Origin of the sequence: Kitasatospora sp. NPDC058162, assembly GCF_042884005.1 — a bacterium.
In the GTDB taxonomy this organism is placed as follows: Bacteria; Actinomycetota; Actinomycetes; order Streptomycetales; family Streptomycetaceae; genus Kitasatospora.
In genome coordinates this window covers 21,204-76,752 of sequence record NZ_JBHVUS010000020.1, presented here as the reverse complement: position 1 = coordinate 76,752, position 55,549 = coordinate 21,204, and the positions used below count along the sequence as shown (strand labels likewise).

Here is a 55,549-nt window from a genome sequence, read left to right as displayed (position 1 = left end):
TACCAGCCCCAGCCGCCGCCCTGGCCGTCGTCGTCGCCGTTGGAGTCCCAGCCCTCGCCGACCTTGCGCAGGATCGTGTAGTTGTCGATCTGCGTGCCGTTCTCGGCCAGCGCGGTGACCTTCATGACCGACTTCTGGCCCAGGTGGGCCGGGGTGACGTCGACCTTGATGAAGGAGTAGCCGGTGTAGCGGACCCGCGACCACTGGATGGTCTCGGGGGTCTTCACCCGGCCCTTGCTCCAGTAGTAGGTCTTGACCTCGTCCTGGTGGTTCTCGTGCCCCTCGTAGGTGTCCGGCACGTCGAACTTGTACAGGCTGCGGCCCGCCGCGCCCGCCGTCACGTAGACCACGCCGTCCTTGGCCGGCTCGATGGTGGCGCCGCTCGGCACCTGCTTCGAGACCTTGTTGCCGAGGATGGCGTCGGTGCGCTCGTAGATGTGGTTGTGGCCGTTGATGACCAGGTCCACCCGGTACTTCTCGAACAGCGGCACCCAGGCCTCGCGGACGCCGCCCTCGGAGGCGTGGGCGACGGTGGTGGAGAAGGCGCAGTGGTGGAAGAAGACCACGACGAAGTCGACGGTCTCGTCGCCGCGCAGGTCCTTGAGGGTGCGCTCCAGCCACTTGGTCTGCTTGTTCGCCGAGACGCCCAGGTTGGCCGGGATCTCGTAGGAGACGTCGTTGGCGTCCAGCGAGATGACGCCGACGTTCTTGTAGCGGAAGGTGTAGACGCCGGGGACCTTGCGCGGATCCGGGCCGTTGTCCGGCAGGAAGAAGCGGGCGTTCTCGCCGCCGTAGCCGTTCGGCGAGTACCAGGCCTCGATGTCGTGGTTGCCGTACGCGACCATCCACGGGATGTCGGCGGCGACCGTCTCGGTCTGGACCAGGAAGTCGTCCCAGGTCTTCGCGTTGAAGACGGACTTGTCCGGGTCGGTGCCGGAACCGGCCGGGTCGGCGTAGCAGATGTCGCCGGCGTGCAGGTGGAAGGCCGGCTTCTGGGCCTTGATGATGTTGTCGTTGCCGGCCGCGTGGGCGCTGACGCCCTGGTCGCCGAAGGCGGTGAAGGTGAACGGCTCGTACACCTTGCCCCAGCGGTGGTCCCGGGAGGGCGCGGTGCGGAAGGTGTGCAGGGTGGAGATCTGCTGCTGCGAGGCCGGGTCGAAGCCCTCGTGGCCGACGCCGTAGTAGTAGGTGGTGTCGGGCTGGAGGTCCTCCAGCGCCACGTGCAGGTAGTACTGGTCCACCGGCTGGCTGTTCGGGGTCAGCGCCGGGGTGTGCAGGGCGCGGACCTCGGCCTGGATCTTGTGGCTCAGCTCCCACGGGTGCTTGCCGAAGCGCAGGAACGGCTTCTTGACCGGCGCCGGGACCTGCCAGGAGATGCGGAACTGGGTGTCCGGCTCGGCGCCGAACTGGAGGTGACGGCCGATCGGCGCGACCAGCGCGCCGTCGATACCGGCCGTCGTGGCACCCGTCAGCAGCTGGGGGCCGGCCGGAGCGGCGAAGGCCGGTGCACTGCCCAGTGCACCGCCGACGGCGACGGCGCCCACGGTCACCGCGCCGGCGCGCAGCATCCGGCGGCGGGAGAAGCGGGCCCGCAGGTACTCGTGCTGCTCGGCCATGCTCATGCGGTCGGCGAGCTTGGCCGGCACGCCCATGTTGGGGATATCCATGCGCGGACTCTCCCAGTGGATCATGGACCGCATGCGGACTCCCGGTGAACGAGTGTCAGCGTGTCATCGAACAGGAACGCCAATGTTCGACCATGTCCAGGTAAAGATCATGCCCATGCCCACGCTGGAACGATGTCAGGAGGACGGCTCGTCCCACAGGTTGGCGGACCGGTTGCCGGTGCCGTCGCAGGTGCGGCAGATCTCGTCCCGGTACGGCTGCTTGGCGCCGGTCGCGTCCACCCGGTAGCGCACGTACACCCCGGTGCCGTCGCAGAGGAAGCAGTTGCCGCCCCCGCCGCCCACCTCGGTGGTGCCGGTGCCCTGGCAGGTGCGGCAGTTGAGGCCGGCGGTCCGGCCGGTGCCCGCGCAGATGCGGCAGACCGTCGTCATCGTCTTCCTCCCCTGGCGCGGAACCGCTCGATGCCACCGGTCATGGTAGTGGGCCGGCCCCGAAGCCGTGCCGGGACGTCGATCTGACGATCCGTCAGCATTCCGCGGTGCTCTCGGTCACTCCGGCAGGCCCTCGCGGACCCGGCGGGAGACCGAGATCAGCTGGAGGTCGAGCAGCCCGGGCGGATCGGCGAGGCCGGGGCCGCCCGCCCGCACCCAGGCGGCTATGTCGTCGATCATCTCGTCCATCAGCACGAAGCCGAGCCAGACCGGACGCCCGCCCGCCGCCCGCCCCTCGCTGGACGGGCCGACCACCACCACGTTGGACTGGCTGCACACGTCCACGCACTTGACCGCCCGGACCCGGCCCGCCGGGCCGACCGCCGCACGCAGCCGCTCGTACTGCCCCGCGTGGTCCACCCCCGGGTGCTTCGCCTCGGTGCCGCAGCAGCAGCCCCGGCAGACGGTCACGGTCACCGGGGACCCGGCGCCCCGCTTGCCGTCGCGGTCGCGGTCACGGTCTCGGCGGCTCATCCGCGCTGGTCCCCCTCCTGATCGGCGGCCCTGGTCGGCGGCACGCTCTGCACCGGAACTGTACCTGTCAGCCCCACACCCCCAGCAGGGCGCCCGGGGGCGGCCCACGGCGGACGGGGGCGCGGCCGACCGCACCCCGGAATGAACCGAATTCCACTCCCGCACGTATCGGAGTTCATTTCGAAACGCGGTGGAGCGGAATTCGAAATGTCACCCAGTGCCATCTGACGGAATTTCGGAAATTCCGCCGTAACCTATGGACGCCCACGAAACCTGGAAGTAACTTACCTGCGAGTAGCTGTGGCCCGGCTCGGCACGACCCCCACCCGTCGTTTCTCTCCCCCCAGGAGGAACCGTGCTCCGCCCTGCCCGGAATTCCCGGCGACTCCGCAATTCCAGCGTCCTCGCGACCGTCGCCGTCGGCGCCGCCCTCGCGCTCACCTCCACCACCGCCCAGGCGGCCACCCCGGCCCCGAAGCACTACGTGGCCCTCGGCGACTCCTACGCCGCCGGCGCCGGCGTGCCCGGCCAGTCGGCCGGCCTGTGCCTGCGCTCGGACCACAACTACGGCCACCTGGTCGCCGCCTCGCTCAAGGCGGGCGCGTACACCGACGTCACCTGCGCGGCCGCCAAGGTCAAGGCCATGACGCAGCCCCAGTACGACGCCTTCATCCGGGTCAACGACCCCCAGCTGGACTCGGTGACCGCCGACACCGACCTGGTCACCCTCGGGATCGGCGGCAACGACCTCGCGACCAGCGACCTCGGCCTCGGCGAACTCGTCGCCACCTGCGTCGCCGGCGCGGTCGTCAACCCGCTCGGCACGCCCTGCAAGGACGTCTACCACCACGGCTACTGGGACTGGAACACCTGGTCCTGGCAGTACGGCAACGACGACCTCGCCCAGCGGATCACCACCACCATCGCCCCGCAGATCGCCACCACCCTGCGGCAGATCCACACCAAGGCCCCCAAGGCCCGGGTGCTGCTGGTCGGTTACCCGTCCGTGCTGCCCGCCGACGGCTCGACCTGCGTGCTGCGCCAGCCGGTGACCCCGGGCGACGTCGAGTACATGTACAGCGTGCTCAACAAGCTGAACGCCGCCCTCAAGTCCACCGCGGCCGCCAACGGCGCGACCTACGTGGACACCGCGACGCCGACCCGCGGGCACGACGTCTGCTCGGACGACCGCTGGATCGAGGGCGCCCTGCCCGGCTCGCCCGCCGTGCCGTTCCACCCGAACGCGACCGGCGAGCAGGTGATGGCGGACGCGGTGCTCGCCGCGCTGAAGTAGCCGCCCCGCGCTGCGGGTTCCCGCCCGGGAAAGCCCCGAGGGGCCGGTGACCAGACCCCGGTCACCGGCCCCTCGGTTCGTCCTCGGACGCCTTACTCCGACTCGGCGGAGGCGGAGGCGGAGACGGTGGCGGTGGCCGCCGCCAGCCCCGCCGACCACTTCTCCTCGACCTTGCCGAACTTCCAGAACGCGATCGCCCCGGCCCAGGTCAGCACGAACAGGCCGACGATCGCGTAGCCGACGAAGTTGAGGTCCAGGCCGCCGATCCAGGCGATCGGCCCGCTGGTGATGTCCAGCTTCTCGCCGAGCAGGCCGATCAGCTCGACCAGGCCGATGACCAGCGCGACCAGCACCGACAGGCCGGTGACGGTCAGGTTGTAGTAGATCTTGCGGACCGGCTTGGAGAACGCCCACTCGTAGGCGAAGTTCATGAACGAGCCGTCGATGGTGTCCAGCAGGCTCATCCCGGCGGCGAACAGGATCGGCAGCGTCAGCAGCGCGTACCAGGGCAGCGAGAAGGCCGCCGCGCCGCCGGCCAGCACCAGCAGCGACACCTCGGTGGCGGTGTCGAAGCCCAACCCGAACAGCAGGCCCACCGGGTACATGTGCCAGGGCTTGGTGACCGCCCGGGTGACCTTGCCGAGGATCCGGTTCATCAGCCCGCGCCGCTCCAACTGGCGCTCCAGCTCCGCCTCGTCGTACTCGCCGACGCGCATCCGGCGGAACACCTTGAGGATGCCGTTGAAGGCGCCCAGGTTGATCAGGCCGAGCAGCAGCAGGAACGTGCCGGAGACCGTGGTGCCGATCAGGCCGGTCATCTTGTGCAGGGTCGAGTCGTCCGCCTGGACCTGGTCGGCGAGCGTGCGGATGCCGAAGGCCAGCAGCGCGCAGAGGCCGAAGACGATCGAGGAGTGCCCCAGCGAGAACCAGAAGCCGACCGACAGCGGCCGCTTGCCCTGACCCATCAGCTTGCGGGTGGTGTTGTCGATCGCCGCGATGTGGTCCGCGTCGAAGGCGTGCCGCATCCCGAGGGTGTAGGCGGTCAGGCCCATGCCCGCGCCGAAGACCTGGCCGCCGACGTCGTAGTGCTCGGGCGCGACCAGCGCGAGCAGGGTGAACCAGCCGATGACGTGCAGCGCGAGGATGAAGCCGCCCATCCCGGCCAGCCGGATCCACTCCTCGCGGGTGAGCCGGTCGCGCCATCTGACAGGCGGGGCACCTGCCGGGGCACCTGTCTGGGCACCTGCGGCATCGCTGGACATCCTGTGGTCCTCTCGGGTGGTACGGGCTCCGGTCGTACGGGCGGAAGCTGGGCCATCTTTCCCCCCTCGGGCGAGCAGTTGCAAGTCATGTGCAAATGCCGGACGGCAGCGAACCGATCCACGGCGGCGCAGGTGGGGGGCGTGCGGCACAAGGCCGCACTCCCCTGGCCCGTCACCCACAGCGGGCCCGGCCCGTCACCACAGCGGGGCTTTCATCAGGAAATCGGCTGGTTCCTCCCCTAGGGTCGGAATGCCGACGCCCGCGGCGCGATCCCCGAACGCGCCGCGGGCCGCTCGGCGCTCACCGGCCCGGTACCCGATGGGAGCGGCCATGCCGTCGTACCCCTTCCACACCACCCGCGAGGACCTCCGCATCCCGCTGCCCGACGGCACGGAACTCGCCGCGCGGCTCTGGCGCCCGGTCAGCGACGAGCCCGTCCCCGTCCTGCTGGAGTACTCGGCCGACCGCCTCGGCGACCGCACCGCCGCCGAGGACGCCCGCCGCCACCCCTGGTACGCGGGCCACGGCTACGCCGCCGTCCGGGTCGACACCCGCGGCCACGGCAACTCCGGCGGCCTGCCCGGCGAACCCGGCGGCGAACAGGAGCTCACCGACGGCGTCGCCGCCGTCGACTGGCTCGCCCGCCGCCCCTGGTCCAACGGCCGGGTCGGCCTGCTCGGCGTCGGCGCGGCCGGCACCACCGCGCTGCGCCTCGCCGCCCGGGTGCCCGAAACCGTCGGCGCGGCCGTCACCGCCTGCCCCGAAGGCGGCCACCGGCTCGGCGGCGCCCTCCTCGCCGCCGACCTCCACACCCGGCTCACCACCCTGGTCGCCGACGCCGCCCTCCCCCCGGACCCGCGCCACCTCGGCGACGCCTGGCGGCCCGGCTGGCTCGCCCGGCTCGAATCGCTGGAACCCCCCGTCGACGCCTGGCTCGCCGCCGGGGACACCACCGTGCCGGTCTCCGTCCCGGTCCTCGCCGTGGCCGGCTGGGGCGACCCGTCCTGCTCCTTCGTGCTGCGCCTGCTCGCCGAATCCCCCACCGCGCGCGCCCTGCTCGGCCCCTGGCCGCACGGCCTGCCCGAGGCCGCCCTGCCCGAGACCCTGCGCTGGTGGGACCACTGGCTGCGCGGCGTCGACACCGGCGCCGCCAAGGAACCCGTCCTGCGCAGCTGGATCAGCACCCGCTGGACCGGCGAGGACGCCTGGCCCTCCCCCGACGTCCGGGAGATCCACTACGACCTCGACGGCCAGCTGCGCACCGCCGGCACCGCCTCCGAGGACCGCTACGTCCACGTCCGCTCCCCGCAGCACACCGGCCTCAACGCCGGCGCGTACGTCCCGCACGGCCGTCCCGCCGACCAGCCGCCGGACCAGCGCGAGGAGGACGGCCGCTCGGTCTGCTTCGACTCCCAGCCGCTGCCCGAACCCGTCGAACTGCTCGGCGCGCCGACCGCCCGGCTGCGGCTGCGCTCCGACGGCGGGCCCGCCCAGGTGGTGGCCCGGCTGTGCGCGGTCGGCCCCGACGGCACCTCCGTCCTGCTCACCCGCGGCGTGCTGACCGCCGCCGGGCCGGACGCCGAGGTCGAGCTCGCCGCCTGCGCGGCCACCGTCCCGGCCGGGCACCGGCTGCGGCTCGCGCTCTCCTCCGTCTACTGGCCGTGGGTGTGGCCGAGCGCCGACGACACCGGGTACGCCCTCGACCCGTCCCGCTCCACCCTCGGCCTGCCCGTCCGCCACCTCGCCGCGGACGCGGGCGCCGCACCCGTCACCTTCGAGGCGCCCTCGCTGCCCGACCCGCTCGACATCCACCTCACCGAACCGCTCACCGCCCGGCCCGAGCACGTCACCGTGCACGACATCGGCCGCCACGAATGGCGCACCGAACTCTCCCCCGCCACCGACGGCACCCGCACCCACCCCGACGGCCTGGTCCGCGACGAGCACACCGTCACCGCCTATCGCGTCCTCAGCGGCGCCCCGCTCAGCGCCCAGGCCCGCACCGACCGCACCGTACGGCTGGAGCGGCCGGACATCGGCTGGGACGTCACCGTGCAGACCCGCGCCCAACTGCGCTGCGACGCCGGGTACTTCCTGAGCGTCGTGCAGCTGCGGGCACTGGAGGCGGGGTCGGTGGTGTTTGCGCGGGAGTGGCAGCACCGGGTTTCGCGGGAGAGTAATTCAAAGTAATCCTTATACAATTGCCATCCTTGCTCCTTTCGGCTTATAACTAGCCCATGAAGACCCTCGGCCTTATCGGCGGCATGAGCTGGGAATCCACCGCCGAGTACTACCGCACCCTCAACGAACTCACCCGCGACCGCCTCGGCGGTCTCCACTCCGCCCGACTCGTCCTCTACTCCGTCGACTTCGCCGACATCGAGCACCTCCAGGCAGCCGGACGGTGGGAGGAGGCCGGCGCGATCCTCGCCGACGCCGCCCTCGCCCTGGAGGCGGCGGGCGCCGAACTCCTGCTGATCTGCACCAACACCATGCACAAGGTCGCCGACCAGGTCGCGGCCGCGGTGTCCGTCCCCCTGCTCCACCTCGCCGACGCCACCGCCGCCGCCGTCCGCGCGGCCGGCCTGCGCAGGGTCGGGCTGCTGGGGACGGCGTTCACCATGGAACAGGACTTCTACCGCGGCCGGTTGGCCGCCACCGGCGGCCTGGACGTCCTCACCCCCGGGGCCGACTCCCGCGCCCTGGTCCACCGGGTGATCTACGAGGAGCTCTGCCTCGGCATCATCCGCGAGGAATCCCGCGCCGCCTACTGCCGGATCATCGCCGACCTGGTCGCGGCCGGCGCCGAGGGCATCATCCTCGGCTGCACCGAGATCGAACTCCTCGTCCACCCCGAAGACAGTCCCGTCCCGGTGTTCCCCACCGCTCGTCTGCATGCGGAGGCCGCCGTGACCGCGGCACTTGACGACGAGTGACGAGAAAAACTGCTTGCGCGGGAGGGCGTTCAGACTGCAAGATCTGCTTCGACCGCAACACCGAACGAGGAGGTGAGACCCGTGAACGCTGTACCGATATGGGTGCTCCCCCTCGCCGTCACGGTCGGGCGATAGACATAGCTGTCCACCGGGAGCCCCTGAACACGCTTGGGCATCCCCGAAAGGCAACACGCTATGTACTCTCTCCAGTTCACCTCTGAGTCGTCCTCGAACGGCATCCGCGAGCGCGACTTCACCCTGGGCGACGTCCCCGGTGTCCTCTGGTCCCCGGCCGCCGGCGCCGACCGCGCACCCCTGGTCCTGATGGCCCACGGCGGCGGCAACCACAAGAAGCACCCGGCCATGTCCGGCCGCGCCCGACTCCTCACGACCGGCTGCGGCTTCCACGTCGCCGTCCTCGACGCACCCGGGCACGGCGACCGGCCGCGCACGGCACACGACGAGGCGGAGATCGCCGAGCTGTTCCGGGCCCGGGCCGCCGGCGAAGCGGAAGGCCCGATCGTCGTCCGCTACAACGACCACCTCGCCGAACTCGCCGTACCCGAGTACCGCGCGACCCTGGACGCCCTCCAGGAACTTCCGGAGATCGGCACCGACGGACCGGTCGGCTTCTGGGGCATCAACATGGGCACCGCGATCGGACTGCCGTTCGTGGCGACCGAACCCCGGATCACCGCCGCGGTCTTCGGCCAGCACTGGCCCGACACCCTGGCCGAGAAGGCGAAGCGGATCACCATACCGATCGAGTACGACATGCAGTGGGACGACGAACACATCTCCCGCGAGGCCGGCCTCGCACTGTTCGATGCCTTCTCCTCGAAGGAGAAGTCGCTGCACGTGAACTCCGGCAAGCACAAGGAGCTGCCCCGCTTCGAGGCCGACAGCGCCGTCCGCTTCTTCGCCCGCCACCTGACCCGGGCGATCTGACCCGGACGATCCGACCCGGGCACTGACGGGTAACGTCAGGTGATCCGCAACCGGCAGTACCGCTAGAACCTGGTGGGGGTCATGCACGACGAAGTCCCGTACTGGAACACCAATGTGGCCCGCCACCCCGGGATCCTGCGGGCGGTGCCACCGGGGTGCGGGGCGGCACTGGACGTGGGGTGTGGGGACGGGCTGTTGGCGGCGAAACTCGCGCGGCGGTGCGGGCGGGTGGTCGGGGTGGACAGCGACGGGGGGATGGTCGCGCGGGCGCGGGCTGCCCACGGTGAAGTCACCTTCCTGGAAGGGGACTTCCTCACCCTCGACCTGCCCGCCGGGGGCTTCGACTTCGTCTGCTCGGTGACGGCCGTGCACCACATGGACTTCACCGCCGCCCTCACCAGGATGCGTGAACTGCTGCACCCCGGCGGCGTGTTGGTGGTGGTCGGCCTGGCCCGCGAGGCGACGGCGGCGGACTGGGCCCGCCGGATCGCGGCCGCACCGCTGGTGCGGACCGTGAAGGCGCTGCGCCGGGCCGGCGGGCCGGAGGGCATGCCGACGGCCGCACCGGGGATGAGCTACCGGGAAATCCGGGAGGCCGCCGGGCGGGTGCTGCCCGGGGTGCGCTACCGGTGGCACGTGCTGCGCCGCTACTCGCTGACCTGGCAGAAACCCTGAGGCCTCCGGCCCGCCCGGAACCGTCAGCGCTGGGCGATCGCTGCGGCCAGCAGCATCACGATGGGGAGGGGCGCGATGGTGACGAGGAGGAAGCCGAGCATCCAGGCTCCGGAGGCATACCACCGGGTCGGCTTGAGGCCCAGGAGTGCCTTGGCCCACGGTGAGATGTAGCCCGCGCCGTGGCGGCGCACCGCGTCGGTGATGAGGTGGGTGTGCTCGTCGGCGACGGTCAGGATCACCCACCCGCCGGAGCGGTCGGACAGGGAGACCAGTGTCGCCGAGCCGGTCCTCGACATCAGCTCCCAGGCGCGTACCGTCCTGAGTTCGGTCAGGTCGACTTCCCGCGCGCCCGACCAGGTGCGGGCCCGGACGATGCCGCCGGCCACCCGCCAGCCCTTCCGCCGGGCCGTGCCCGCGTCCATCAGGAGCGCGGGGCCGATCACGGCCACCAGGCCGGGCACGATCAGCGCCCCCGAACGGGCGAAGGCCGGCCCGACCACGAGCGGCGGAACGACGATCGCCAGCAGGAGCACGGACCAGCCGACGGCGAAGAACACGCGCCGTCTTCGGACGGCGTCGATCGAAGTACTCACCGCGCCAACGTAGACCCACCAACACCTCCGGCACCATGGGCCGTTGCCACCACACGCCCGCCGCTTCCGGAGGAAAACGCGTTGGGCCGCCGCCGACCCACCCGGTAGCGTGCGACGACGATCAGGGAGGTGCGGGATGGTGCGGCCGATGCTGCTGCTGGACGTGGACGGGCCGCTGAACCCCGATGCCGCGAAGCCGTACCGGCGGCCGGAGGGCTACCAGACCCACCGGCTGATGACCCCGCGCTGGAGGGCTGCCGAACGGCGGCGGCTCGCGTGGTGGGGCACGCCGCACAAGGCGCCGAAGCCGCTGCGGGTGTGGCTCAACCCGGAGCACGGGCCGGCGCTGGCCGCGCTGCCCTTCGACCTGGTGTGGGCGACGACCTGGGAGGAGGAGGCCAACTCCTACATCGGGCCCGTCCTGGGGCTGCCCGAACTGCCGTACATCGCCTGGTCCGACCCCCGGCCGGAGCCGGAGGGCGGGGTGTTCTGGAAGACGCCGGAGATCGTCGCCTGGGCGCAGGGCCGCCCCTTCGCCTGGGTCGACGACAACATCACGGACGCGGACCGCGCCTGGGTCCGGTCCCACCACGCCGGCCCGGCGCTGCTCCACCACGTGAACCCGAAGGTCGGCCTGACGGCGGACGACTTCGCACAGCTGGCGGCCTGGGCGGGCTCGCCGGCCTGACGGCGCTGGAAGAGCGCGCAGGAAGTCGGCCGGACCGACTTCCTGCGCCTGTCCTGATCCTGCCCCTACCGTCTGCCCTTACCGTCGACGCGGCACGAGTCCGGTTTCGAACGCGATGATCGCCAGGTGGACGCGGTCCCGGGCTTCGAGCTTGGCGAACAGACGCGCGACATGGGTCTTCGCGGTCGCCGCGCTGATCACCAGCCGCTCGGCTATCTCGGTGTTCGACAGTCCCTGTCCGACCAGTGCCAGCACCTCTTGCTCCCGGCTGGTGATCCCCGCGATGGGACTCGCGTCCGCGGCGGGCTCGGCGTCCGGTTCGGGGGCCGCGGGGGTGGCGGAGGTTCCGGCGAAGTCCGCGATCAGCCGTCGGGTCACGCTCGGCGCGATCAGCGCGTCGCCCGCGGCCACCACGCGGATCGCTTCCAGGATCGCGTCCAGGGCCATGCTCTTGAGCAGGAATCCGCTGGCCCCGGCGCGCAGTGCGCCGTAGACGTACTCGTCGTGGTCGAAGGTCGTCAGCACCAGGACCTTGGGCGGGTCCGGCTCGGCGGTCGCCTGTCGGGTCGCCTCGATCCCGTCCATGCCCGGCATCCGGATGTCCATCACCACGACGTCCGGCCGCAGTTCACGCACCAGGCGCACCGCCTCGTGGCCGTCGCCGGCCTGGCCGACCACCTCCAGGTCGTCGGTGTCGCCGATCAGGATCCCGAGCCCGACCAGCATCAGCGGCTGGTCGTCGACCAACAGTACTCGCACGCTCATGCCGGGAGCCTCGCCGTCACCCGGAATCCGCCCTCCGGACGCTGGCCGGCGCTGAACTGGCCGGACAGCAACGTCACCCGCTCGCGCATGCCGAGCAGGCCGAAGCCGCTCCCGCCGGCCGCGGAGAGCCTCGGCCGGCCGGTCCCGCCGCGGCCGTCGTCCCCGTCGTCCACCACCTCGATCGTCACTCCTTCCGGCTCGTAGCCGACCGCGACCTGGCACGTCCGTGCCCTGGAATGCCGCACCACGTTCGTCACCGACTCCTGGATGATCCGGAATGCCGACAGTTCGATCTCCGGCGGCAGTGGACGCCGCTCGCCCCGCCAGGTCACCTGAACCCGCACCCCGGCGCCGGCCGTGCGTTCGGCGAGCTGCGGGACGTCGGCCAGGCTGCCGGCCGGCGCCAGCGGAGCGGCCTGCGGCATGGCGTCGTCGGGTTCGGCGCGGCGGAGCGCCCCGAGCATGCGCTGCAGCTCCAGCAGCGTCTCCCGGCTGGTGGTCTCGATGCCGGTCAGTGCCTGCCGCGTCTGCTCGGGCTTGGTCTCCACGACCCGCGCCGCCGCTCCCGACAGCACCGTGATGATCCCGATGCTGTGCGCAACACTGTCGTGCAGCTCGCGGGCGATCCGCAGCCGCTCGGCCATGACGACGCGGGCCGCGGTCTGCTCCTCCAGGGCGTCGAGGTATTCACCGCGTTTGCGGTACACCCCCCCGAAGACCCACGCGACCGCGAACCACAACGCGAACCCCCCGGCCCACTGGGAGGCGTCGGCGACGGACTGCGCGCGGTCGTGGAGATCGTTGAAGAACGCAGCCACGACGCTCGCGACGGAGCCGACGGCGGCAGCCTTCGGCCGCCGGACGGCGAGGTACCCGCCCAAGGCGACCAGCAGGACGAACACGATCGAGGGCCGCGCGCCGAAGGCGTCGCCGAGGACTGCTTCGCCCAGGACCACCGCGAAGACCACCGCCGGCAGACGGCGCACCAGCAGAACCGGCAGGGCGAGCACGACCCAGAGAGGGATCTTCTGGAAGCCCTCGAGGTCGGGGAACCGGAACAGGCCGAACTCAGGGGCCGGCATCGTCAAGGGGAGCGTCAGCGCGTACAAGCAGGCGGTGGCCAGCACCGCGGCCTGTGACATCAGCCAGGTCACGCGCTTCGATGTCGAGAGACGCTGGAGCAACTGTTCCATGCGGAGATCGTATTCAGTGGCGTCGGCTCCGCGCGTCGCCCCTGGGATGTACGCCGGATACGCCCCCGGGCCGACGGCCTGGCGCGTCTTCGAGGTCGGTATCCGGGCCATGGCCAATCCAGTCCGTCGTCACGGCCTCGGCAACACAGAGGCGTGAGAGGCGCCCAGCACAGCGGGCAGCGTTTTCGACCACGCGCAGGAAGTCGGCCGGGCCGACTTCCTGCGCAATTCCGGGAGCCGGACGCGGGGTTCAGCTCCCGACGGCCGAGACGTGCACCCCGAACGCTGTGGCCGCGCGCTCGGCGAAACGTTCCTCCTGCATGGCCGTCACCTTGCGCACCACCAGGACGGCGAGGACAGCGGCAACCACTTCGAGCACGTCGGAGGCGATCAGCCAGACGAGGCCCTGCTGGTAGTCGTCCGGGTAGTGCGCCCCATCGGTCGACTGGGTACCGATCCGGTTCGTGACCTTGGCCAGCCAGAAGCTGACCCACCAGAAGTTGAGCAGCGTCTCCGAAAGCGGCGGCCGCACCCCGGACGCGTCCGGCCGGGCACCGGCCTGCCAGATGTCGACGGCGATCTGCCGGGGGAACCAGAACTGGACCACCGGGGTGAACCAACCGCCGATCGCCCAGCCGCGCGCACGCCGGTGCCCGTGCGGGTACAGCACCTCGGCGTTGACCCGCGCCCGGTAGAACCAGGTGAGGAAGGCGGCCGCAGAGCCCGCCAGGGTCAGGAGGTACATCAGGCTCGCAGCCAGGTAGAGCCCGTACGAGGAGCTGAACGCGCTCTCATCGCCGAACTCGACGTCGACCGGCAGGTCACCGGCCGCCCCGTACAAGAGGAAGTCGGTGACGAGGCGGAACACGATGGCCGCGCCGCACACGACGAGCAGGACGGTGGCGGCGGTGGCGGTCGCTCTCGGCGACCGGCACACGGCGGGCGATGGCATGGGTGAAAGGGCTCCAGGTCCGGACCAAAGGTGACGGGGCGCCACTGTAGGGCCCGGCCTCTTCGTGCACTAGCTGTTTTCGCGGCCAGTATGGCGACGGGCTCTGACAGACCGACTGCCCACCACCTGTCGGCGGGGCCGGTTGCCTCGTGTATGCGGGGTGGCAGGTGTTCCTCGGCGACGGAAGGGTCCGCTCCGAGGCCGGTGGTGGTCCGCAGGACGAGGTGCGGCCACCGGTAGACGCTCGCCAACAACGCGTCGGCTTCCAGACGTTGGTCGACGCTGCGGTTGATCAGCCTGTGCGCCAACCCCGGTACCGGTATCGCGGTGCGGCCGTCCGCGAGTACGTCCACCCGACTGGTCGCGTAACCGTCCAGGATCCCGGGGAAGGCCCAGCCGTAGGACGTCCAGTGGGCGGACGGAACCCCACCCAGACCGTACTCGTGGGAGTTGCCGCCTCGCGGCGAGTAGAAGAGGCCGCCGTATCGCTCCTCGAAGCGGACCATCGCGTCCACGATCTCGGGTTCCGCGTCGACAGCCGTCGCGTACCGCCTGATCCGATCGGCAGGTGTTGGTGCATGTCGCCGCGCACGCGACTCAAGGAGGCTGCGGAGCCGGGGCGACACAGTGGGGTCATCAAGAATGTGTATGCCGCACAGGGTACGTCGGGACAGGAAGTCGGACCGGCCGACTTCCTGTGCAGGCGAACTCGGCTGACGGTCAGAGCGGCCGGTGGGCGATGGCGGCGAACATCGTCACCGAGAGGTGGAAGGCGTACTGCTCGGCGGCGGTGGTGAGTTCGGCGTACAGGTCGTCGCGCTGCTCCTCCGTGATCAGCTCGCGGGCGACGGCTGAGGTGGTGAGGCCGCGGACGAGCGGCCAGGGGACGCTGCCGGGTTCGTGCAGCAGGACGTCGGCGCCGACGTGGTCGACGGTCAGGCCCGCTGCCGAGAGCCAGCCCGTCAGGCGGCGTCCGGCGTCCGGGGTGGCGGCGGGGGCCTGGGCGATGGCGGCCAGCGCGGAGCGGATCTCCGGGGAGGCGGGGTGGAGGAGGAAGGTGGCCCAGTCGGTGTCGAGCAGGGCGACCCGCCCGCCCGGCCGCACGACCCGGGCCATTTCGGCGATGGCCTTCGCGGGATCGGTCAGGTGCTGGAGGACCCGCTCGCACCGGACCACGTCCACCTCGCCGTCCGGCAGCGGCAGGGCAAAGGCGTCGCCGTCGACGAAGCGGGCCGGGCTGCCGGCCTCGGCAGCGCGCCGTTCGGCGACGGCGCGCAGGCCGTGGTTCGGTTCGAGGCCGGTCGCGATGCCGTCCGGGCCGACCGCCGCCGCGAGGACTTGGGTCTCCGAACCGGTGCCGGAGCCGATGTCCAACGCCCGCTCGCCGGGGCGCGCGGCCAGGTGCGCATGCGCCCACTCCCGCAGCCGCCGCACACCGGGGTTCGCCGCCTGGACGTCCAGCACGGTGACCAGCCACTCGGTGGTCGCCGGATCGGCATTGGGCGCATGGAAGGCCGAGCTGGGGTGCGGGTCGGTCATGGCCGTCAGTGTAGGAGCGGCCGAGCTCGGTACAGGGGAAGCCGCCCGGCGGGTCCGACCGGGCGGCGCGGGTTTCCGTGGGGTCAGGCCACCGGTTGGCGGTCGCGGGTGGGAGGCGGGGTGGGAGTGGCGTCGTCCGGGCGGTGGGGCATCCGCAGGACGGCGACCGCGCCGAGGCCGACGACGGCGATGGCGAGGATCAGGAGGGAGAGGAGGGCGAGGCCGATCAGGAGTCGCACGGGGTGTCGTCCTCGGTCGTGTCGTGGGAGCGGAGGAGGGCGAGGAGGTTGAGCACGGTGCTCGCCGGCGCGTTGCCGAAGCGGACGAGGACGCGGCCGTCCACGACGCTGTCGGTGGCCACGGAGGGCCAGATGAGGCCGAACTTGCGGCCACGCTCGGCGAGTTCGGCGAGCAGATAGGTGACTTCGAGCTCGGTGTACGTGCGCATCAGCGGGTCGGCCGGCTCGATCGGGGCGCTCACGCGGCGGCGTCCAGCTCGAACCAGACGGACTTGCCGGTCTTGCGGGACTCCGTGCCGAAGCGGTGGGTGAGCGAGCGCACGAGGTGCAGGCCCCTGCCGGAGAGGGCGAGCGGGTCGGAGTCGTTGCGCGGGGCGGGGAGGACAGGGCTCCCGTCACTGACGGAGACGCGGAGGATGTCGTTCAGGAGGACGACCACCACGATGGGCGCCTCGCTGCCGCCGTGGCGCCAGGCGTTGACGAAGAGTTCGAGAAGCGCGAGCTCGGCGTCGGCGACCAGGTCGGGCTTCCACCCGGCGCGCGAGGCGGCCTCGCGCAACTCCTCGCGCGGGGCCGACCAGTCAGGGGGGAGTTCGAGGGAGAACACGAAGATACCTCCGTGGGGGCGAAATGGATCATTTATCGCCGCATACCGGCAGGCACGCCTCAGGCAACGGCGAGACCACAGACCGCCGAACACTCAATGCATGCGGCCCGCTACTCTCAGCATGGAGCCTGTGCGACACCCAGCGCAACTCACTCGCCAGACATCGCAATTTTGCAAATCGAACCTGAATTCGGCGGCTGAGACTGCCAGTTGTCGGTGGCGCCACAGCCTTTTGCGCGGGCAGACTGGTCAACCGACAGCTCAGGAGGGGACAAGATGGCAGTCTCGACCGTTCGTCGACGGCGGCTCGGCGGCGTGCTGCGGAAGCTTCGTGAGGAGCGGAAGCTCACCGCAGAAACAGTCGCGGACGCCACCGGGATGAGTCAGGCCAAGCTCACTCGGATCGAAACCGCCCACACCGCAGCCAAGGTCGAAGACGTGGAGAAGCTCCTCGACTTCTACGGTTGCGACGACGAGGACTACCGGGCCGGGCTGATCGCCATCACCAAGGACGGGAGCAAGCGTGGTTGGTGGCTGAGCTATCGCGATGTCATCAACACCACCACGACCGACCTGATCCTCCTGGAAGCCGACGCCGTCACGTATCGAACGTACGAGCCTGCGTTCATTCCAGGCCTCTTCCAAACCCCCGACTACGCGCGCATCGTGATCAATCGGCTGCGAATCAGCTCTGGTGGATCGGTGGAGGATCTCGTTCAGGTCCGAATGGCGCGCCAGTCCATCCTGACGCGTCCGAATCCCGTGCAGGTGTGGGCCGTCATCCATGAGGCTGCCCTCTGCTCGAACGCCAACCGCCCGGAGATCATGGTCCCGCAGTTGGACCGCCTCCTGACGCTCGGCAGCTTGCCCAACATCAACATTCAAGTCATGCCGATCGGTGCGGCGATCCACGCGGGAATGACTGGAGCCCTCGCACTGATGGGGTTCCCGCAGCGGCAGGACCTCGATGTTGTCCTGGTCGAAGGGCTGTTGAGCAGCATGTGGGTCGAGGATCCAGCCGATGTGGAGATCTACCGGGCGAAGTTCCAGGAGATCACAGCAGAAGCGATGTCCGTCGACTCTTCGCTCGCGTTCATCACCGCACAGAGAGACAAGATCAAGTGACCCACCCGACCTTCAAGAAGTCCACGTACAGCGCCGGAGATGTCAACTGCGTCGAGGTCGCCATTCCGGGCGGTCCCAACTCCTACATCCGTGACTCAAAGGACCTCTTCGGCCCGATACTTGTTTTCGATCGCGCAGCACATGAAGCCTTCATGGAGGCCATCTCGGCCGGGGAGTTCGACTTCGGTCTCCTCTGAGCGCCCACGAGAGCGGTGCCTCGCCCTTTCCCGGGCGAGGCACCGCCCCTCACTCCCCCTCCCCGACCTCCACGATCAGCAGGGTGCCCCGACTGCCCGCGCGCACCGCGTGCCGGGTGCCCGCCGGGATCAGGCACAGCTCGCCGACCTCGACCCTCAACTCCTCCCCGCCCAACTCCAGCTCCAGGACACCGTCGGCGACCACCAACACCTCCGCCGTCGCGTGCACCTCCTCTTCCAGCTCCCGGCCGTCCATCCGCAGCACCTTCACCGCCGCCGTTCCGACCTCGCCCAGCACCACCGACCGCCAGGCGTCCGGCAGTTGGGCCGCCTGCTCCTTCACGTCCACCAAGCTCATGACCAGGGACGTTACCCGCGCCGGCCCGCTATTTGGTTGACCGTTCGGCAAAACCTGCCAGGATCACCGGGGTGAACGCTCGCGCGCTGTACGAGGCGCTCCTCTCCACCGACGGCCCCTACGAGGACGTCATCGACCCCTGGCTCGACCAGGCCGCCACCGCCGACTACCGCGCCCGCCTCCACCTCACCGCCACCCCTGACACGCGCTGGTGGACCGACGAGCAACTCCTCCTCGAGGAGCTCTACGCCCTCAGCCGGGTCAGTGACTACCTCCTCCTAGGCCCACAACTCCCGCCCTACCTCCACCTCTTCACCGCCCTCGGCATGACGCCCGTCGCCGAACAGCCCGCCTTCGACCCGTTCCTCCACGAGATCACCGAAGTCGAGCAGGCCGAGGATCCGTCCTCCCCCATCGAGATCCTCGCCGTCCGCCACCCCGGCCTGATGCTCGGCGAGCTGCTGTTCAGCCGCGCCGGAGTCCGGGTGCGGGCCGGCGCCGCGCACGCGGAGCGCGGGGTGGCCGACCGTTGGCCGCTGTTCTGGACGCACCGCCGCGCCCACCGGCCTACCCGGGACCTCTCCCAGGGCTGGGGCAACAACTCCCAGTGGAGCACCGACTTCCGCCTCGACTACCGCACCGCCGACGGCGACCTGCTCAACGTCGCCGAGGACGCCCCGATCGACGGTAACCCCGACCTCGACCCGAACGCCTACGGCAACCTCGGGCCGGACGAGCGCCTGCTCACCCCCGCCGAGCGCCGCGAACTCCTTCACCACCGCACCTTCCTACGCACCCCAGCGCCCGCCGTAGCCGACCCCGCCTGGGCGGCTGAGCTGTGGCCCTTCGAGTGGCGACTGCCGGACGGAATCAATGAGTCCGGGTGAGTGCTGGATCACTGCACATGATCAAGACGGTTGATAGGTAAAGACGCATGGAAGAACTCATACGCCTCGCCGACGTCGAGGAAGCCGCAGCCGGCGACGGGCACCTGCTGTGGGCGGCCCAGGGGCAGCACGACGGCCGGCTGGGCCCGGGCGTACGGGCCTGGCACCACGGCACGGCCCTTGCGGTGGCGAGCCCCGACCTCTCCGCCCGGGACCGGCTGGCGGTCAAGGGCAGTGTCGATGACGCCGCGCACCTGGTGCGGCACGTGCTGACCGAGGTCGGACCGACCTACCGTCCCGTCGGCCAGGCGTCGTTGATCGAAGCGCTGGCCGACGCGATCCCCGGCCTGTCGCTGTTCCCCGAGTTCTACTGGATGGAGACTTCCGCCATCCCCGCCCCGCCCGCCGTCGGGGTGGAGTGGCTGGACGAGGTGCGGGTGAAGGAGGCGACCTCGCTGTTCGACCGCTTCTTCCCCGACTCCTTCGCCCAGCCGGACGACGGCGGCACCCACCGCTGGGCCGGCGTCGTCGACTCCCTCACCACCGACACCCCGCCGGAGCCCCTGGCCGTCGCGGCCGACGTCTGGTCGGCGGCCGGCTGCGGCTTCCTGGCCGGGGTGTGCACCCACCCCGACGCGCGCGGGCGCGGGCTGGCCCGGGCCGTCTGCGCCTTCGTCCTCGGGGACTTGGTGCGCCGGCACGGGCGGGCCGCCCTCATGGTGCACGGCGGGAATCAGTCGGCCATCGCCGTCTACGAGCACCTGGGCATGAGCAAGCGCCCCCTGGCGGGAGCCCAGGTCGTCTCCCCGTAGGGGTCCCGGCCCGAGCTCCATCAGCGCGACGGGCAGCGCCCGCCCTGGAATCCCCGACAAAATGATCACCATGGTGGTTGGATCCCTACAGGAGCGGTGACCGGGGCGTCCGAGGTGGCACGGCCCCAGGACGACGGGGGAGACACAGTGGAACGCATCGGGATCATCGGCGTGGGCGAGATTGGCCGGGCCATCGTGGTCGGCCTGTGCGACGGCGTCGAGGAGCCGCCCGAGGTCTTCCTCTCGCCGCGAGGGGCCCGTACGGCCGCCGAACTGTCGCAGCGCTACCCGACCGTGCAGGTGTGTGCCGACAACCAGGACGTGCTCGACCGCTCCACCGTGGTGATCATCGCCGTCCGCCCCCAGGACCGCACCGAGGCTCTTGCCGGACTCCGGGTCCGCAGCGACTGCGTCGTGGTCAGTCTCCTGGCCGGCACCGGCATCGGCGAACTGCGGCAGGCACTCGGTACCGACGCCCCGCTGGTGCGCGCCATCCCGCTGCCCGCCGTGCGGGAGCGCCGCTCCGTCACGGTGACGTACCCCTCCCACCCGGTCGTGGACGCCCTCTTCGACCGTCTCGGCGGGGCGCTCCCGGTAGCGGATGAAGCGGCCCTCAACGTCTTCTCCGCGCTGACGGGCACGGTGACCGCCCACCTCCAGTACCTGGTCACGCTCACCGAGTGGGCCGCCCGGCACGGCGTCCCCGCCGAGGCCGCGGACCGCTACGTCCGCGGCCTCTTCCAGGGCGTCGAGCGGGCACTGGGCGACGGCACCCGTTCCCTGCGGCAGCTCGCCGGCGACCACGAGACGCCCGGCGGGCTCAACGAGCGCATCCGCACCACGTGGTTCGACGCGGCCAACTCCGAGGCCCTGACCACGGCACTCGACGCGCTGCTCGCCGACCTCAGGTGAGGCCCAGTGAGTGCTGGATCACCGCGCATGATCAAGACGGTTGATAGGTAAAGGCACATGGAAGAACTCATACGCCTTGGCGACGTCGTGGAAGCCGCAGCGGACGAGGGGCACCTGCTGTGGGCGACCCAGGGGCAGCACGACGGCCGGCTGGGGCCGGGCGTGCGGGCCTGGCGCCACGGAACGGCCCTTGCGGTGGCGAGCCCCGACCTCTCCCGGCGGGACCGGCTGGCGGTCAGGGGTGGACCCGACGACGCCGCGCACCTGGTGCGGGGCGTACTGGACGAAGTCGGACCGGCCTACCGCCCCATCGGCCAGGCGTCATTGATCGACGCGCTGATCGACCGGATCCCCGGCCTGACGCCGATCCGCGAGTTCTTCTGGATGGAGACATCGGCCCTGCCCGACTCACCCGCCGTCGGGGCGGAGTGGCTGGACGAGGTACGCGCGAAGGAGGCGACCTCGCTGTTCGACCGCTTCTTCCCCGACTCGTACGCCCAGCCGGACGACGGCGGCACCCACCGCTGGGCCGGGATCGTCGACTCCCCCACCGGCGACACCCCGCCGGAACCCCTCGCCGTGGCCGCCGACGCCGGGTCGGCGGCCGACTGCGGGTTCCTGGCCGGCGTGTGCACCCACCCCGGCGCCCGCGGGCGCGGGCTGGCACGGGCCGTCTGCGGCTTCGTCCTCGGCGAGCTGGTCCACCGCCACGGGCGGGCCGCCCTCATGGGTGCACGGGGACAACCGGTCGGCCATCGCCGTGTACGAGCGCCTGGGCATGGCCAAGCGGCCCTTCGCAGCGGCGCAAGTCGTCTCCTCGTAGGAGCCGCGGGTTCCGCCGGTGGTCGGCGACTCAGTCGGCGGGTGGGCCGCCGAGCGGCGGGAGGATGCCGAGCTGCTGGAGCAGGCCGAGCTCGTCCTTGTCGGACCACTTCTCGGCCAGCCTCCCGTTCTCGATCCGGTGGATCACCACCGCCGTCATCTCCATCGGGTTCCCGGTGGCGGGAGCTCCCGGCAGATCGCCGCGGTGGACCCCGGTGGCGGTCAGCCGGGTCACCACCTTGTCGCCCTCGGCGATCTGGTCCTCGATCCGGTGCGTCCCGGGCGTGGCCTCCCAGAAGAGCCGGAACGCCTCCTTGAGCCCCTCACGCCCCGGCGACACCGGGAACGGCGGCGGGTGGTGATCGATGTAGTCCTCGGCCACCAGCTCGTCCATGGCCGCAAGGTTTCCGGCGTCGATCTCCGTGTAGAAGCGCCGGACCAGTCGCTTGTTGTGATCGGTGGACATGGCCGAGAAGCCTGTCTGCCCCGCCCCGCACCACCGCCCAGCCACGCCGTACGCCCCGGGCAGCGTCACCCGAAAGCCTCCGTCGACTCCGCCCTGGTCCCTCCCTCGCGGAGACACCCGCGGGCCTGGTCGGCGAGCAGTTCGCCGACCACGTGGCGGGCGGTGCGCACCATCCGGAGGTTGCTGTCGCGGTAGTAGTCCAGCTCCATCAGCGCCACGGACAGCGCCCAGCCCCTCCCCCGCTCCCAGGCCGCGTCATCGGCGCCGACGGCCGTCCGGAAGGAGTCGCGGGCCGAGGCCGGGAGCACGTACCAGGCGGGGAGCAGGTCCACGGCCGGGTCGCCGAGGCCCGCGCAGCCGAAGTCGATGACGGCGCTGAGCCGTCCCGCGCCGTCGACCAGCAGGTTGCCGGGCTGGAGGTCGGCGTGGATCCAGACCGGCGGACCGGGGTGCTCGGTCGCCGCAAGTCCCTTCTCCCACAGGGCGGTTACCGCCTGAGCGTCCACCACGTCCACCAACGCCGCGATCGCCCGCCGGACCGCCCCGTCCCGCGCCGCCAGCGTCTCGCTGCGGTAGGAGGCCGGGCCACCCGCCGGGTCGACCCGGTGCATCGCGGTCACGAACGCGGCCAAGTCGGCGGCCAACAACCCGGGTTGGCGGACATCCCCGGCCACCGGATTGGCCCCGTCCAGCCAGCGCAGCACCGACCACTCCCACGGGCAGCCGTCGAACGGCACGCCCAGGGCCACCGGAACCGGTACGGCGACGGGGAGTTCGGGGGCCAGGCGGCGCAGCCAGGTGTGCTCCTTGCCGATGTCCTCGGCCGCCCCCGGGATGCGCGGGATCCGCACCACCAGCTCGGCGCCGAGCCGGTACATCGCATTGCTCGTCCCGGCCGAGTCCACCAACTCCACCGGCAGGGCGGCCCATTGCGGAAACTGCGCGGCCACCATCCGGCGGACCAGCGCCTTGTCGAGGTCCACTTCGTCTGCGTGCATCTTCTCGGGCATGGCGCCCGACCCTGCCAGCGGGCGACGGGCCCGGCAAGCGAATTACCAGGGCACGACCTGCCCCAGCCGCTGACCGCCGACGGCGACGGCGACCGCGACCGCGACCGCGACCGCGCAGCCGCTCCCTTCGGCGGGAGTTTTCAGCCGACCAGCCGCCTGCGCCAGTCCACTCGCGTCACCTCGATCGCGCGTCCCGGACTGCCGTTCCACTCGACCGGCAGCCCGACCTGCTCCAACGCGGCGACGACCCGCTGTCCCACGTTTGCCGTGGTCCGCTCCGAGTCGTCGAAGCCGCCGTAGTAGAGCGTCAGTCCTTCCCCGGCCGCCGCCCTGTCCGTGCTCTGGCGGTGGAAGTAGACGAACCCGAGGCTGTCGGGGGAGGCTTCGGCGCTGATCTCGGCCCCGCCACACGAGGTACAGCACGTGAAGTCCTCGCGCGCCACGATCCCTTCCGCCTCCAGAGCGGAGAACGCCGTGGTGAGCCGCTCCGGGTCGGTCTCCCCCTGCCACGTCTCCTGCTCCCGGAGGCGCTCGCGCCACATCCGGTCGACCAGCGCCTCCGCCTGCTGGAGCGCGGCCGGCCTGCGGTACTCGAACGCCAGCTGGTCCCGGGCGAACTCGACCAGCCGGGCGCGCGTCGCGTAACCGCGCACGATCGCCGACCGGACCTGCGCCAACAGGTCTTCGCACTCCGGCCCGGAGAGCCTGGACAGTTCGGGCTCGACCGGCGGGTCCAGCGGACCGTCGTGATCGGGGAGAGCGCCGATCGCATCGACTCCCAGATAGACGCGGCGGCCCGTCGGGAAGGGGATGTCGAGGCCCGCCTCCCTGAAGACGTCGAAGAGATTCTGCTCGCCGTAGCGCCTCACCAGCTCCTCGGGGTCCTCGATGCCGACCAGTGCGTGCAGCCGGGGATCGGCATCAACCGGCAGACTCCGCAGCGCCTGCCGGATCGCATGCCCGCGCGCGATGGTGAAGCGCCGATGCGTACAGAGCGCATCCATCGCGAGGCCAGGCAGGTCCCCGGTCTCGACGATCCGGACAGGCTCGAACAGGGGGCGCACCACGCGTTCCGCGTCCTCCCGCTCCAGGGAGCACAAGCCGGCGAGGCGGACGGCCGCGGCCTCCACCGCCCGGCTGAAGCCCATCGACACCAGGATGCCGGCGAGGTCGGGCGGTCCGTCCGTGAAAGGACTGCCCGCCTCCACCCGGGTGCCGGGCGGAACGCTCAACTCCCGTCCGTGCTGTCGGTCGAAGAGCCACCCCTCGTGCTCCCCGCGCTCACAGAAGGCAGCACCACCGGGCACCAGCCGCCAACTCCTGTCCTCCGGGCGGAAGTTCGCCGGGCCCGGCTCCGGAGTGAGCTCGATGCCGAATTCGGTCCGATGGACGTATCCCGACTCGGGGGCGATCAAGCCCGGTCGTCCGGACGGCCTGGCGAGCAGGAGGTCGGCCACTGCCTCGGTGTTCTCCGCGTCGGCCAGGGCTTGCACGAGCCGCTGGGCGTCCGGCGCTGACACGCCGGCGTCGGTCAGGACGCGCTCCAGGTCGGGCAGGGGGTCGTAGTCGTGGGCAGCCATGGCCGGCATCGTACGGAGGCGCTCCGACATTCCGGCACCCGCGGCTGCTCAGTCGTGCTGAACTCGCCACACGCCGGTGCGGATCCACCGCCGGCTGACGCCACCGGCCACGAAGGGGCCGACCAGCATGGACAGCATCCACAGCCCCACGCTGGCGGGCGAATAGATGTAGTACTGCCACCCGTCCGGAAGCAGCACCGGCAACAGGAACAGCGTGGTGAGCGCTCCCCAGGTCGCCATCCATGTGATCACCGCGCGCGCCACGACGTCCATGTGTCCCCTCCGGCGATATTTGAACGTGTTCAATATAGCCGAGGACCGCGGCCGCTCAACCCCGCACCGCCAGGTCCTGACTGCCCACCACCTTGAGCAGCCGCAGCGCCGAGTGCGAGGGCGTCCCGGGTGCGGCGGTGAAGAAGATCGTCCACTGGTCCCGGTGCGGGTCGTGCAGCGCCTCGCAGTCGAGGTCGAGCGGGCCGACCACCGGGTGCAGGATGCGCTTGTGGGTCGAGCGGCGGATCTCGACGTCCTGCTGCGCCCACAGCTCGCGGAACTCGGCGCTGGCCGTGAGCAGCCGCTCGACCAGGCGGCGCAGGGCGCTGTCGGCGGGGTAGCGGCCGGCGGCGGCCCGCAGGTCGGCGACCACCCGGCGGGCGAACCGGGCCGCGCCGTCCGGGTCGTGACGGGCCCGGGACTCCGGGTCGGTGAAGAAGCGCCAGACGAGGTTGCGCTCGCCGGGCGGCATGGCGGAGAAGTCGCCGAGCAGCGCGGCCGCCATGGCGTTCCAGGCGAGGACGTCGCGCGCGGCGCTGCAGACCATGGCCGGGGTGTCGTCCAGCCGGTCGAGCAGGTGCAGGACGCCGGGCCGCACGTCGCGGGACATGCCGCTGGGCGGCAGCGGCGGTTCGCCGACCAGGTGGTGCAGGTGGGCCGTCTCGTCCTCGGACAGCCGCAGCGCCCGGCCGATCGCCCCGATCATCTGCCGGGACGGGCGCGGCCCCCGGCCCTGTTCGAGCCGGATGTAGTACTCCACCGACATGCCCGCGAGCTGCGCGACCTCCTGGCGGCGCAGGCCCGGGGTACGGCGCCGCCCGCCGGCCGGCAGGCCGACGTCGGCGGGCTGGATGCGGGCGCGCCAGCGCCGCAGGAAGGCGGCCAGCTCCGCCCGGTCCACGTGTTCCACGCCTCCCAGTCTGGCCCGCCCGCCGCACCCCGACCATGGCACTCCCGATACCACCCTCGACAGTGCTCTCCCGGCCCGGCCGCCACCCGGCCAGAGTCGAGGCATGACCACGAACCGCATCGTCCTGATCACCGGCGCCAACAAGGGCATCGGCCTCGCCACCGCCACCGAACTCGCCCATGCCGGGCACACCGTGCTGCTCGGCGCCCGCGACCCCGAGCGCGGCGCCGCGGCCGCCGCCGGACTCACCGCACAGGGCCTGGATGCCCGCTCCGTCCGCCTGGACGTCACCGACCCGGCCACCGTCGCCGCCGCGGCCGACCTGATCGCCGCCGAGTACGGCCGGCTGGACACCCTGGTCAACAACGCGGGCGTCGCCCGGGACTGGCGGCGCACCCCGGAGGAGCTGCCCGTCGAAGCCGTCCGCGAGACGTACGAGACCAACGTGTTCGGCGTCGTCACCGTCGTCAACGCCATGCTGCCGCTGCTGCGGACGTCCCCGGCCGCCCTGATCGGCAACGTCTCCAGCGGCCTCGGCAGCTTCTCCTTCCTGGCCGACCCGGAGTCGCCGATCTGGGAGCACGCCACCCTGCTCGCCTACAACTCCTCCAAGGCCGCGCTCAACGCCGTCACCCTGGTCTACGCCCGCGCCCTGCGCGGGTCCGGCGAGGGCGGCATCAAGGTCAGCGCCCTGGAGCCGGGGTACTGCGCGACCGACCTCAACGGCCACAGCGGCCACGCCACCGCCGAGGAGGGCGGCCGCCGGATCGCCCGCCAGCTCGACGAGGCCCTGGCCGGGCCGACCGGCCGGTTCTTCCACGCCGAGGGCGGCACCTACCCCTGGTGAACCGCCCCGGCGGCGATCAGGGCGGGCAGCTCCCGCATGTCGTCGAAGACGACCGTGCCCGGCCCGGCCAGCCGCTCCGCCGCCGTGACGCCGCCCGCGTAGCCGAGCGCCCGCATCCCGGCGGCCCGGGCGGCCTGCACCCCGGGGCCGCTGTCCTCGACCACCACGCAGGCGGCCGGGTCGACGCCCATGCTCCGTGCGGCGTGCAGGAACAGGTCGGGCGCGGGCTTGCCGCGCCCGACCTCGGTGGCGCTGAAGATCCGGCCCTCGAAACGCCCGTACAGCCCGGTCCGGCCCAGCGTGTGCCGCATCTTCTCGTGGGTGCCGCTGGACGCCACGCACATCGGCAGCCCGAGCGCCTCCAGGGCGTCCAGCGCCTCCGGCAGCCCGTCCACCGGCGTCAGCCCGGCGTCCACGGCCTCGGCGTGTAGCTCGCGGAACCGCTTGTCGAACAGCGTCGCGGCCTCCTCCCCGACCCGGTCGGCCACCATCGCGTGGTTGGCCGCCTCCGACCGCCCGACGAACCGCTCGACCACCTCGGCCCCGGTGAGCGGCCAGCCGAGCTCGGCGGTCAGCTGCCCGACCACGCGGACGGCGATCACCTCGCTGTCCACCAGGACGCCGTCGCAGTCGAATATCACCAGGTCTATCGGTCCGATCATCCGCTCAGCATAGGGCGGAGCCGGAACGAGTCAGGGGCCCGCCGACGGGAAGTTCGCCGCCGTCTCGGGCACGCTGTCCGGCAAGTGCACCGGGTTCGAGCACGGATAGCTCGCCAAGGCGGCCTTGGTGGTCTTCAACAGGATGTCGAGGATCGCCCGGTGACTCCTGGCCGGCACCGGATCAGTGAAGCGCGTACTGACCTCGACCTCCACGTACGGCGCTCCCATGTCCACGGTCTCCGGATTGTCACACCGGAACCCGAGGTCCACCTTCTCCTGACCGACCAACCCCCGTACGTCCGCCCCGAAGTCGAGCCGACTCTTACCCCAGGGCGAGTCGAAGCGGCTCTGCTCGGTGGATTCCCGCAGCGGCTGCACGACGATTCTGAGGATGGTGTCCTCCGGACTCCGGCGGACCTCGCAGGTCTGTTCCCATTCCTTCGGGTTCGGGCGGAGCCGCGTTCCGTCGTCGTCCAGCCAGTAGGACGCGGCGAAGGTCCCGTGCTCGCCCTCCGCCAGCGGCTCCAGGTCAGCACGTGTGAGCACGGACCAGCAGGCGCCGACCGGCAGCTCCGCCGGCGCGTGAGCCGACCGCCACCACCACCCGGCCCCGGCGAGGACCACCACCGCGGCCCCGGCGGCAAGCCACCGTCGCCCGTTCCGCCCGCGCTCAGTCATTGACGGCCGTGGTGAAGAGCGTCGAACCGTCGGTATGGGCGTAGCGCACCTGGTTCGCGGTGTCCGCGGCCATCGCCTCGATCTCCTTGTCGCTCAGCCCGGACCCCTGAGCCGCGTTGACCACCGCGGTCTTGGCGGCAGCCGCCGCCGCGTCCACACCACCCGTCTGCGAGATCGTGGCCGGGTCCGCGAACTTCGGCTCGATCCGGTAGTTGTGGGCCAGATCGTCGATGTAGTGCTTCACCGGTTCCGAGAGCCCGGGACCGACGATCGGGATGCCCTTCACCATTTCGCCGCCGGTCATGAGCCAGGCCGACTTGGCCCATACGGCGCTCTCGTCGAGGGAATGGTTGTACGCCTCGGCCTGAGCCCGCGCGTCGTGCACGATCTCCTGGGTCCGGGCCGTCGTGATGATTCCGGCGACCTCGCCGCCCGCGTGCGCCGCATTGTGCACGGCCGCGTCGGAGTGGGTGCCGTAGTCGCCCCGGTGCGTGATCACGTCCTGGATGTGTGCCGTCGTGTAGGCCTGCTGGGCCTGCGCGACAGCGCCGAAGGCATCAGGGTTGCGGCCCAGTGCACCCAGGAGCTTCGCGGTGTTCGCGTGGTCCAGGTCCGCCGGGGCACCGTAGCGCGGCAGTTCCTTGTCGTCCGGGCTGAGCGCGCCCTGGACATCCCCCATGTACGCGGCCGCCATGTGGCCGAGGCTGGGCGCGATGCCCGCGAAGTCGCCACCGGGGCGGAGCGACCTGGGGCCGTCCTTACTGCCGAAGATGTCGACCACCGTCTGCATCATCTTCGCCTGTTCCCCGGTGTGCGGTGCCAGCTGGTCCTGTGACCCGAACGGACGGCCGGTGACACCGGCTTCCAGGGCGTGTCCGAAGGACAGCGTGGCGGACTGGCCCGGATGGCCATGCACGATGTCGCGCCCTGGCCAGATGTCCCGGAGCGGCGAGTCCTCACCCGGCTTGGCCAGATCCTTGACGTAGTGGTTGTCCGAGCTGTAGCCCCTGACCGTACCGTCGAGGTTGTAGAGGGTGGTCGAGCCGTTGAAGAACTTCACCGACGCCTCGGGGTTGTGCGCGAGCGCGTCCATCACCCCGCCCAGCGGGTTGAAGCCGCCCTGCCCCGCGCCCGGCGGGAGGGCGAGGAGTCTCAGGTACTGGAACTCATCGGGGCTCCAGTGGTCCGAGGTCCACTGCCCCGGCCCCAGGCTGAGCTGGGTGACGTGCTCGGCGATCGGATTGAGGAAATGCGGGTCGTACGTCCCGGTGCGCAGGATGTTCGACAAGATCTGGTAGCCGAATGGGTTGAGGTTGTGTGGCGAGGTGTTCGGCGGCCAGATGTCCTGCCGGGCGTAACCGGCCTTGCGAAGGCCCGCCTCCCACTCGTCCGACAGGTGCGGGAGGTTGTGGGTGTCGGTGGCGGTGGCCAGAGCCAGGCCGAGGTTCTTCTGCAGGTCCGCAATGGCCTGCGGCCTGCGGCCGTCCTTGCCTGCGGAGACCGTGGCCATCGACCCGTAGTACTTGAGGAATCCGTCCGGTCCCAGCCGACTGTAGAAGGCGGTGGTGAACTGCGGGTCGTTGGCGTGCTCCTTCAAGAGCTTGTTGAGCTGGTCCAGTTGGACGTCGCTGATGTTCCCGGCGAGCTTCAACAGGTCGGCCGCCTGCTTGCCCTGCTCTTCCGGGCCCGACGACGGTCGGAAGGCCGTCCGGTCCGACCCGGTCGCGCCTCCGAGCGCGGTGGCGGCCGCGGCGTCCGCGGCCTCGGCCCGGGCCACGGCCTTCGAGATGTCGGTGCCGACGTCCTGCGCCAGCCTCCGGTACGTCTGCTCGTAGCTCGGGTCGTGCTTGTCCGCCTCGTTGGTCGGCGCGGGCCAACTGACGTTCACGCCGTTCGCGTCCACGGTCAGGGAGTGGTCCGCGGCCTTCTTCAAGGCCGCGTCCAGGTCGGCTCGGGCGGCGACCAGCTCGGTGTGTGCCTCACGCAGTGCCTTGCCGATGGCACTGGCCTCCTCGAACGCCGCATCCAGTTCGTTGCGTGCCGTCGTGACCGCCGTGGCGGCCGATTCGGCCGCGTCTCCGCTCCAGTTGGAGCCCTGCAACGGCGTGATCACGTCACCGGTGAGCTCCGAGGAGAACTTCCAGCTGCGGACCAGCCCCTCGAACGCCGTGGCCAGGGTCTCAAGACCCTGGAACGACTCCTGACGCAGATCGGAATAGGTACTCATGCCACCTGCCTCAGGAAGTCGGGAACTTGTCGGCGTTCGCCTGGTCGGTCTGTGCGTACTCGTCGGCGTTGGAGGACAGCACGCTGGAGATGCGCCCCAGCAGTCCCCCCGTGGCCTGCGCCTGCGCGGCCCACACCTCCTGCGCAGTGGCCAGGGCTCCGACGATCTTCCAGCTCTTGGACATGCCCTGGGTGGCGCCCGGCTGGTCCTTCCAGACGTCCTTACAGGCTTTGTCGAAGTTGGTGTGGAGAGTGCTCGCGTTACCCGACGCCTTCCGCAGCGCGTCCGGGCTCACCCTCACCGTCGCACCGGCGGCCGACACGTGCGGCGGCGTCCATCCCGGGGCCGCCGCACCGGCCGCGGCGGCGGCGAGGTCCGGGAACTGCTTCTTCGCGTCCTCCGTCAGGTTCCCCGACTTGTCGAAGAGCCACGGATTCACCTTGCGCTCGAAATCCAGGTCAGTCACTTGTCCCCGCCCTCAAACCGTGTGGTCCAGATGGCCGTGGACCGGCTCAAGCGGCGCCGGCGCACGACAGGTGATCGTGTCGGTGGGCCCCCCGGCCCTCCGACACCCGTCGGCATCCTAACCATCGAGCCCTGCAGCGTAAGGGAGTTGAGCGAATCATGAGCAAACGACAGGGCCCGGCGGCCGAAGCCGCCAGGCCCTGCCACCGACCGGACGTCAGCTGGTCTGGATGGAGGTGTCGTCGATCACGAAGCTGGTCTGCAGCGAGGAGTCCTCGGTGCCGGTGAACTTCAGGGTGACCGTCTGGCCCGCGTAGGCGGAGAGGTCGAAGGTGCGCTGCTGGTAGCCGGCCGCGGCGTCCACGTTGGAGTAGGTCTTCAGCGTGGTGCCGTTCACCGCCACGGTCAGCTTGTCGTACGCCGTGGTGCCGGTCTCGGCGGTGTCGATGTGCAGCCAGAAGCTCAGCGTCGCCTTGCAGCCCGCCGGGATGCTGACCGTCTGGGACAGCGTGTCGGTGTGGGTGCTGCCGTAGCCGTCCAGGTAGGCCTTCCAGCTGCCGCTGTGGGCCGGCTCGGAGGAACCGTTGTCGATCACACCGCTCGACGCCGTCCACGGCGCCGCCGTGCCGGTCTCGAAGCCCTGGTTGCCGAGCAGCTGGGCCGGGGTGCAGGAGCCGCCGCCACCGCCGGTGACCGCCCAGGTGAAGCTGGTGGTGGCGGACTTGCCGGCCGAGTCCTTCACCGTGACGGTGACGCTGGAGCTGCCGATGGTGGAGACGGTGCCGGAGATCAGACCGGTGGAGGCGTTGATGGCCAGGCCCGCCGGCAGCCCGGTGGCCGAGTAGGACAGCGGGGCCGTCCCGCCCGAGGCGTTGACCTGGAGGCTGACGGCGCCGCCGACGGTGGTGGACTGGTCACCGGGGCTGCTCACCGAGACGCCGGCGCCGGCCGGCTTGGTGAGCAGGCAGCCGGGCACGGTGAGGTCGACGGCCCGGGCGGAGTTGACGCAGGTGGTGAACCAGTAGGTCTCCTCGCCGTAGCTCTGGCCCTTGAAGGCCTTGGTGGAGCCGTCGGCGGCGACCTCGCAGGGGTTGTCGAGGGTGCACATGGCGCCGTCGTCGTTGCCGGTGTTGTTGATGCCGACGATCCGCCCGCTCGCGGAGTCGATGATCGGCGAGCCGGAGGTCCCGTGGGTGGTGTTGCAGCCGGAGCTGTAGCGCAGCGAGTCGTGCCAGGTCCACTGGTCCTCGCGCAGGGTGGGCACGAACCCGTTGACGGAGCAGTTCCAGACCTGCTTCCAGTACGAGGACGGGATGTACATCGAGGAGCCGTCGACCGGGTGGGCGTCGTTGATGGTGAGGGCGGTGACGCCGTACCGGGAGCTGATCGAGCCATAGGTGTCGGTGAGTTCGTAGAGGGCGACGTCGGTGCCGGTCATCGTCGCGTAGATCACCTGGTCGGCCTGGACGGTGCCGAGGCTGTTGCCCGCGCCGTCCAGCAGGGTGCCGCTGCGGCTGGCGCTGACGTTCTGGATGACCTGGCCGTACGGGGGCATGCTCGGCAGGCAGTGGCCGTTGGTGAGCATCATGGCCCGGTCGCCCGCCACCGAGGCGGGGAACCGGACCAGCGAGGCCGAGCAGTCGTCCAGGGCGATGGTGGCCGTCAGGTCGGCGGCCTGGACGGCGTGGGCGGGGGCGGCGGCGAAGACCAGCCCGCCCGCGACGACGGCACCGGTACCGGCCATCGCGACAAGTCTCTTGAACATGGCTCTCCTTGTGGGGGATCGCGGGTTGCCCGACTGGTCGCCGAGGCCCACGCCCGCACGAAAGTGCCATGGCCACCTCAAGGGGTCAACCATTCCTGCACAACTCGCCACCCCACGGGCCGGGTTGTGCCATGAAATGGCAATCACCTGTCCTGGTATGCCCGTTACGAGGGAGATCGCCGAACGCTACGGCTGCGGGGCGGAGTTCACGTTCTGGCCCTCGACCTTGGCGTTGCCCTGGCCGTCCTTCGCGTGGACGGTGACCTTCCAGATCGTCCCGCCGCCGTCCGGCGTGAACTCGTGCTTGTCCTGGAACTTGACGAAGTCGCAGTTCTGCGTGAACTGCCGCGCATCGGGGTCCCAGTCCACCCCGGTGGTGTAGTAGAAGTCGTACGAGCCGTCCGCGATGCCGGTGATGGTGGCCTGCTGCCCCTTGGCCGTGTACACCGAGGCCACCGCCTTGCCGTCCGCGGCGAGGGTGAAGACCGCGTCCACCGTGAAGTTGTTGGTGACCTCCACGGTGCCCGTGCCGCCCTTGCCGCCGTCGCGGACCAGGGTGCCGTTCTCCAGGGTCCGCGGCTGGGCCGGCAGCGCGGGCAGCTGCGGAACGGTGGCGGTGGCCGGGAAGCCCGCCTCCTTCAGCTTGCCGAGGGCAGCCGTGACGCCCGTCATCCCCTGCCCCGCGCCGAGCCGGCCCCGGCCCACGGCGAGCGCGCAGAGCTTCTTGCCCTGGACGTCCGCGCGGACCGCCGACGCGTCGGTGGCGAGCGTGGTCAGCGCGTTCACCAGGTCGGTGCGCCCCGCCGTCGCCCCGGCGGGCGCGGCGGTGGCGTTCAGGTCGCGGACGGCGCGGCCGGTGCTGGACTCGACGGAACCCAGCGCCCGGTCGAGCTCGCCCATGTCCTTGGCCGCGGACACCTTGCCCAGCCCCGTGCCGATCGGGCCCAGGGCCTGGTCGAGCGACGTGCCGAACGGCGTCGCCGCGGCGGACGGCGTCGCACTCGGCGCGGCCGCACCGCCCCCGCCGCCGCCCGAGCACGCCGCGAGCAGCAGCGCCGCCCCGACGACCAGACCGGATCTACCCGTGGACCCCGAGAACTTCACAATCCCACCCCGCTGCTGCCGGACGCGCACCGTCCGCGCGCGTACGGGGCGACATGGTGCCGATCACCAACCGCCCTGGTCAACCCGTTACGGACGATAAACGGAATGGTCTGTTCCGCCGTGCCCCCGCCCGTGACGAGCGGGGGCCGGTGAACGCTACAGCTGCGGGAAGGAGTTCGGGTCCACGTCGTTGGTCTTGGCGTTGCCGTCGACCACCGGCTGCAGGGTGATCGACCAGGACGTCGAGGTACGGCCGGTCTCGAAGGGGAAGTTGTCCTCGAACTTGGTGAACGCGCAGCTCTGGGTGAAGGCTTTGGTCGCGGAGTCCCAGTCCGCCCCCTGGGAGACGTAGACGTCGTACGTCCCGTCCTCCACGCCCTGGATGTCGGCCTTCTGCCCCTTGGCCACGAACATCGAGTGCACCGCCTTGCCGTTGAGCACGAGCGAGACGACCGCATCCGTCTTGCTGCCGTTGTCGACCTTGAACTCGCCGTCGCCGCGCAGCTTGCCCTTGCTGACCATCGTGCCGTTGTCCAGCGAGCGGGACTGCTGCTTGGGCAGCTGGGGTGCGGCGAAGGTGGTCGAGTAGCCGGCCGCCGTCAGCTTGCCGAGGGCGGCGGACACGTCCGCCAGCCCCTGTGAGGCGCCCAGTTCGGCCCCGGCCGAACTCAGGGCGCAGACGCCGCGGGACTTGATGTCACTGCGGACCGTCGTCGCGTCCTTGGCCAGCTGCTTCAGCGCGGCCACCAGCGCGGTCTGGTCCGTGGCGACCGCGGCCGGCTTGTTCGCCCGGCCCAGGGTGGTGGCGGCCGTCTGCGCACTGGTGGAGACGGCGGTGAGCTCGGTGCCGAACTCGTTGAGGTCCTTGGACCCCGCCGCCTGGGTGAGCGCGGTGCTGACCGGGTCGATGCTTCCGCTGAGCACCGGGCCGTACGGCGTCGGCGTCGGCGTCGGTGTCGGCGTGACCTTGGACGCGGTCACGCCCCCTCCCGTACCGGTGGACGAGGCGTCGGTCGAACCGCCCCCGCCGCCCGAACAGGCCGCGAGCAGCAGCGCCGAACCGATGGCCAGACCGGCCTTACTGATGGACGACTTCATGACCCCACCCCCAGTGTCACCCGGCGCACACGCTGCGCGCACACCCCGCGACATGGTCCCGAGCACGAACCACCCCGGTCAACCCGTTTCGGGCGAGCACCCCGAACGGGCCGTCCCGGGCCGCCCGTCGGGGTCGATGTCGGGGTCAACTACGATCGGCACGTGCTCAGCCTCACCGGACTCCCCCTCCAGGTCATCACCTCGGTCATCGCGATCCTGGTCTTCGCCGCCACCATGTGGTTCTGGCCGAAGTTCGGCGGCAAGGGCTGGAAGTCCTGGCTGGGCCGGATCGGCGCCTTCCTGGCCACCCAGCTCTCGGTGCTGGCCGCCATGGGCCTGATCGCCAACAGCTACTTCGGCTTCTACAGCTCCTGGACCGACCTGCTCGGTACCAGCGGCGGCCTCGGCACGGTGGTCGACCACCAGCCGAACGCCTCCGGGGTCTCCGTCACCGGCGAGCAGAAGTTCTACTCGTCCCAGGGTTCGGAGCCGGACCGCTCCGGGATGATCCAGAAGGTCGACGTCAAAGGGGCCGGCACCGGCCTGAGCACCGAGGCGTACGTCTACCTGCCGCCGCAGTACTTCCAGCCGGGCTTCGCCAAGCAGCGCTTCCCGATGGCCGTGGTGCTGACCGGCTACCCGGGCACCCCGGAGAAGCTGATCTCGCTGATGCAGTACCCGGCGTCCACCCTCGACGCCATCGAGCAGAAGAAGCTGCCGCCGACCATCCTGGTGATGACCCGCCCCACCCTCGTCGACAACCGCGACACCGAGTGCGTCGACGTGCCGAACGGCCCCCAGGTCGAGACCTTCTTCACCAGCGACCTGCCCAAGGCCCTCGCCACCACCTACCGGATCGGCACCGACCCCTCCAACCGGGCCGTGATCGGCAACTCCACCGGCGGCTACTGCGCGCTCAAGTTCGCCCTGCGCAAGCCCGACTCCTACCCGGCCGCGGTCGCGCTCTCCGGCTACTACAGCGCCGCCCACGACCCGACCACCGGCGACCTGTTCGGCGGCGACGACAAGCTCAAGCAGGAGAACGACCTGCTGTGGCGGCTGAAGAACCAGCCGGCCGCCCCCGTCTCGCTGCTGCTGACCACCGCGAACGACGAGAACAACTACGACGAGACCAAGGCCATGGTCGCCGCCTTCAAGGCCCCCACCAAGATGTCCACGATCACCCTGGACACCGCCGGCCACAACTTCCACACCTGGACCCGGGAGATCCCCCCGGCCCTGGAGTGGCTGGGCAAGCACATCACCATGCCGGCCGCGGCCTGAGCGACCGGCCACCGCCCGACCCGCCGCCCAAGGCCCGAAAGCCGGATGAAGAGCGGGTGAGGGCCGCCTGAACCCGTTGCCGCACGGGTGGAAAGGGGGCAGATCACACCCGGCTCACAGCCGCATCTCACGGTTCTCTCAGCCACGCCACGCACGGTATGGCGCATGACCACGAGCAGCTACTCCCCTCCGGCCGGCGATCCGTGGCCCGAGGCCGCGAACTACCCGCCACCGGAGGCGCCGCGACCGGACCCGGCGCCGCTCTTCCCCGAGCAGCCCCTGCCGCCCGTCGGGCCCAAGGGCCCGGCCTCCTGGTCCGGACGGCTGCGCACCCTCCCGGCCCGCGCCTGGCGCGGGCGCGCGGACGACCCGCGCTGGGTGCGCCCGGCCCTGCTGGCGCTGCTGGCCGCGACCGTCGTCCTCTACCTGTGGGGCCTGGGCGCCTCCGGCTGGGCCAACGCCTTCTACTCGGCGGCCGTCCAGGCCGGCAGCCAGAGCTGGAAGGCCTTCTTCTTCGGCTCCTCCGACGCCGGCAACTTCATCACCGTCGACAAGCCCCCGGCGTCCCTGTGGCCGATGGCGCTGTCGGTGCGGCTCTTCGGCCTCTCCTCGTGGTCGATCCTGGCCCCGCAGGCACTGATGGGCGCGGCCACCGTGGGCGCGCTGTACGCGACGGTGCGCCGCCGCTTCTCCCCGCTCGGCGGCCTGCTGGCCGGCGCCGCGCTGGCGCTCACCCCGGTCGCGGCGCTGATGTTCCGGTTCAACAACCCGGACGCGCTGCTGGTGCTGCTGCTCACGCTGTCCGCGTACGGGATGCTGCGGGCGGTCGAGACCGCGAGCACCAAGTGGCTGCTGTTCACCGGTGCGATGTTCGGCTTCGCCTTCCTCGCCAAGACGCTGGCGGCCTTCCTGATCCTGCCCGCGTTCGCGGTGATCTACCTGGTCGTGGCGCCCACCGGCTTCTGGCGGCGGCTGCGGCAGACCCTGCTCGCGGGCGTGGCCGTGGTGGTCGCCGGCGGCTGGTGGGTGGCGGTCGTGGAGCTGCTGCCCGCCTCGGCCCGCCCGTACGTCGGCGGCTCGCAGGACAACAGCTTCCTGTCGCTGACCTTCGGCTACAACGGCCTCGGCCGGGTCGACGGCAACGAGCGCGGCAGCGTGGGCGGCGGCGGCAGGCTCCCGGCCGGGCTCGACCTGCCGGGCGGCGCCGCGGGGCACAACCGGGGCTGGGGACAGACCGGCATCACCCGGCTGTTCGGCAGCGACATCGGCGGGCAGATCGCCTGGCTGCTGCCGGCGGCGCTGATCCTGCTGGTGGTCGGGCTGTGGGCGACCCGCCGCTACGCCCGTCCGGACACGGCCCGCGCGGCCTTCCTGGTCTGGGGCGGCTGGCTGGTCTCCACCGCGCTGATCTTCAGCTTCATGTCCGGGATCTTCCACCAGTACTACACGGTGGCGCTGGCCCCGGCCGTCGCGGCCCTGGTCGGCATGGGCGTGGACGGGCTCTGGCGGGCGCGGCACCGGCTGCCGTACGCGCTGCTGCTGGCGGGCGTGCTCGCGGTGACGGCCGGGTGGGCGTTCGTCCTGCTCGGGCGCAGCTCCGACTTCCTGCCGTGGCTGCGCTGGGCGGTGCTGGTCGGCGGGCTGGCCGCGGCGGCCGCGCTGGTCGCCGGGCAGTTCGCGGGCAAGGTCTCCGGGCGGCTCGGCGCGCGGATCGCCTCGGTGGCGGGCCTGGTGGGCCTGGCGGCGGCGCTCGGCGGTCCGGCGGCGTACGCGGTGGACACCGTGGACACCGCGCACAACGGCTCGATCATCACGGCCGGGCCGTCGGTGAAGGGCGCGGGCGGTCCCGGCTCCTTCGGGCGCAAGGGCGGCATGGGTGGCACGGGTGGCAAGGGCGGCCAAGGCCGGCAGGGGTTCCCGGGCGGCTTCGGCGGCGGCCAGGGCTTCCCGGGTGCTCAGGGCGGTCAGGGCGGTCAGGGCGGTCAGGGCGGCTTCCCCGGCGGCCAGGGCGGCCAGGGCGGCCAGGGCGGCTCCGGCAGGGGGGCCGGCGGTACCGGCGGCCACCACGAGCGCGGCGCAGCCGGCACCGGCGGTGCCACCGGCGTGCCCGGGTTCCCCGGCTTCCCCGGCGGCCAGGACCCGGAGGGCGCGGGCGCGGGCGGCCCCGGCGGCTTCGGCGGCATGGGCGGCCTGCTCGGCGGCACCAAGGTGAGCGACGAGGCGAAGGCCCTGCTCTCACAGGACGCCGGCCAGTACACCTGGGCGGCCGCCACCACCGGTTCGCAGAACGCCGCGAGCTACCAACTCGCCACCGGCAAGCCGGTGATGGCCCTCGGCGGCTTCAACGGCACGGACCCCTCGCTCAGCCTGGCGGGCTTCCAGAAGTACGTCCAGGAGGGCAAGGTGCACTGGTTCATCGGCGGCGGCTCGCACCGCGGTTTCGGCGGCGGTGCGGGCGGTGAGGGCGCCGAGGGCGGCCAGCAGACCGAGGCGGCGCAGATCGAGGCCTGGGTGACCAGCCACTTCACCGTCAAGACGGTCGGCAGCGCCACCTTCTACGACCTGACGGCCCCGAAGGCCTGATCCCGCCGGACGGGCCCCGAACCGGGCTCCGGGAAACCCTGATCCCGGAGCCCGAACTCCGAAGGGGGCGTGCCGCGTTCGCGCGGCACGCCCCCTTTTCGTGTGCCCGGCGCGCGCCGTCAGTCGGACCCGCAGCGCGCCCCGGCGGCCGGCAGCACCCCGTTCAGCAGGTAGGCGGCCGCGGCGTCGCGCGCGCAGGAGCTGTGGTACCAGGACATGTGCCCGTCGCCGTCGCGGGTGAGCAGCACGCCGTGCTGCAGCCCGGCCGCCATCCGCTGCGCCCACAGGTAGGGGGTGACCGGGTCCTCGGTGCCGCCGATCACCAGGATCGGGGCGCTGCCGGGCGCCGTCACGGTGTGCGGCCGCTCGGTGGAGCGGTACGGCCAGGCGCGGCAGTCGGGGTCGAGCAGGGCGAGCCGGGTGTCGTGGCGGCTGGTGAGCGGTGCCCGGGCGGCGAGGTCGGCGAGGGCGGCACGCTGGTCGGCCTCGGTGGGGGCGAGCGGGGCGTCGGCGCAGTGGATGGCCGCATAGGCGTCCGCGGAGTTCTCGTAGTGGCCGTCGTCGTCGCGGCCGGCGCTGCCGTCGGAGAACCTGAGCAGTTCGTCGCCCTCGCCGCGGGTGAGGGCGGGGTCGAGGGCGGAGCGCAGCCGGGACCAGCTGCCGCGGCCGTCGGAGAGCGTGTCGATGACGGTGCCCCAGCCGAGGGCGGCGGTGACGGTGCGGCCGTCGTGGGTGGGCAGCGGGTGGTCCTTGAGGCCGTCGAGGAAGTCGGCGAGCCGTCGCGGGGCGGCGCCCGGGTCGGTGCCGAGCGGGCAGCCGGCGCCCTCGGCGGTGCAGGCGGTGGCGAAGGCGCGGAAGCCGGCCTCGGTGGCGGCGGCCTGTTCGAGGTTGAGGTGCATCAGGTCGGTGCTGCGCTCGACGGCGCCGTCGAGGACGAGCCGGCCGGTGCGGTCGGGGAACTCCTCGGCGTAGAGGGCGCCGAGGTAGGTGCCGTAGGAGAGGCCGAGGAAGTCGAGCTTGCGCTCGCCGAGGGCGCTGCGCAGCACGTCCATGTCGCGGGCGCTGTTGCGGGTGCCGAGGAACGGCAGGATGTCGGCGTACTTGGCCTGGCAGGCGTCGGCGAGGACCCGGCCGTGGTCGTAGGCCGGGTCGTCGGTGCGCATCCACTGCTCGCGGGTGGCGTCGTCCATGCAGTCGATGGGCAGGGTGCCGCCGGCGCCGCGCGGGTCGAAGCCGACCACGTCGAAGCGGTCGCGCAGCGGGCCCTGGCTGTCCTTCCAGCTCCGGGCCATGTTGGTGCCGGAGTTGCCGGGCCCGCCGGGGTTGACCAGCAGGGCGCCGATCCGGTGGGCGGGGTCGGCGGCGGGCACCCGGACGACGGCGACGTCGATGCTGCGGCCGCCGGGGTCGGCGTAGTCCAGCGGGGTCTTGAGGGTGGCGCACTGGGCGATCGGTGCGGCCGGTGCCGCCGGTACGGCCGGTGCGGCCTGGTCGCCGTCCGAGCCGGGGTCCGCGCCGGGGTCCGCGCCGTCGGAGCCCGGGTCGCCGCCGCCGTCGCAGGGTGCCCAGGCGAGCCGCTGGTCGTAGTACGCCTGCAGGGCCGGGGAGGCACTGGCCGGCACGCGTTCGGCGAGCGGCGGGCGGCTGGTCGGCGCGGCCGCGGGGCGCGCGCCGCCGGGGCCGGAGCAGCTGGCGGCCAGGGCGAGGAGCAGGGCGGCGAGGGCGGGCAGGGCGCTTCGCCGCAGGCGGGGGGTCATCGGGGGCACTGCCCACGAATACCATCCGGCGCACCGTCGGGGCACCTCGCCCTCCCACCCCGCGGCTTCCTTGTCGCTTCCTTAGCGCTGCCCGCGGCGCCGCCGCGCCCCTGCCGCATCACCACCGCGTCACCACCGGAAGGATCGTTTCCTCAGCCGCCGCACTGCTGCAGCATCGCCTTCTTGTCCGCCTCGGTGACCGGCAGCTGGTACTTCAGCGAGACCTGGGCGAAGCGCACCGCGTACGAGCAGCGGACCGCGGTGTTGGCGGGCAGCCAGTCGGCCGGGCCGGAGTCGCCCTTGGAGGCGTTCTGCGAGCCGTCGGCGGGGATCAGGTTGAGCGGGTCGTTGGCGATCCGGACCCGCTTGGCCTTGTCCCACTTGGCGGCGCCCATCTGCCAGTCGTAGGAGAGCGGCATCACGTGGTCGATCTGGATCTTCGTCGCCTGCTGCTTGGTCCACTGGACGGTCTGGCCGGTGTACGGGTCGTGGATGGTCATCGCGGTGACCACGCAGTCCGAGCCGTCCTTGCGCTCGACGCCACTGCCGTCGCGGGCGAGCAGGTCGTTGCGGGTGTCGCACTTGTTGCCGGCGAACGGGACGCCCTCGACGCTGTCCGTCCAGGCGGGGCCGAACTCGTTGCGGTCGTAGCCGTCCTTGGCGCCGGTACGGGCGGTGGCGACCTTGGCGATCAGCTCCCGGCCGGCCTTCTGCTCCTCGGGGGTGGCCAGCGGCGCCAGGCCGGGCTTGGTGCCGTCCGGGTTCTGCAGCGGGCTGGTGCCGAGCCCGGCCGCGGGCGCGCCGGAACCGCCGGAACCGCCGGAACCGCCGGAGCCGCCGGACGAGGTGTGGTCGCGGCCTCCGATCAGCCAGCCGACCAGGGCGAGCGCACATATCAGGAAGACGGTGGCGGCGGACAGCCAGGTACGGCGGGCGGGCACGGAGAACTCCCGAGGTCAGGGGCGGGTTGACGGCGCACCAGCAGATCAGCCGCCCCAAGAACAGGTCAAGCCGACGCCACGGGAGGCCCAAGAGCATGTCGAAGCTCACACTCCGCTGGCCCGGGCCGCCCTGGCCCGTAGGATCCGTCAACCACCCGCCCGCACCCGGGCGTTCACCCCCCGATCGCCGACATCGGCCGGTCCGGCCGGACGAACCCGGCGCTGCCGATGGCGTGCCCGGGCCCCTTGCCCGTCACCGAGGCCCGCCAGGCCTCCTCGATCCGCCCGTCGTCCGCGCCGCCGCGCAGCAGCGCCCGCAGGTCCGACTCCTCAGTGGCGAACAGGCAGTTGCGCAGCTGCCCGTCGGCCGTCAGCCGGACCCGGTCGCAGCCGCCGCAGAACGGCCGGGTGACGGAGGCGATCACCCCGATCACGGTGTCCGTGCCGGCGATCCGCCACTCCTCCGCGGGGGCGTTGCCGCTGCGCCCGACCGGCACCAGCTCGAAGCGCTCGCCGAGCCGGGCCAGGACCTCCTCAGCCGTCACCATCGCGGCGCGGTCCCAACTGCCCTGCGCGTCCAGGGGCATGGACTCGATGAAGCGCATCCGGTAGCCGTGCTCGACGGCGAAGGCGGCCAACTCCGGTATCTCGTCCTCGTTCACGCCGCGCACCGGCACGGCGTTGACCTTCACCGGGTCCAGCCCGGCCGCCTTCGCCGCGGCCAGCCCCGCGAACACGTCGGCGATCCGGTCCCGCCGGGTGAGCGCCGCGAACCGGTCCGCGCGCAGCGTGTCCAGGCTGACGTTCACCCGCCCCAGCCCGGCCTCGCGCAGCCCCGCGGCCGTACGCGCCAGCCCGATCCCGTTGGTGGTCAGCGACAGCTCCACGCCGAGCGCGGCCAGCCGCCCGACCAGGCCCACCAGCCCCCGGCGCAGCAGCGGCTCCCCGCCGGTCAGCCGCACCGAGCGCACCCCCAGGCGCTGCGCCGCGATCCGCACCAGCCGCACCACCTCGTCGTCCCCGAGCGTCTCCGCCCGGGGCAGCCAGTCCAGTCCCTCCGCCGGCATGCAGTACGTGCAGCGCAGGTTGCAGCGATCGGTCAGGGAGACCCGCAGATCGGTGTGGACCCGTCCGAAGCGGTCCACCAGCGGGCGCGGTGCGGTGTTCATCGCCCCAGTACAGGGGCAAGCGCGCCGCGGGGCCAGCGGCCGAACCGCCGGGGACCGCCCCCGACCTGCGCCTTCGTCTTGTGGATTCGTACAAGCGCCGAACCGCTGCGCGACCGGGCCCGGACCGGGCAGGCTGGGCGCATGCAGACCACACCGCCCGCCGTGCCGGCCCTCGTCCTCGCCGCCGGGGGCGGACGCCGGCTCGGCGGCCGGCCCAAGGCGCTGCTGCGGTACGAAGGCCGCCCCCTGGTGGAGCACGCGGTGGCCACCGTACGGGCCGGCGGCTGCCCCGACGTGACGGTGGTGCTCGGCGCGGAGCGCGAGCGGGTGCGCTCCACCGCCCACCTGCCGGGCTGCCGGCTGGTCGCCAACCCGGACTGGGCCGAGGGCATGGGCTCCTCGCTGCGGGCCGGGCTGGCCGCGCTGCCGCCGCGGGCCCCCGCGGTGCTGGTGATGCTGGTGGACACCCCGGGCGTCACCCCGGCCGCGGTGGCCCGGCTGCTGGCCGCCCACCGGGCCGGCGCCGAACTGGCCGCGGCGGCGTACGGCGGGCGGCGCGGACACCCGGTGCTGATCGGCGCGCGGCACTTCGCCGAGGCCGCCGAGGGCGCCTCCGGCGACGCCGGGGCCCGCGCCCTGCTGGCGGCGCACGCCGGGGAACTCGTCCTGGTCGAGTGCGCGGACATCGCCGTCCCGGACGACCTGGACACCCCCGCCGACCTGGCCCGCTGGTCGACCGGGTGACCGCCCGCCGCACGCCGGCCGCACATCCTCCCCGCGGAGGGTCCGGCCTCGCCCCACTCGGGGAGCGGCCCCTGATCCGTCCCTGAGGATTGCCCCATTCCGCGCCCGGAGCCGGACGTTTCGGGGAGCATGGGAACCAACCACCCACCCCACACCGACGGACGGAGCCCGCGATGGCAGGACTGCCCGACGACTTCACCGGACACGACCCCGCGCTGCCAGGGCCCGGGGCGGGCGGTGGCGCCCGGGCGATCCGCTGCCCCGCCTGCCGCCGTGAGCACCTGTACGAGCCGCCGTCGCTGCCGTGCCCGTGCGGCGCCTCGCTGAAGGTGCCGCTGCTGCGCGGCGGGGTGCCGGTGCAGGTGCGGTTCCGCTCCTGGGAGGACTCCTGGCTGAGCATGCGCTGCCCGCACTGCGGCCGCTCCGACCAGTGGCCGCAGCCCGAGTTCACCTGCAACTGCGGCGCCACCGTCCGACTCCCGGTGGACCGCGCCACCCGGCTGGGCGGCGGCACGGCCGGCCCGCTCGCCGCCCCCGGCCCGCAGGCCACCCGCCCGCACCCGGCCCACCCGGTGAACGCCCCGGCGCCCGCACCGCCCGCACCGCCCGGCGGCTCCGCCGGCCGCTCCCGCCCGTTCCGCCACCGCGCCCCGTTCCGCCCCCACCCGGTGCGCACCTCGCAGGACGCGGTGTTCACCGCCGCCCGCTACCTGGAGTGGCTCGGCTTCGACGACCTGGAACTGACCGAGGCCCAGGAGCGCGACGGGGTCACCCTGTTGGGCAGCCGGATGGTCGCCCAGGTCGACACCTGGACCGAGCCCGCCGACGTGAAGTCGGTCGAGTGCCTGTGGCTGCAGACCCTGCACGCCGAGGAGATGGCCGCCGCCATGTTCACCCTGGCCGGCTACTCCCACCAGGCCACCGTGCGCGGCGAGCAACTGCTGGTCGCCCTGTTCAGCCTGGACCTGGCCGGCGTGCCCCAGCCCGCCAACGGTGCCGCCGAGGCCCTGATGGAGACCGGCTGGACCTCCTGAGCCCGCGCAGCCCGTCACCCGATCCACCGGACCGTCCCCCGGCGCTCCACTAGATCATCTCCCCGGCAAAAGCAACAACCTCCGCTCGTGATCTGGTGCACAAGCTCACCCCCGTGTTGAATTGCCGCCACAGCGCGGGCCTTTCGCCCTGCCGTCCAACCCCGCCGTCGCCATGCGAACGGGCCGTGGCGGCAGGGCTCCAAGGCAGGTCCGCGTCCTGCTGGATGGCGCACACAAGGAGGTGGCGTTGTCGGAGCACGGATGGAGCCCGAGCGGCCCGGACGAACGGGGGCGGGCGGCAGCGGAGGAGCCGGGCGACACCGTGTGGCGACTGCGGTCCAGGGCGTGCTGGCAGGAGGCCGCCGAACTGCTGCGACCCGCTGCCGAACACGACCCGGCCGTCGCCCTCGCACGGGCCGAACTCCTCATCGAACAGTGCCTGTTCACCGCCGCCCAGTGGACCCAGGCGGAACAGGCGCTACGACTGGCCGAGGCCCTCGCGGAGGGCACCGAGCAGCGCGCGGCCGCCGGCTGCGCCCGCGGCTTCCTCGCCTACCTGGCCAGCGTCCTGGGCCCGCGCGACCGCCTCGACGAGGCCCAGGCCGCCCTCGGCCGCACCTCGGCCCTGCTGCCGCCGGACGCACCGGGCCGCCCGTTACTGGACTTCCGGCGCGGACTGGTCGCCGAGAACCTGCTGCGCGACCGCAGCGCCGCCTGGATCGCCTACCGCCGGGCGCACGAGGGCGCCGGGGAACGCGGGGACGAACTGCTCCGCTCCTACACCTGGCGGCACCTGGCCGCGCTCGCGCTCTCCCGCGGCGACCGCGGCAACGCCCGGGAGGGCTTCGACGCCTCGCTGCGACTGCGCGAGCAACTCGGCTTCACGGTGGGGGTGGCGCCGGCGCTCGCCGCGCTCGCCGAGGTGTCCGAGCCCGCCGAGGCGGTGCGGCTGCGCGCCGAGGCGACCCGCCTGGTGCACGCCCTCGGCGGGGTGCCGGTCTGGCTCGCGCGCCAGCTGGGGCGCGCGCCGGGGCCTCCCCCGGACGGACGCATCACCCGTGAGACCCGGGGAACAATCAGCTAAGGTGAGCCTAACCTGTCCGGGGTGAGCAGCACTCCGGACAGGTCTCGCCTTGCTGTTCTCCGGGCCCCGCCGCGCCCCGGACCGGCCGGGCCCGGCGCGCCGTCGAGCGGCCGGGCCCGCCGGGCGGTCCACCGGCGGCCCCGGTCGACCCGATGGGGCCCGCCCATGACCGCGAGCAGCACCCGGCCCGGCCCCGCGCCGTGCGCCCCCCGCACCACCCCGGCGCAAGCCCACGCCCACGCGCCGGAGCCCCCCACCCCCTGCGCGCCCTCGTACCACCGGCTGACCGCGCTCGCGCCGATGCTGGACGTGCGCTGCGCCCCGCCCCGGCACGGCGACGGCTGGCTGCCGGTCGCCGCCGTCACCACCGATCCGGCGGCACTGCACGAGCTGGTCGCCCACGACGCCCGGCAGGGCCTGGCCCGCTACGGGCGGCCGCTGCGACCGGACGTGGCGGCCGGCTTCGGGCTGCACCGCTTCGTCTGGCCGGTCTCGCTGCTGTTCACCCTGCCGTGGTTCCTGGAACGGCGCGTGCCGCTGCTCGGCCCCGGCGACGTCTCGGTGCACCGCGGCCCCGCCTCGATGGAGCTGACGGTGCGCCCGGAGGCCTTCGTCTGCCTGCCGGACGACCCGGCGGCCGGTGCGCCCGGGGCCCGGACGGTGCCGGACGAGGACGCACTGGCGGCCGAACTGCGGTGCGCGCTGGGCCAGTTCCTCACTCCGGTGCTGGCCGCCTTCGGGCCGGGGGCGCGCCGCGGGCCCCGGGTGCTGTGGGCGATGGCCACCGACGCGGTGGTGGAGGGGCTCTGGTACGCGGGCGGGCTGGTCGGGGAGCAGGAGCGGGCGGGCGCCGAGCTGTCCGCACTGCTGGCACCCGGGACGGCTGGGGAGACTGCTCCCGGACCGGCGTGCACGCCCGGCGCGGGCCGGGGCCCCGCCCCCGCCCCGGCCCCCTTCACCCCGGGTGCGGGTTTCGCGCTCCCCGCGCCCGGGTGCACCGGTGCTTCGGGTACGGAACGGGCCCGGGCCAGCTGTTGCCTCGTCTACACCGTGGAATCCGCGGAAATGTGCACCGGCTGCCCCCGCGTCACGCGACGTTGACGAAAATCCGTCCGATCGCGGATTCGAAAAGCCCGTGATTCCTGGATTGCCCCACATCGAATTCATATGACAATGCGATTGGCGACGGGTCAGAAATCCCTCTCCTCAGCGCATTGACCGCGAATCAGCCTTTCCCCCGCCGGGATTCCGTCATGATGGTCCCCGCCGTGCCGCTGGAACACAGTGGGCGGCGCAGGAACGCGACGCAGAAAGCGAGGCTGGTTCCGGCGATGAAATTGTCCGACATACCGCTCGGCTGGGCCGTCACCGGGGTGGTGGGGCTGCTGGTCAGCGCCCTCCTGGTGGCCCTGGCCCGGAGCCGGGGATCCGCCGCCGGCGCGGATTCCTGGGAGCGTTCCGAGGAACGGCGCCGCAACAAGGAATCCCTGTACGGCGCCGCCTCCTACACGCTGCTGTTCTGCTGCGCCGGGGTCGCGGCCGCGCTCTCCTTCCACGGCCTGGTCGGCTTCGGCGTGCAGAACCTCGGCCTCTCCGGCGGCTGGGAGTACCTCGTCCCGTTCGGGCTCGACGGCGCCGCGATGTTCTGCTCGGTGCTCGCCGTCCGCGAGGCCAGCCACGGCGACGCGGCGCTCGGCTCCCGGCTGCTGGTCTGGCTCTTCGCCGGCGCCTCGGCCTGGTTCAACTGGGTGCACGCCCCGCGCGGCTTCGGCCACGCCGGCGCCCCGCAGTTCTTCTCCGGCATGTCGCTGTCCGCCGCGGTCCTGTTCGACCGCGCGCTCAAGCAGACCCGCCGGGCGGCCCTGCGCGAACAGGGTCTGGTGCCCCGTCCGCTGCCGCAGATCCGCATCGTCCGCTGGCTGCGCGCCCCGCGCGAGACCTACGCGGCCTGGTCGCTGATGCTCCTGGAGGGCGTGCGCAGCCTGGACGAGGCGGTGGACGAGGTCCGCGACGAGAAGCGGGAGCGCGCCATGGAGAAGGAGCGCCGCAAGCTCGCCGGGCGCCGCGAACGGGCCGAGATCCGGGCGATCAACCGGAGCAGCGGCCACTGGCGCGGACGCGGCGGCGCCGCCCGGCAGTTGGAGTCGGCCGGCTCGGAGTCCGCGATAACCGGCGGGCCCGGGCCCGGGCCCGCGGCCGGGGCCGAGCTGCCGGCGGGCCCCCGGGAGGCCGGGGCCGTCGGGGCCGTCGGCTCCGGCGAGGCGGGCCCGCGCGAGGTCGAGGCGGCCGGGGGCACGGTCGTCCAACCGGGCCTGCCGGCCCGTCCGGAACGGCGCACCATCGACCTCACCGCCGATGAGGACACCGTCACGCTGCCCCGACTGGACTCGCTGGAACGCAAACTGAAGGACCTGGAGCAGCAGTTCGGCTGACCCGTTCCCAGGGCCGGGGCATCGGCCCCGGGAGCGGTCAGGCCGCGCTCGTCCCGCTGAGCTCGAACCACATCCGCTTGCCGGACCCCTTCGGCTCCACGCCCCAGGCGTCCGCCAGCGCCTCGACCAGCATCAGCCCGCGCCCGGAGGAGGCCTGCTCCCCCGGGGTCCGGCGGGTCGGCCAGAGGTCGGACTCGTCCTCCACCTCGACCCGCAGCCGGGCCCGGCCGCCGTCCGACACCGTCTCCCGGTAGAGCCGGGCGGTGAACATGGCGTCCCGGTCGGTGTGCCGGATCGCGTTGGTCACCAGCTCGGAGGAGAGCAGCTCGGCGGTGTCGATGAACTCGGCGACGCCCCAGCGCCGCAGCGCGTCACGCAGCTCGGCGCGCACCTCGGCGACCCGGGCCAGGTCGGCCTGGCCGATCCGGCGGCGCAGCTGCTGGGCGGCCAGGCCGCCCTCCGGGCCGTCCCAGCGCAGCAGGAGCAGCGCTATGTCGTCCTCGCGCTCGCTGGAGTCGGCGGCCTGGGAGGCGATCCGGTCGGCCAGCTCCTCCAGCGGGTCGCGGGCCGCCTCGCCGGCGGCCGGGAGCGGACGGGCCAGGGCGCGGGTGAGCCGGCCGATGCCCTCGTCCAGGTCCATGCCGCGCGCCTCGACCAGGCCGTCGGTGCACAGCAGCACCGTCTCGCCCGGGTCCAGGCTGAACCGGGTGACCCGGTAGTCCTGGTCCGGGTCGATGCCCAGCGGCAGCCCGCCGGCCACCGGCAGCACGGCGGCGGTGCCGTCCGCGCGGCGCACCACCGGGTCCAGGTGGCCGGCCCGGACGGCGTAGACCACGCCGTAGTCCACGTTGACCTCGGCGTAGGTGCAGGTCGCGAAGTGGTCGGTGTCCAGGTCGGCCAGGAAGCGGGAGGCCCGGGCCATCACGGCGGCGGGCGGGTGGCCCTCGGCGGCGTAGGCGCGCAGCGCGATCCGCAGCTGGCCCATGATCCCGGCCGCGTGCACGTCGTGGCCCTGGACGTCCCCGATCACCAGGCCGACGTGCCCGCCGGGCAGCGGCACCACGTCGTACCAGTCGCCGCCGATCTGCAGGCCGGACCCGGCCGCGAGGTAGCGCACCGCGGTGGTCACCCCGGGGATGGACGGGACGGTGCGCGGCAGCATCACCCGCTGGAGGCCGGCCGCCAGCTCGTGCTCGGCGTCGTGCAGCCGGGCCCGGGCCAGCGACTGGGCGACCAGCCCGCCCAGGGTGGACAGCAGGGTGCGCTCGTCCGCGTCCAGCTCGCGCTCGTCGTCGAAGCTGACCACGCAGACGCCGATCGCCCGGCCGCTGGCCACCAGCGGCAGGTACGCCCAGGAGCCGCGCCCGGTGCGGCTGGTCCGCTCCCACGCGTCCGGGTGGCGGTCGCGGAAGTCCTCGCGGCTGGAGATGAACACCGGGGTGCGGTGCCGGAGCGCCTCGGAGGCCGGGTGGCCGGCCGGCAGCACGGCGCGGTCCCAGACGGCGAGCGCCTGCGAGCGGTAGCCGGAGGCGCCGAGGATCCGGGTCCGGCCGGCCTCGAAGGAGGCGAGCACCAGACCGTCCGGCGGCAGTCCGGGCAGCGGCAGCTCGGTGAACACCCGGGCCACGTCACGGACGGTGACCGCCTCGGAGAGGGCGCGCGCGGCCTCCTTGATGAACCGGGAGCGCTCCTCGCGCAGCAGGGCCATCCGGTCGGCCCGGTCGCGCTTGTGCAGCTCGACGGTGGCGTCCCAGACGAAGCCCACCATCCGGGAGGCCCGGCCGAAGGCGTCCGCGAGCACCCGGCCGCGGAAGCGCACCGCCCGCATCGTGCCGTTCGGCCCGACGGTGCGGTAGTAGGCGCCGCACTGGCCGAGCTCGGCCACCGCGCGCTCGACCCGGCGGCGCACCACGGGCGCGTCCTCGGGGTGCAGCAGGGAGAGGAAGGAGGCGGCGGTGCGGTCGAAGCGGCCCCGCTCGACGGCGTCCAGTCCGATGATCGCGCAGGCCCGCTGGTCCCCCTCCAGGACGTCGCGGCGGATGTCCCAGTCGAAGGAGCCGATGCCGTTGGCGGCCATCGCGGGCTCCAGCCAGTCCGGCATGGAGTCGGCGGAGGAGGGCGGCAGCCCGCCGGACAGCACGGGCGCCAGCCGCCCCGAGGCGAGCGCGGGCGGGGTGCGGACGGAGTTGCGGCGGGTGGTCTGGGCGGGCGGGCGAGGAGCGGGCGGGCGCTGCTCCACGGCGGACGTGCCGGGCGGAAGCGCCGGCCCCGGCGACTCGGGCTCAGTGGGCATGCTGCTCCTGCCGCTGCCGTGGCGGACCGCGCCGACCGTCCGGCCGGGCCGCGTGGCGGTGTGATGGGTCGTGCTGGATCGGACGGTGCCGACGGACGGGGTCAGTCGAGGTTCGGTCTCCCCGCTGCTTCCCGCACGTGGACACACATTCCCACCATCCTGTCCAATGTTCGGCCCAGCGGCAATGGCAACGGGCCGGAAATCTTGTGCTCCGCCTTGTGTTCAGGGCTTGCTTCGGGAACGGATCAATCGATGACGAACAATTCTGCGAGTGTCGCACGGAACCCACGACGGCGGGCGTCGTACGGAACGACGACTGCGGGCGCCACGGACGGCCGACGCTTACGGCAGTGCCAGCTCGAACCAGGTGATCTTGCCGTCGCCGCGCAGCTGCACGCCCCAGGAGTCCGCCAGCGCCTCCACCAGCAGCAGACCGCGCCCCGAGGTCGCGTACTCGGTGTCCGGCTCGCGCCGCCGGCCGGGCAGCCGGCTCGCGCCGTCCTGCACCTCGACCCGCAGCCGGCTGTCCGAGCCGAGCACCGCGTCGAAGACCGCGCCCTTGGTGGTGTGCTGCAGCGCGTTGGTGACCAGTTCGGAGGAGAGCAGCTCGGCGGTGTCGGACAGCTCCGGCACCCCCCAGTGGCTCAGCGCCGTGCGCAGCCGGTGCCGCACCGCGCCCACCGCGACCAGGTCGGCCGGGTCGAGCGTCAGGTGCAGCCGGCGGTGCAGGGCGCACCCCGGGGCCGAGGCACCCGGCAGGGCCGTTCCGGCGCCGACGACCGGGCCCTGGGCCGGCCCGGACCGGTAGGCGTCGCCCGAACTCGTCCGCTGCCGCGGGAATCGCGACTGACCGTCCATCAACAGATGCCCCCGCCCTCAAATCCGGGCCCCCGCCTCCGGATCCCCCGCCGGCCGGGTGGCCCCCTCGTACTGACCACCATCCTCATGCCCAGTTGACGGCGTTTGCAACAGTGTGCGTCCGATCACGTGGGGTGAAAGGGGCACGGGGAGGTTCACGTGATCCAACTGCTCGCGCCGGACGGGTTTGCGAAGCGCAGAGCCTGTTTTCGAAACCGCCCCCACCCGATCCCGCGCACACCCGGCGCCCGTACGGACCGTGCGCGGGGACGCGCGCCCCCACCCCCGCTCCTGCCGTGCGCCGCCCGTTTCCCGCCGCCTGCTTCCCGCCGCCGTCACGGCTCCGCCCGCCCCGGCCCCGCTCACCCCCGCCGCCCGCCCGACAAGCCGAAGCCCCGTCGAGCGGCAACGCTGGACACGAGGCCCCGGTGCGGGTTCAATGGCCCGAGATGTTTGAACGCCGTTCTAACATCGTCCCGCGAAGCCCCCCACCGGCCCCGAGCCCTCCCCCTCCCCGGCGACCGCGAGCGAGGAACCGTGCGACTGACCCCCACCGAGCGGGACCGGCTGCTGATCTTCACAGCAGCCGAACTGGCCCGCGCCCGCCGCGCCCGGGGCGTACGCCTCAACATCCCCGAGGCGACCGCCCTGATCGCGGACACCGTCTGCGAGGCCGCCCGCGACGGCCGCCGCCTCGCCGAGGCCATCGAGGCCGGCCGCTCCGTCCTCACCGCCGACGACGTGCTGCCCGGCGTGCCCGACGTGGTCACCGTCGTCCAGGTCGAGGCCGTCTTCGACGACGGCACCCGCCTCGCCGTCGTCAACGACCCCTTCAAGGGCGCCGGCTCGCTCGGCGACGAAGCCCCCGGCGGCGCGCTGATCGGCGACGGCGCCGGCTACGACCCGGTCGAGGAGACGCTGCTCATCCCCGTCCACAACACCTCCCGGGTGCCGATCTCGGTCACCTCGCACTTCCACTTCTTCGAGGCCAACCCGCGCCTGGCCTTCGACCGCGCCGCCGCCTACGGCACCCACCTGGCCGTCCCGGCCGGCTCCTCGGTCCGCTTCGACCCCGGCGCCACCGTCGAGGTCGGCCTCGTCCCGATCGGTGGCGAGCGCGTCGCGATCGGCTTCGCCGGACTCGTCGACGGCCCCCTGGACGCCCCCGGCGCCAAGGAGGTCGCCCTCGCCAAGGCCCGCGCCACCGGCTACCTGACCGACTTCGACGACCAGGAGGTGCCGTCGTGAGTGCCATCTCGCCGCACGACTACATCTCCGTGCACGGCCCGCGGGCCGGTGACCGGATCCGGCTCGGCGACAGCGGACTGATCGTCCGCGTCGAATCCGACTCCCAGGCCCCCGGCGACGAGTTCCTGGCCGGCTTCGGCAAGACCGCCCGCGACGGGATCCACCTCAAGCCCGCCGCCGTCCGCGACACCTGCGACGTCGTGATCAGCAACGTGCTGGTCATCGACGCGGTCCTGGGCATCCGCAAGACGTCCATCGGCCTGATCGGCGGCCGGATCGCCTCCATCGGACGGGCCGGCAACCCCGACACCCTGGACGGCGTCGACGTGGTCGTCGGCACCGGCACCACGATCGTCTCCGGCGAAGGCCTGATCGCCACCGCCGGCGCCGTCGACACCCACGTCCACCTGCTCTCGCCGCGGATCATGGAGGCCTCGCTCGCCTCCGGCGTCACCACCATCATCGGCCAGGAGTTCGGCCCGGTCTGGGGCGTCGGCGTCAACTCCCCCTGGGCGCTGCGCCACGCCTTCAACGCCTTCGACGCCTGGCCCGTCAACATCGGCTTCCTGGGCCGCGGTTCCTCCTCCGACGAGGCCCCGCTGATCGAGGCCCTGGCCGAGGGCGGCGCCTCCGGCTTCAAGGTGCACGAGGACATGGGCGCCCACACCCGCGCCCTGGACACCGCGCTGCGCGTCGCCGAGCAGTACGACGTCCAAGTCGCCCTGCACACCGACGGGTTGAACGAGTGCCTGTCGGTCGAGGACACCCTGCGGGTGCTCGACGGCCGCACCATCCACGCCTTCCACATCGAGGGCTGCGGCGGCGGACACGTCCCCAACGTGCTCAAGATGGCCGGCGTGCCGAACGTCATCGGCTCCTCCACCAACCCCACCCTGCCCTTCGGCCGGGACGCCCTCGGCGAGCACTTCGGCATGATCGTCTCCGCGCACGACCTCAAGGTCGACCTGCCCGGCGACGCCGCCATGGCCCGCGACCGCATCCGGGCCGGCACCATGGGCGCCGAGGACGTGCTGCACGACCTCGGGGTCATCGGCATCACCTCCTCCGACGCCCAGGGCATGGGCCGCGCCGGCGAGACCGTGCGCCGCACCTTCGCCATGGCCGGCAAGATGAAGGCCGAACTCGGCCCGCTCGACGGTGGGTTCGGGACCACCGAGAGCGGCGACGACAACGAGCGGGTGCTGCGCTACATCGCCAAGCTCACCATCAACCCGGCCATCGCCCACGGACTCTCGCACGAGGTCGGCTCGATCGAGACCGGCAAGCTCGCCGACATCGTGCTCTGGCGCCCCGACCACTTCGGCGCCAAACCGCAGCTCGTCCTCAAGGCCGGCTTCCCCGCCTACGGCGTCGTCGGCGACCCCAACGCCTCCACCGACCGCTGCGAACCCCTCGTCCTCGGGCCCCAGTTCGGCGCCCACGGCGCGACCGCCGCCGACCTCTCGGTGGCCTTCGTCGCCCAGGCCGCCGCCGACGGCGCCTACCTCGACCGACCCGCCGACGGACTCCCCACCCGCCGACGCCGGGTCGGCGTCCGCGGCACCCGCGGCATCGGGCCGCGCGACATGGTGCGCAACGCCCGCACCGGCCACGTCGAGGTCACCGAGACCGGGCTGGTCTCGCTCGACGGCGCGCCGCTGCGCTCCGAACCGGCGGACAGCGTCTCGCTCAGCCGCCTCTACTTCCTCTGACCCTTCCCCTCTTCAAGTCTTCAAGTCTTCAAGTCTTCAAGGATCTGATGATGACCACCCCCACGCCCGGCTCCCCTGCCACGCCCGCCTCGCTCGGCTACCGGATGCCCGCCGAGTGGCACCCGCACGACCGCACCTGGATGGCCTTCCCCACCACCAACCCCACCTTCGACACCCCGGAGAACCTGCACGCCGGGCGCGAGGCCTGGGCCGCCGTGGCCAACACCATCGTCCGGTACGAGCCGGTCACGCTGATCGTCAACACCGGTGAGAGCGCCGACGCCCGCAAGTACGTCTCCGAGGCCGTCGAGATCGTCGAACGCCCGCTGGACGACGCCTGGATGCGCGACATCGGCCCGTCCTTCCTGATCGACGGCAAGGGCTCGCTCGCCGCCGCCGACTGGATCTTCAACGGCTGGGGCGCCCAGTCCTGGGCCCGCTGGGACAAGGACCAGCACATCGCCGAGCACATCAGCGAGCTGACCGCCGTCCAGCGCTTCGCCTCCCGGCTGATCAACGAGGGCGGCGGCATCCACGTGGACGGCGAGGGCACCGTCCTGGTCACCGAGACCGTCCAGCTCGGCGAGGGCCGCAACGCCGACTGGACCAAGGAGCAGGTCGAGGCCGAGCTGCACGCCTTCCTCGGCACCACCAAGGCCGTCTGGCTGCCCCGCGGACTCACCCGCGACTACGACGAGTTCGGCACCCGCGGCCACATCGACATCGTCGCCTCCTTCGTCCGCCCCGGCGTCGTCGTCGCCCACGTCCAGCCCGACCCGGCCCACCCCGACCACGCGGTCTGCCAGGAACTCGTCGCCATCCTGCGCGCCGCCACCGACGCCCGCGGCCGGCAGCTCGAGGTCATCGAACTCCCCGCGCCCACCGTCCTGTTCGACGAGGACGGCGAACCGGTCGACTACTCCTACATCAACCACTACGTGGCCAACGGCGCCGTCGTCCTCTGCGCCTTCGACGACCCGCGCGACCAGGAAGCCGCCGACATCCTCGCCAAGGCCTACCCCGGCCGGACCGTCGAACTCGTCGACGCCCGCGAGATCTTCGCCAACGGGGGCGGCATCCACTGCATCACCCAGCAGCAGCCCAAGGCCTGACCAGGCCTGACCTGACCGGCCCGGCCCCGCGCGGCCCCGGCTACCGGAGTGGGGGTGTGCACCCCCGCTCCGGTAGCGTTCGGTCCTCCGCCACCCGCCCCACCAGGAAGCAGCACCGCCATGGCCGACCCCCGCCCGCGCCGCCCGGCGCGCCCCCGCGAGGAGGTCTACGCCACCGCCCGGGCCGCGATCGCCGAACACGGACTCGCCAAACTCACCATGGCCGGGCTCGGCAAGCAGCTCCAGATGAGCGCCGGACACCTGCTCTACTACTTCGGCAGCAAGGACCAGCTCCTGCTGGAAACCCTCCGCTGGAGCGAGGACCAACTCGGCGCCCGCCGCCGCGAAGCCCTCGCCGACCCCGCCCTCGACCCCTGGCAGCGACTCGACGCGTACCTGCGCCTCTACCTTCCCGAAGGGCCCGGCGACCCGCGCTGGATCCTCTGGGTCGAGGTCTGGGGCCGCTCCCCCGCCAGCGCCGAACTCCGCCAGGGCCAGCAGGAGATCGAAGCCCCCTGGCAGGCCGACCTGGTCACCCTCATCGACCAGGGCGCCGCCACCGGGCACTTCACCCCCGGCCCCACCGCCGACCGCGCCACCCAGCTCCGCGCCCTCCTCGACGGCCTCGCCGTCCCCATCGCCATCGGCCTCCCGGCCACCCCCACCCCCACGGCCCTCACCCAAGCCACCGCGGTCGCCACCATCCTGCTCCGCACCTGAGGCCCCGGCGGGGGGTGGTGTTGGGGGGGGGGGGGGGCCGGGGCCGCGTGGGGCGGCGCACCCACGCCCCGGGCCCGCGCGGGGGCGGGCGGCGCGC

53 protein-coding genes and 2 pseudogenes (1 of these 55 running past the window's edge) are annotated in these 55,549 nt (G+C 72.5%); 23 read left to right on the top strand and 32 right to left on the bottom strand.

Going from position 1 to position 55,549, the window contains the following annotated elements; all coding sequences use genetic code 11:
• The 3 genes from ACFVXG_RS29350 to ACFVXG_RS29340 all read right to left on the bottom strand — a co-directional run.
• On the bottom strand, positions 1-1,667 hold the 5' portion of the coding sequence (locus tag ACFVXG_RS29350; protein ID WP_387931549.1) for a fibronectin type III domain-containing protein. Its footprint begins 1 nt before the window's first position; the window shows 1,667 of its 1,668 coding nt (coding positions 1-1,667); its start codon is at positions 1,665-1,667; only part of the stop codon is in view: it crosses the left edge, with 2 bases visible at positions 1-2.
• A gap of 135 nt (positions 1,668-1,802) precedes the next feature.
• Complete coding sequence (locus tag ACFVXG_RS29345; RefSeq protein WP_387931547.1) at positions 1,803-2,057, bottom strand: hypothetical protein; 255 nt, start codon at positions 2,055-2,057, stop codon at positions 1,803-1,805.
• A gap of 117 nt (positions 2,058-2,174) precedes the next feature.
• On the bottom strand, positions 2,175-2,591 hold the full coding sequence (locus ACFVXG_RS29340) for a (2Fe-2S) ferredoxin domain-containing protein (protein ID WP_387931545.1): 417 nt from the start codon (positions 2,589-2,591) through the stop codon (positions 2,175-2,177).
• Between the two features lie 355 nt (positions 2,592-2,946).
• Here ACFVXG_RS29340 and ACFVXG_RS29335 point away from each other — a divergent pair, with 355 nt between their 5' ends.
• Positions 2,947-3,885 carry an SGNH/GDSL hydrolase family protein gene (locus ACFVXG_RS29335; protein ID WP_387931543.1) on the top strand — a complete coding sequence of 313 codons (939 nt, stop codon included), beginning with the start codon at positions 2,947-2,949 and terminating at the stop codon, positions 3,883-3,885.
• A gap of 92 nt (positions 3,886-3,977) precedes the next feature.
• Here the strand turns inward: ACFVXG_RS29335 and ACFVXG_RS29330 are convergent, their stop codons facing one another.
• Positions 3,978-5,147 carry a HoxN/HupN/NixA family nickel/cobalt transporter gene (locus ACFVXG_RS29330; protein ID WP_387931541.1) on the bottom strand — a complete coding sequence of 390 codons (1,170 nt, stop codon included), beginning with the start codon at positions 5,145-5,147 and terminating at the stop codon, positions 3,978-3,980.
• Between the two features lie 331 nt (positions 5,148-5,478).
• Between ACFVXG_RS29330 and ACFVXG_RS29325 the strand changes: the two genes are divergently transcribed.
• The 4 genes from ACFVXG_RS29325 to ACFVXG_RS29310 all read left to right on the top strand — a co-directional run bounded on the left by ACFVXG_RS29325 (position 5,479) and on the right by ACFVXG_RS29310 (position 9,707).
• The gene (locus ACFVXG_RS29325; RefSeq protein ID WP_387931539.1) at positions 5,479-7,338 is read left to right on the top strand and encodes a CocE/NonD family hydrolase; all 1,860 of its coding nucleotides are present in this window, start codon (positions 5,479-5,481) and stop codon (positions 7,336-7,338) included.
• A 47-nt stretch (positions 7,339-7,385) separates the two neighbouring features.
• A complete protein-coding gene (locus ACFVXG_RS29320) occupies positions 7,386-8,084 on the top strand; it encodes an aspartate/glutamate racemase family protein (RefSeq protein WP_387931537.1) in 699 nt (232 codons plus the stop codon).
• A 195-nt stretch (positions 8,085-8,279) separates the two neighbouring features.
• A complete protein-coding gene (locus tag ACFVXG_RS29315) occupies positions 8,280-9,032 on the top strand; it encodes an alpha/beta hydrolase (RefSeq protein ID WP_387931535.1) in 753 nt (250 codons plus the stop codon).
• Between the two features lie 81 nt (positions 9,033-9,113).
• Positions 9,114-9,707 carry a class I SAM-dependent methyltransferase gene (locus ACFVXG_RS29310; protein ID WP_387931533.1) on the top strand — a complete coding sequence of 198 codons (594 nt, stop codon included), beginning with the start codon at positions 9,114-9,116 and terminating at the stop codon, positions 9,705-9,707.
• A 23-nt stretch (positions 9,708-9,730) separates the two neighbouring features.
• On the opposite strand, the gene ACFVXG_RS29305 is transcribed toward ACFVXG_RS29310, so the two are convergent.
• Positions 9,731-10,300, bottom strand: coding sequence for a hypothetical protein (locus ACFVXG_RS29305; protein WP_387931531.1), 570 nt, complete (start codon positions 10,298-10,300; stop codon positions 9,731-9,733).
• A 136-nt stretch (positions 10,301-10,436) separates the two neighbouring features.
• Between ACFVXG_RS29305 and ACFVXG_RS29300 the strand changes: the two genes are divergently transcribed.
• The gene (locus tag ACFVXG_RS29300) at positions 10,437-10,988 is read left to right on the top strand and encodes an HAD domain-containing protein (RefSeq protein WP_387931529.1); all 552 of its coding nucleotides are present in this window, start codon (positions 10,437-10,439) and stop codon (positions 10,986-10,988) included.
• Between the two features lie 78 nt (positions 10,989-11,066).
• Here the strand turns inward: ACFVXG_RS29300 and ACFVXG_RS29295 are convergent, their stop codons facing one another.
• The 7 genes from ACFVXG_RS29295 to ACFVXG_RS29265 form a co-directional block, all read right to left on the bottom strand.
• On the bottom strand, positions 11,067-11,753 hold the full coding sequence (locus ACFVXG_RS29295; RefSeq protein ID WP_387931527.1) for a response regulator: 687 nt from the start codon (positions 11,751-11,753) through the stop codon (positions 11,067-11,069).
• Positions 11,750-13,057: a sensor histidine kinase gene (locus tag ACFVXG_RS29290; RefSeq protein WP_387931525.1), complete on the bottom strand. Its 1,308-nt coding sequence runs from the start codon at positions 13,055-13,057 to the stop codon at positions 11,750-11,752. The genes ACFVXG_RS29295 and ACFVXG_RS29290 overlap by 4 nt, the downstream gene beginning before the upstream one ends.
• 139 nt (positions 13,058-13,196) lie before the next feature.
• Positions 13,197-13,898: a DUF4328 domain-containing protein gene (locus tag ACFVXG_RS29285; protein ID WP_387931523.1), complete on the bottom strand. Its 702-nt coding sequence runs from the start codon at positions 13,896-13,898 to the stop codon at positions 13,197-13,199.
• Between the two features lie 720 nt (positions 13,899-14,618).
• The gene (locus tag ACFVXG_RS29280) at positions 14,619-15,437 is read right to left on the bottom strand and encodes a methyltransferase domain-containing protein (protein ID WP_387931521.1); all 819 of its coding nucleotides are present in this window, start codon (positions 15,435-15,437) and stop codon (positions 14,619-14,621) included.
• An 83-nt stretch (positions 15,438-15,520) separates the two neighbouring features.
• Positions 15,521-15,676: a hypothetical protein gene (locus ACFVXG_RS29275; RefSeq protein ID WP_387931520.1), complete on the bottom strand. Its 156-nt coding sequence runs from the start codon at positions 15,674-15,676 to the stop codon at positions 15,521-15,523.
• On the bottom strand, positions 15,664-15,918 hold the full coding sequence (locus ACFVXG_RS29270; protein ID WP_387931518.1) for a hypothetical protein: 255 nt from the start codon (positions 15,916-15,918) through the stop codon (positions 15,664-15,666). Before ACFVXG_RS29270 ends, ACFVXG_RS29275 begins: the two co-directional genes overlap by 13 nt.
• A complete protein-coding gene (locus ACFVXG_RS29265) occupies positions 15,915-16,283 on the bottom strand; it encodes an ATP-binding protein (RefSeq protein ID WP_387931516.1) in 369 nt (122 codons plus the stop codon). The genes ACFVXG_RS29270 and ACFVXG_RS29265 overlap by 4 nt, the downstream gene beginning before the upstream one ends.
• A gap of 276 nt (positions 16,284-16,559) precedes the next feature.
• Here ACFVXG_RS29265 and ACFVXG_RS29260 point away from each other — a divergent pair, with 276 nt between their 5' ends.
• Entirely contained in the window at positions 16,560-17,408 is an 849-nt protein-coding gene (locus ACFVXG_RS29260) for a helix-turn-helix transcriptional regulator (protein ID WP_387931514.1), read from the top strand.
• Positions 17,405-17,605: a DUF397 domain-containing protein gene (locus ACFVXG_RS29255; RefSeq protein ID WP_387931513.1), complete on the top strand. Its 201-nt coding sequence runs from the start codon at positions 17,405-17,407 to the stop codon at positions 17,603-17,605. Before ACFVXG_RS29260 ends, ACFVXG_RS29255 begins: the two co-directional genes overlap by 4 nt.
• 49 nt (positions 17,606-17,654) lie before the next feature.
• Here ACFVXG_RS29255 and ACFVXG_RS29250 read toward each other — a convergent pair whose 3' ends face one another.
• The gene (locus tag ACFVXG_RS29250) at positions 17,655-17,963 is read right to left on the bottom strand and encodes a cupin domain-containing protein (protein WP_387931511.1); all 309 of its coding nucleotides are present in this window, start codon (positions 17,961-17,963) and stop codon (positions 17,655-17,657) included.
• A 71-nt stretch (positions 17,964-18,034) separates the two neighbouring features.
• Here ACFVXG_RS29250 and ACFVXG_RS29245 point away from each other — a divergent pair, with 71 nt between their 5' ends.
• From ACFVXG_RS29245 to ACFVXG_RS29235, 3 genes are all read left to right on the top strand, one after another.
• On the top strand, positions 18,035-18,850 hold the full coding sequence (locus tag ACFVXG_RS29245; RefSeq protein ID WP_387931510.1) for a hypothetical protein: 816 nt from the start codon (positions 18,035-18,037) through the stop codon (positions 18,848-18,850).
• A 47-nt stretch (positions 18,851-18,897) separates the two neighbouring features.
• Positions 18,898-19,662, top strand: a complete 765-nt coding sequence (locus tag ACFVXG_RS29240; protein WP_387931508.1) for a GNAT family N-acetyltransferase — start codon at positions 18,898-18,900, stop codon at positions 19,660-19,662.
• Positions 19,663-19,758: 96 nt separating this feature from the next.
• Positions 19,759-20,574 (top strand): NAD(P)-binding domain-containing protein, encoded by an 816-nt coding sequence (locus ACFVXG_RS29235; protein ID WP_387931506.1) that lies wholly within the window; start codon positions 19,759-19,761, stop codon positions 20,572-20,574.
• A gap of 299 nt (positions 20,575-20,873) precedes the next feature.
• Here the strand turns inward: ACFVXG_RS29235 and ACFVXG_RS29230 are convergent, their stop codons facing one another.
• The 6 genes from ACFVXG_RS29230 to ACFVXG_RS29205 form a co-directional block, all read right to left on the bottom strand.
• Positions 20,874-21,125, bottom strand: a complete 252-nt coding sequence (locus ACFVXG_RS29230; RefSeq protein ID WP_387931504.1) for a hypothetical protein — start codon at positions 21,123-21,125, stop codon at positions 20,874-20,876.
• Between the two features lie 302 nt (positions 21,126-21,427).
• Entirely contained in the window at positions 21,428-21,862 is a 435-nt protein-coding gene (locus ACFVXG_RS29225; RefSeq protein WP_387931502.1) for an ester cyclase, read from the bottom strand.
• A 65-nt stretch (positions 21,863-21,927) separates the two neighbouring features.
• The gene (locus tag ACFVXG_RS29220) at positions 21,928-22,860 is read right to left on the bottom strand and encodes an aminoglycoside phosphotransferase family protein (protein WP_387931500.1); all 933 of its coding nucleotides are present in this window, start codon (positions 22,858-22,860) and stop codon (positions 21,928-21,930) included.
• A gap of 152 nt (positions 22,861-23,012) precedes the next feature.
• Entirely contained in the window at positions 23,013-24,452 is a 1,440-nt protein-coding gene (locus ACFVXG_RS29215) for a DUF6891 domain-containing protein (RefSeq protein WP_387931498.1), read from the bottom strand.
• 48 nt (positions 24,453-24,500) lie between these two features.
• Entirely contained in the window at positions 24,501-24,725 is a 225-nt protein-coding gene (locus ACFVXG_RS29210) for a hypothetical protein (RefSeq protein ID WP_387931496.1), read from the bottom strand.
• Positions 24,726-24,780: 55 nt separating this feature from the next.
• A complete protein-coding gene (locus tag ACFVXG_RS29205) occupies positions 24,781-25,635 on the bottom strand; it encodes a helix-turn-helix transcriptional regulator (RefSeq protein ID WP_387931494.1) in 855 nt (284 codons plus the stop codon).
• Between the two features lie 103 nt (positions 25,636-25,738).
• On the opposite strand from ACFVXG_RS29205, the gene ACFVXG_RS29200 reads away from it, so the two are divergent.
• On the top strand, positions 25,739-26,482 hold the full coding sequence (locus ACFVXG_RS29200) for an SDR family NAD(P)-dependent oxidoreductase (RefSeq protein ID WP_387931492.1): 744 nt from the start codon (positions 25,739-25,741) through the stop codon (positions 26,480-26,482).
• Here ACFVXG_RS29200 and ACFVXG_RS29195 read toward each other — a convergent pair.
• The 8 genes and pseudogenes from ACFVXG_RS29195 to ACFVXG_RS29160 all read right to left on the bottom strand — a co-directional run bounded on the left by ACFVXG_RS29195 (position 26,470) and on the right by ACFVXG_RS29160 (position 34,481).
• Entirely contained in the window at positions 26,470-27,144 is a 675-nt protein-coding gene (locus ACFVXG_RS29195) for an HAD family hydrolase (protein WP_387931490.1), read from the bottom strand. The two genes, ACFVXG_RS29200 and ACFVXG_RS29195, sit on opposite strands and share 13 nt — an antisense overlap.
• 30 nt (positions 27,145-27,174) lie before the next feature.
• Complete coding sequence (locus ACFVXG_RS29190) at positions 27,175-27,690, bottom strand: hypothetical protein (protein ID WP_387931489.1); 516 nt, start codon at positions 27,688-27,690, stop codon at positions 27,175-27,177.
• 124 nt (positions 27,691-27,814) lie between these two features.
• Positions 27,815-29,935, bottom strand: coding sequence for a hypothetical protein (locus ACFVXG_RS29185; RefSeq protein WP_387931487.1), 2,121 nt, complete (start codon positions 29,933-29,935; stop codon positions 27,815-27,817).
• Between the two features lie 124 nt (positions 29,936-30,059).
• Positions 30,060-30,515, bottom strand: coding sequence for a WXG100 family type VII secretion target (locus ACFVXG_RS29180; RefSeq protein WP_387931485.1), 456 nt, complete (start codon positions 30,513-30,515; stop codon positions 30,060-30,062).
• 216 nt (positions 30,516-30,731) lie between these two features.
• Positions 30,732-31,460, bottom strand: a pseudogene (locus tag ACFVXG_RS29175) (putative Ig domain-containing protein); the annotation flags it as partial.
• A 201-nt stretch (positions 31,461-31,661) separates the two neighbouring features.
• Positions 31,662-32,102 (bottom strand): annotated as a pseudogene (locus ACFVXG_RS29170) (serine protease); the annotation flags it as partial.
• A 363-nt stretch (positions 32,103-32,465) separates the two neighbouring features.
• A complete protein-coding gene (locus tag ACFVXG_RS29165; RefSeq protein WP_387931484.1) occupies positions 32,466-33,383 on the bottom strand; it encodes a hypothetical protein in 918 nt (305 codons plus the stop codon).
• Between the two features lie 156 nt (positions 33,384-33,539).
• Positions 33,540-34,481: a hypothetical protein gene (locus ACFVXG_RS29160; protein ID WP_387931482.1), complete on the bottom strand. Its 942-nt coding sequence runs from the start codon at positions 34,479-34,481 to the stop codon at positions 33,540-33,542.
• Between the two features lie 162 nt (positions 34,482-34,643).
• Here ACFVXG_RS29160 and ACFVXG_RS29155 point away from each other — a divergent pair, with 162 nt between their 5' ends.
• Both ACFVXG_RS29155 and ACFVXG_RS29150 read left to right on the top strand, forming a co-directional pair.
• Positions 34,644-35,765: an alpha/beta hydrolase gene (locus ACFVXG_RS29155; RefSeq protein ID WP_387931480.1), complete on the top strand. Its 1,122-nt coding sequence runs from the start codon at positions 34,644-34,646 to the stop codon at positions 35,763-35,765.
• Positions 35,766-35,930: 165 nt separating this feature from the next.
• Positions 35,931-38,348, top strand: a complete 2,418-nt coding sequence (locus ACFVXG_RS29150; RefSeq protein WP_387931479.1) for a glycosyltransferase family 39 protein — start codon at positions 35,931-35,933, stop codon at positions 38,346-38,348.
• Between the two features lie 119 nt (positions 38,349-38,467).
• Here the strand turns inward: ACFVXG_RS29150 and ACFVXG_RS29145 are convergent, their stop codons facing one another.
• The 3 genes from ACFVXG_RS29145 to moaA all read right to left on the bottom strand — a co-directional run bounded on the left by ACFVXG_RS29145 (position 38,468) and on the right by moaA (position 42,215).
• Positions 38,468-40,105 (bottom strand): alpha/beta hydrolase, encoded by a 1,638-nt coding sequence (locus tag ACFVXG_RS29145; protein WP_387931477.1) that lies wholly within the window; start codon positions 40,103-40,105, stop codon positions 38,468-38,470.
• Between the two features lie 152 nt (positions 40,106-40,257).
• Positions 40,258-41,046 carry an HNH endonuclease family protein gene (locus ACFVXG_RS29140; protein WP_387931475.1) on the bottom strand — a complete coding sequence of 263 codons (789 nt, stop codon included), beginning with the start codon at positions 41,044-41,046 and terminating at the stop codon, positions 40,258-40,260.
• 173 nt (positions 41,047-41,219) lie between these two features.
• Positions 41,220-42,215 (bottom strand): GTP 3',8-cyclase MoaA, encoded by a 996-nt coding sequence (gene moaA / locus ACFVXG_RS29135; protein WP_387931473.1) that lies wholly within the window; start codon positions 42,213-42,215, stop codon positions 41,220-41,222.
• 141 nt (positions 42,216-42,356) lie between these two features.
• Between moaA and ACFVXG_RS29130 the strand changes: the two genes are divergently transcribed.
• From ACFVXG_RS29130 to ACFVXG_RS29110, 5 genes are all read left to right on the top strand, one after another.
• Complete coding sequence (locus ACFVXG_RS29130) at positions 42,357-42,959, top strand: NTP transferase domain-containing protein (RefSeq protein WP_387931471.1); 603 nt, start codon at positions 42,357-42,359, stop codon at positions 42,957-42,959.
• A 173-nt stretch (positions 42,960-43,132) separates the two neighbouring features.
• The gene (locus tag ACFVXG_RS29125; RefSeq protein ID WP_387931469.1) at positions 43,133-43,993 is read left to right on the top strand and encodes a hypothetical protein; all 861 of its coding nucleotides are present in this window, start codon (positions 43,133-43,135) and stop codon (positions 43,991-43,993) included.
• Positions 43,994-44,240: 247 nt separating this feature from the next.
• Complete coding sequence (locus tag ACFVXG_RS29120; protein WP_387931467.1) at positions 44,241-45,077, top strand: hypothetical protein; 837 nt, start codon at positions 44,241-44,243, stop codon at positions 45,075-45,077.
• A gap of 165 nt (positions 45,078-45,242) precedes the next feature.
• Complete coding sequence (locus ACFVXG_RS29115) at positions 45,243-46,178, top strand: (2Fe-2S)-binding protein (protein WP_387931466.1); 936 nt, start codon at positions 45,243-45,245, stop codon at positions 46,176-46,178.
• Between the two features lie 230 nt (positions 46,179-46,408).
• The gene (locus ACFVXG_RS29110) at positions 46,409-47,509 is read left to right on the top strand and encodes a DUF2637 domain-containing protein (protein ID WP_387931464.1); all 1,101 of its coding nucleotides are present in this window, start codon (positions 46,409-46,411) and stop codon (positions 47,507-47,509) included.
• A gap of 37 nt (positions 47,510-47,546) precedes the next feature.
• Here ACFVXG_RS29110 and ACFVXG_RS29105 read toward each other — a convergent pair whose 3' ends face one another.
• Both ACFVXG_RS29105 and ACFVXG_RS29100 read right to left on the bottom strand, forming a co-directional pair.
• Entirely contained in the window at positions 47,547-49,802 is a 2,256-nt protein-coding gene (locus tag ACFVXG_RS29105) for a SpoIIE family protein phosphatase (protein ID WP_387931462.1), read from the bottom strand.
• Between the two features lie 342 nt (positions 49,803-50,144).
• Positions 50,145-50,660, bottom strand: a complete 516-nt coding sequence (locus ACFVXG_RS29100) for an ATP-binding protein (RefSeq protein WP_387931460.1) — start codon at positions 50,658-50,660, stop codon at positions 50,145-50,147.
• Between the two features lie 537 nt (positions 50,661-51,197).
• Here ACFVXG_RS29100 and ACFVXG_RS29095 point away from each other — a divergent pair.
• The 4 genes from ACFVXG_RS29095 to ACFVXG_RS29080 all read left to right on the top strand — a co-directional run bounded on the left by ACFVXG_RS29095 (position 51,198) and on the right by ACFVXG_RS29080 (position 55,452).
• A complete protein-coding gene (locus ACFVXG_RS29095) occupies positions 51,198-51,908 on the top strand; it encodes an urease subunit gamma (RefSeq protein ID WP_387931458.1) in 711 nt (236 codons plus the stop codon).
• Positions 51,905-53,620, top strand: a complete 1,716-nt coding sequence (locus ACFVXG_RS29090) for an urease subunit alpha (protein ID WP_387931456.1) — start codon at positions 51,905-51,907, stop codon at positions 53,618-53,620. The genes ACFVXG_RS29095 and ACFVXG_RS29090 overlap by 4 nt, the downstream gene beginning before the upstream one ends.
• A gap of 47 nt (positions 53,621-53,667) precedes the next feature.
• Positions 53,668-54,732: an agmatine/peptidylarginine deiminase gene (locus ACFVXG_RS29085; protein WP_387931454.1), complete on the top strand. Its 1,065-nt coding sequence runs from the start codon at positions 53,668-53,670 to the stop codon at positions 54,730-54,732.
• 120 nt (positions 54,733-54,852) lie between these two features.
• Positions 54,853-55,452: a TetR/AcrR family transcriptional regulator gene (locus ACFVXG_RS29080; protein WP_387931452.1), complete on the top strand. Its 600-nt coding sequence runs from the start codon at positions 54,853-54,855 to the stop codon at positions 55,450-55,452.
• The last annotated feature ends 97 nt before the right edge of the window (positions 55,453-55,549 follow it).

Bases quoted from the DNA above. Each gene is read 5' to 3' on its own strand.
- ACFVXG_RS29345 (WP_387931547.1), bottom strand. From the start codon at position 2,057: ATGACGACGGTCTGCCGCATCTGCGCGGGCACCGGCCGGACCGCCGGC.
- ACFVXG_RS29340 (WP_387931545.1), bottom strand. From the start codon at position 2,591: ATGAGCCGCCGAGACCGTGACCGCGACCGCGACGGCAAGCGGGGCGCC.
- ACFVXG_RS29330 (WP_387931541.1), bottom strand. From the start codon at position 5,147: ATGTCCAGCGATGCCGCAGGTGCCCAGACAGGTGCCCCGGCAGGTGCC.
- ACFVXG_RS29325 (WP_387931539.1), top strand. From the start codon at position 5,479: ATGCCGTCGTACCCCTTCCACACCACCCGCGAGGACCTCCGCATCCCG.
- ACFVXG_RS29320 (WP_387931537.1), top strand. From the start codon at position 7,386: ATGAAGACCCTCGGCCTTATCGGCGGCATGAGCTGGGAATCCACCGCC.
- ACFVXG_RS29315 (WP_387931535.1), top strand. From the start codon at position 8,280: ATGTACTCTCTCCAGTTCACCTCTGAGTCGTCCTCGAACGGCATCCGC.
- ACFVXG_RS29310 (WP_387931533.1), top strand. From the start codon at position 9,114: ATGCACGACGAAGTCCCGTACTGGAACACCAATGTGGCCCGCCACCCC.
- ACFVXG_RS29300 (WP_387931529.1), top strand. From the start codon at position 10,437: ATGGTGCGGCCGATGCTGCTGCTGGACGTGGACGGGCCGCTGAACCCC.
- ACFVXG_RS29295 (WP_387931527.1), bottom strand. From the start codon at position 11,753: ATGAGCGTGCGAGTACTGTTGGTCGACGACCAGCCGCTGATGCTGGTC.
- ACFVXG_RS29290 (WP_387931525.1), bottom strand. From the start codon at position 13,057: ATGGCCCGGATACCGACCTCGAAGACGCGCCAGGCCGTCGGCCCGGGG.
- ACFVXG_RS29285 (WP_387931523.1), bottom strand. From the start codon at position 13,898: ATGCCATCGCCCGCCGTGTGCCGGTCGCCGAGAGCGACCGCCACCGCC.
- ACFVXG_RS29280 (WP_387931521.1), bottom strand. From the start codon at position 15,437: ATGACCGACCCGCACCCCAGCTCGGCCTTCCATGCGCCCAATGCCGAT.
- ACFVXG_RS29260 (WP_387931514.1), top strand. From the start codon at position 16,560: ATGGCAGTCTCGACCGTTCGTCGACGGCGGCTCGGCGGCGTGCTGCGG.
- ACFVXG_RS29250 (WP_387931511.1), bottom strand. From the start codon at position 17,963: ATGAGCTTGGTGGACGTGAAGGAGCAGGCGGCCCAACTGCCGGACGCC.
- ACFVXG_RS29240 (WP_387931508.1), top strand. From the start codon at position 18,898: ATGGAAGAACTCATACGCCTCGCCGACGTCGAGGAAGCCGCAGCCGGC.
- ACFVXG_RS29225 (WP_387931502.1), bottom strand. From the start codon at position 21,862: ATGTCCACCGATCACAACAAGCGACTGGTCCGGCGCTTCTACACGGAG.
- ACFVXG_RS29220 (WP_387931500.1), bottom strand. From the start codon at position 22,860: ATGCACGCAGACGAAGTGGACCTCGACAAGGCGCTGGTCCGCCGGATG.
- ACFVXG_RS29215 (WP_387931498.1), bottom strand. From the start codon at position 24,452: ATGGCTGCCCACGACTACGACCCCCTGCCCGACCTGGAGCGCGTCCTG.
- ACFVXG_RS29210 (WP_387931496.1), bottom strand. From the start codon at position 24,725: ATGGACGTCGTGGCGCGCGCGGTGATCACATGGATGGCGACCTGGGGA.
- ACFVXG_RS29200 (WP_387931492.1), top strand. From the start codon at position 25,739: ATGACCACGAACCGCATCGTCCTGATCACCGGCGCCAACAAGGGCATC.
- ACFVXG_RS29195 (WP_387931490.1), bottom strand. From the start codon at position 27,144: ATGATCGGACCGATAGACCTGGTGATATTCGACTGCGACGGCGTCCTG.
- ACFVXG_RS29160 (WP_387931482.1), bottom strand. From the start codon at position 34,481: ATGAAGTCGTCCATCAGTAAGGCCGGTCTGGCCATCGGTTCGGCGCTG.
- ACFVXG_RS29150 (WP_387931479.1), top strand. From the start codon at position 35,931: ATGACCACGAGCAGCTACTCCCCTCCGGCCGGCGATCCGTGGCCCGAG.
- ACFVXG_RS29145 (WP_387931477.1), bottom strand. From the start codon at position 40,105: ATGACCCCCCGCCTGCGGCGAAGCGCCCTGCCCGCCCTCGCCGCCCTG.
- moaA (WP_387931473.1), bottom strand. From the start codon at position 42,215: ATGAACACCGCACCGCGCCCGCTGGTGGACCGCTTCGGACGGGTCCAC.
- ACFVXG_RS29130 (WP_387931471.1), top strand. From the start codon at position 42,357: ATGCAGACCACACCGCCCGCCGTGCCGGCCCTCGTCCTCGCCGCCGGG.
- ACFVXG_RS29125 (WP_387931469.1), top strand. From the start codon at position 43,133: ATGGCAGGACTGCCCGACGACTTCACCGGACACGACCCCGCGCTGCCA.
- ACFVXG_RS29115 (WP_387931466.1), top strand. From the start codon at position 45,243: ATGACCGCGAGCAGCACCCGGCCCGGCCCCGCGCCGTGCGCCCCCCGC.
- ACFVXG_RS29110 (WP_387931464.1), top strand. From the start codon at position 46,409: ATGAAATTGTCCGACATACCGCTCGGCTGGGCCGTCACCGGGGTGGTG.
- ACFVXG_RS29105 (WP_387931462.1), bottom strand. From the start codon at position 49,802: ATGCCCACTGAGCCCGAGTCGCCGGGGCCGGCGCTTCCGCCCGGCACG.
- ACFVXG_RS29100 (WP_387931460.1), bottom strand. From the start codon at position 50,660: ATGGACGGTCAGTCGCGATTCCCGCGGCAGCGGACGAGTTCGGGCGAC.
- ACFVXG_RS29085 (WP_387931454.1), top strand. From the start codon at position 53,668: ATGATGACCACCCCCACGCCCGGCTCCCCTGCCACGCCCGCCTCGCTC.
- ACFVXG_RS29080 (WP_387931452.1), top strand. From the start codon at position 54,853: ATGGCCGACCCCCGCCCGCGCCGCCCGGCGCGCCCCCGCGAGGAGGTC.